We start from the raw sequence: 55,019 nt of genomic DNA on the forward strand, positions 1-55,019 counted from the left end.
CGGTGAGCGTGCCCCGGGTGGACGAAGGCACCGCCCCGGCTATGGCCGCCCCGGCCGGCAATGGCGCAGCGGCCGCCCCAGCCGCCCCCGCCCCCGCCGGCCAGGCCTTCGGCCGCGCCGGTGAGACGGTGGCCTTCAACACCCTGCAGCAGGCGGTCGTTCGCAACATGAACGCCAGCCTGGCGGTCCCCTGCTTCCACGTCGGCTACACGATCACCACCGACCGGCTCGACGCCTTCTACAAGCAGGTGAAGGCCAAGGGCGTCACGATGACGGCCCTGCTGGCCAAGGCCGTGGGTGTCACCCTGGCGCGCCATCCCCAGGTCAACGCCTCCGCCACGGATGCCGGCATGACCTACCCGGCCTCTGTCAACGTGGCCGTGGCCGTGGCCATGGATGACGGCGGCCTGATCACGCCGGTGCTGGCCGCCGCCGACCGCACCGACCTCTATTCTCTCTCACGCCACTGGGCCGACCTGGTCGCCCGCTCCCGCTCCAAGCAGCTCAAGCCGGAGGAGTACACCACCGGCACCTTCACCCTCTCCAACCTGGGCATGTTCGGCGTCGATCGCTTCGACGCGATCCTGCCCCCGGGCACCGGCGCCATCCTGGCGGTCGCCGCCTCCCGGCCCGTGGTCGCGGCCCTCAAGGACGGTTCGATCGCCGTGCGCCGCCAGATGCAGGTGAACCTCACCGCCGACCACCGCGTCATCTACGGCACCCATGCCGCCGCCTTCCTCAAGGATCTCGCCGACCTGATCGAAAACCGGCCCGAAAGCCTGGCCCTCTAGGGCGCTGCATCGCCGCCCAGCCCGCCAACCCGATGCGCGCCCCTGCCTCTGTGCCGGATCCCGCCGACCTGCGCCTGTCCAGCTACGACTTCGCCCTGCCGCAGGAACGGATCGCCCAGCGGCCGGTGGAGCCCCGGCACGCCGCGCGGCTGCTGGCGGTGGATCCGGCGGGGGTTGGGCCCGCCCCCCATGCCCGCCACCTCAGCGCCTGGGATCTGCAGCACGAACTCCGGCCCGGCGATCTGCTGGTGGTGAACGACACCCGGGTGCTGAGGGCCCGGCTGGAGGCCCGGCGGTCCGGCGGCGGTGCGGTGGAGTTGCTGGTGCTCGAGCCCTGGCCGGCCGGGGCGGGCCTGTGGCTTTGCCTGGCGCGGCCCGCCAAGAAGCTGCGGCCCGGTGACCGCCTGGAGGTGGTGGCCGAGGGCCAGCCGCCCCTGACGGTGGAGGTGGTGGGCAGCGATCCCTCCACCGGCGGCCGCATCGTGCAGTTCCCGCGGGAATGCGCCGATGCAGCGGCCCTTGAGCCCCTGCTGGTGCAGTACGGCGCCATCCCCCTGCCGCCCTACATCCACGAACACGACGCCAGCGACAACGAGCGCTACCAGACCCGCTACGCCGCCCGTCCCGGGGCCGTGGCCGCCCCCACCGCCGGCCTGCACCTCAGCGACGAGTTGCTGGCGGCGATCCGGGAACGGGGTGTCGGGGTGGCCACCACCACCCTGCACGTGGGCCTGGGCACGTTCCGGCCGATCGAAACGGAAGACCTGAGCGCCCTGGAGCTTCACAGCGAATGGGTGGAGGTGAGCCCACAGCTGGTGGAGGCGGTGGCGGCCTGCCGGGCGGCGGGCGGCCGGGTGATCGCCATCGGCACCACCTCGGTGCGCAGCCTGGAGGCCGTGGCCCAGCTGCACGGCGGCGAGCTCCGCCCCCACACCGGCCCGGTGAACCTGGTGATCCAGCCCGGCTACCGCTTCGCCGTGGTGCAGGGGCTACTCACCAACTTCCACCTGCCGAAGAGCTCACTGCTGCTGCTGGTGAGTGCCCTGATCGGCCGCGATCGCCTGCTGGCCCTCTACGGCGAGGCGATTGGGCGCCGGTACCGCTTTTTCTCCTACGGCGATGCCATGTGGATCGCGCCGGAGGCGGTGCTGCCAGGGGCCCGGCCAGCCTGAAAAAAAAGCCCCCGGGGATCCCCGGAGGCTGGTGGTTGGAGCCGAAGCCTGATCAGGAGGCGGCCAGGTTGGCGGCCACGAAGTCCCAGTTGACCAGCTTGTCGAGGTAGGTGGTCATGTAGTCGGGACGGCGGTTCTGGTAGTCGAGGTAGTAGGCGTGCTCCCAGACGTCCATGGTGAGCAGGGCCTTCTGACCATGGGCCAGGGGCAGGTCGGCGTTGGCGGTCTTGGTGATCTTGAGGCTGCCGCCATCGAGCACCAGCCAGGCCCAGCCGCTGCCGAACTGGGTGGCACCGGCGGTCTTGAACTGCTCGACGAAGGCCTCGTAGCTGCCGAAGTCGGCGGCGATCTTCTCGGCCAGCGCACCGGTGGGGGCGCCGCCGCCGCCGGGCTTCATGCACTGCCAGTAGAAGCTGTGGTTCCAGACCTGGGCGGCGTTGTTGAACACACCGGCCTTGGAGGCGTCACCGGCCACCGCCAGGATCACTTCTTCGAGGCTCTTGCCTTCGAGCTCGCCACCCTCGATCGCCTTGTTCAGGTTGGTGACGTAGGCGGCGTGGTGCTTGCCGTGGTGGAACTCCAGCGTTGAGCGTGAAATGTGGGGCTCGAGTGCGTCGAGGCCGTAGGGCAGTTCGGGCAGCTGGTGAGCCATGGGAGATGGTTTGGTTTCGCGGCATTGTAACGATCGTCACCCGAAACCTGGCTGCCCGGGGCCGGGCCTCAGCCCTTGACCTCCAGCAGCTCCACCTCGAACACCAGGGTGGCGTTGGGGGGGATCACACCGCCGGCGCCCCGCTCGCCGTAGGCCAGATCGGGGGGGATGACCAGCTTGCGCTTGCCACCCACCTTCATGCCGGCCACGCCCTCGTCCCAGCCCCGGATCACCCGGCCGGCGCCGAGGGGGAAGGAGAAGGGGCCGCGGCCGTAGCTGCTGTCGAATTCCTTGCCGTTGGTGAGGGTGCCGCGGTAGTTGACCACCACGGTCTGGCCGCTCCTGGCCTCGGCGCCTTCGCCCAGGGTCAGGTCGGTGATGCGCAGGCCGCTGGGGGTGGTGCGCTCGGTGGGGGAGACGAGCTCGCCGCCCAGGGCCGCGGCCCCGCCGGAGGCCAGGTCGGCGCTGGAGGAGTCGGGAGCCATGGTGAACAGGGTGGGGTTGGGGACGTCCGGGTCGAGTTCGAGGGGGGCCGCCACGGCCTCTCTGGCCTCCGCTGCGGCGGCAGCGTTCGCCTGGGGCGCGGTGGCGGGGCCGGAGCGGGCCAGGGCCTGCTGGACGCCGGCCTCGGCAGGGGCCGGTGCGGCGGCCTCCACCTGGGAGGGCGACACCAGCTGGCTGACGAAGGCCAGCATCAGACAGGCTACGCAGACCATCGAGCTGATCAGGATGTCGCGCATGCGGAAGGACCCGGATGGGGGGATTCTGCCAGTGCGATCAGTCGGTCCCTTCGCCGCTGTTCTGGCGTTGCCGCAGGGTCTGCTCCAGCCGGTCGATGCGGCCGCGCAGCTCGTCCAGCTCCCGCTGCCGGGCCAGTCCCAGGTCCTGCAGCAGCTGGTCGCGGTTGCGCTCCAGCTGGCGTTCCGCCTGCTGCTCCACCTCCGGCGTCTCGCCCCGCAGGGCGCGCATGACGTCCTCCACCAGGGCGGAGGCGTGGCTGGGGTCGAGGCGGCCGCTGCTCACCCATTCCTGGCTGACGTACTTGAGCCGGTCGGCCACCAGCGAGGTGGTGCCGAGGCCGCGCAGCAGCAGCATCTGCAGCAGATTGCCCTGGTCCATGAAGGAGGTTTCCTTGGGGAAACGGTGTGACGCTTCCCTGACCTTGGCGCCTCCCGGGCCCGGCGACCATGGGCAATGACCGGCGTATCGGCTGGGTCGCCGGCGCCGGCGGCGGGCTGCTGGCGGGGGTGGCCCTGCCGCCGGTGGGCTGGCCCTGGCTGCTCTGGCCCGCCGTGGTGCTGCTCTGGTCCTTGACGGAGAGCCGCGGGGGGCCGGCGGGGCAGCGGTTCCGGCGCGGCGGGCTGTGGGGGCTTGCGGCGGTGCTGGTGAGCCATCGCTGGCTGCTCTGGCTCCATCCCCTCGACTGGATCGGGGTGCCGGGTCCCCTGAGCCTGCCGATCTGCCTGGTGCTGTGGCTGGCCATCGGCCTGGCCGCCGCCCTGCTGGTGGGGGGCTGGACCGCCCTGGTGGGCCGGCTCGATCCCGCCCGGCCCAGCACGGCGCTGCTGGCGGCGGCCGTCTGGGGCCTGGCCGAGGTGCTCCTGGCCAAAGGTCCCCTGTTCTGGCTGGGGCTGGGGGCGGCAGCGCTGCCGGGGGACCGGGCCCTGGCCGGCCTGGCGGCCCTGGGGGGAGCCGGGTCCCTGGCGGCGCTGCAGCTGCTGATCGGCTGGGGCCTGTGGCGGGCGCTGCGGGCCCTGCCCGCCCAGCGGAGCCGCTGGCTGCTGGCCACCCTGGGGCTGGTGGTGGGCTGCCATCTGGCCGGCCTGGCCCTGCTGGCCCAGGCTGCGGCCCCTCCCGGCGGACGGGCCGAGCGCTGGCTGGTGGTGCAGCCGGCCATCCCCACCCGGGAGAAGTTCGAGGCCGACCAGCAGCGCCGGCTGCTGCTGCAGCTGGCCTCCGCCCAGCGGCAGGCGGCCACGGCTGAGCCGCCGGTGCAGGGGGTGCTGCTGCCGGAGGGTTCCCTGGCGCTTGGCCAGCCGTTGCCGCTGGCGGCGCCGGTGGAGGTGCTCAGCGGCGGCTTCCGCCGCGAGGGGGTGGAGCTGCGCAGCAGCCTGCTGCGCTTCGAGCCCGGCGAGCTGCGAGCCGGCGGAGGGATCGACAAGCACCGGGTGGTGCCCCTGGGCGAATGGGTGCCGCTGGCCGGCCTGTGGCGCTGGAGCGGCCTGTCGGCGGTGGGGGGGATCGAGCCGGGGCCGGCCTCCCGGCTGCTGGCGCGGCCCGGGGGGGATGTGGGGGTGGCTATCTGCTACGAGCTCTCCGATGGGGCGGCCCTGGCCGCCGCCACCCGCCAGGGGGCCCGCTGGCTGCTGGCCAGCGCCAACCTCGACCCCTACCCCCTGCAGCTGCAGGGGCAGTTCGCCGCCCTGGCCCAGCTGCGCGCCATCGAGACCGGCCGCTGGCTGGTGAGTTCCGCCAACACCGGCCCCAGCCTGCTGGTGGACTCCGGCGGCCGGGTGCTGGAGAAGCTGCCCCAGGGCCGCCCGGCCATCGGCCTGGTCACGGTGCAGCAGCGCACACCGCTCACCCCCTACGACCGCTGGGGCGAGGGGCCCCTGATCGCCCTCGCCCTGCTGGCGGGGGCCTGGCGCTGGGTCAGCCGGGCGCCGGGCTGATCCGGGGCGAAGCCGGATCCTGGGGTGAGGGAGCGAAGTCGATGCCCTGCGACTGGAACGCTTCGAGGATCCCGAGGTTGATGGCCTGCTGCAGATCCAGATAGACCGTGACATCGCTCTCGGGCACGAAGAACACGAACTGGAACTCCAGGGCGCCCTCGACGAAGCGGATGAAATGGCAGTGGTCGAAGGTGGCCGGTGGATGGGCCCGGACCACCCCCTCCACCAGCCCGGCGATGGATGCGGCTTTGTCCGCCGCCATCCGATCCGACAGGCGCAGGGTGTGGGCGACGCGACGACGGGGCAGATCGCCGAAGTTGCGGATCGTCTTCTGGAGCAGTTCCTCGTTGCCGATCACGATCCGTTCGCCGCTGAGGCTGCGGATCGAGGAGGAGCGGATGCCCACCCGCTCCACCGGGCCGAGCACGTCGGCAAAACCGATCAGATCGCCGATCTGGAACGGCTTGTCGATGACGATCGTGAGGTAGTTGATGAAGTGACTCATCGGCCCGCGCAGGGCCAGGCCGATCCCGATCCCGGCCCCCGCCAGCGAGGCGTAGACCGCGCCGAGGGGGACCCCCTGCTTCTGGAGAAACACCAGGGTTCCCAGCCCCCAGAACAGAGCACGGATCATCGGGGCCAGGGCCCGGAGGGTGCTGGTCTGCTCCTCCCGCCCGAGGCGCTGCAGCGACCGCTCCAGCAGCAGCAGCAGGCTGCGGTTGATCAGGCGCACCACGAGCACGGTCGCCACCAGCAGCGCCGCGCCCTCCACCAGACGATCCGGTCCGGGATCGACCCGGAGCACCTCCCAGCTGCGCACCAGGGACCGCCAGCCCCAGACCACCATGGCCAGGTAGCCCAGGGAGGCGAGGCTGCTCAGCAGCAGGGGCACGATCCGGGCGTCGCGCCCCAGGGCAGCGCCGGAGCGCCGGTCGAAGCGTCGCAGCCGGCTCCGCAGCAACCGCACCAGCAGCCACACGACCAGGGATCCCAGGAGCACCCTGGCGAGGGCCAGGAGCAGGGCAATCCCCGCCTCCTGCATCAATGGGGTCAAGGTCGGGCCTGCCAGTGCAGGGAAAGGGGGCGGGAGCGGGGGCTGGCTGGATTCATCGTGGCGAGTGAGAGCCCACGGTGATGGCGGTGGGGCTGTTCAGGGCATTGCTGTTCAGGGCATTGAACAGGCATCCAGAAGTCTAAAGTAGTGGGCTGTTGGCATGTTTTTCCCGGCCCATCTACTCACAGTCCCAGCGGCTGTCGCCTTGGGATGTAGCGGTGTGCCTTTGCATCTTCGAGGGCCAGTTTCAGGCTGGCCCATTCAGGGGCTAGCCTTGAGGCTGCTTGGTACTTTTTCAGGGCAGCCTTCCATTGCCCTTGCGAGGCAAGGCAATCACCCCATGCTTTCAGGGGATCTGCCCAGCCTGGGCCGCGTTTGGCCGCGGCAGCGAGTTTCTCCATGGCCGCCTTGGTTTGACCATGTCGCGCCAGCGCCGCCCCCCAGGAGTAGTAGCCGGCTGGCAGATCTGGAGCCATCCGGACAGACTCAGCATAGGCAAGTTGGGCATTTACCCAGTCACCTCTGCGATCGAGAATATCCCCTTTGAATCGCAGGCAGTTCACGTAGCGTCCAGCTTGCCGGAGGGTTTGATCAGCCTCCCGGGGACGCCCCGCCTCCTCCTGTGCCAGGGCCACCCAGCAGAGGTACCCAGGCATGTTGGCGGAAACCGTTCCCTTGCTTTCGTACTCGGATTTGAAGCTCTCCATTTCACGAAGGGCAAGGGTGGTGTTCCCCGTCAGTGCGGCAATGCGTCCCTGCACAAAATGGCTGCGCGCTTTGATGGTGGAATCGCTGGATGTTCCTGCCCCGAGGCTGAGATGAAAGCGGGCTCCATCCAGGTCATGCAGACGGGTGTCGATGAGGGCGATCACGGGATGACGTAGCTGGTTGCCGGAGCCGATCCCCTGGTACTGGAGAGCATCGTCAGCAAGAACGGCTCTCCAAGCCTGAAGGTTCCAGGTGAGTTGATTCCACTGCCCCGAGCCAAGTTCCTTCCTGGTGGTCGCACGTCCGCCTTGGCGTTGCAGATGCTTCTTGCCGTACTCCCAGGCCTCCTGCTCCCTTCCCATGACGACGGTCGTCAGCATGATGTTGTTGTGGACATTCCCGAAATCTTTCTTCAGGGCCAGTGCTTTCCCATAAAGGAAAAGGGAGTCTTTTGCCGGTTGTCCGATGTTCTGTAGCGCATTGGCCCATTGATTGAGAAGGTACGGTCGATCGGCCTCAGAGGTGCTGGGGAATGCTCGTTCGCTGAAGGCCACAGCCGCCTCGCTTTCGCCTTTGGCGATCAGCGACGAAACGTAGAGCGAGGGTTGCGTGTGCTCGAAAATGTACTCCGCTGCATCCCTGGTCAGTTTTTTTATGTCGTTGTTATCATTATTGAAGGATTGGGCGGGAATCGTCTCCCCTCGGACCGTGAGAATGAGTGCGCCATTCGAGCTTTGTACCAGATCTCCAGACACCGTGAGATCATGCCCCAGGCGTTGGCGGAGAAGATTTTCAAGATCTTGAATCGAGATACCAGTGGAAGGTAGTTCCAGTTCAATCTGGTTTGTCCAGGCATCTGACACCTTGCGCTTCTCCAGGCGACTGCGGGTACTTGACTGCAGCAGCGTGAGCTCGTCCAGGAGGCTGCTGGCAACCACCCTCCCGGACAGCCCCCTGTCAGCAAGCCGCGGCGGTGTGCTGAACTCCTTGATGACAATGGCCCGGGATCGCATGGCTTCGACGACAAGGACAAGAACACTGATTCCCAGCAGGCACGCCAACACGGCAATACAGGCCTGTGAGACGATCCGCAGCCGTTGACTGATCCTCTGGAGTTGCGTGATGTCGGCCTGTGCCTTGAGATAGGCAATCCGCAGAGGATGCTCGTCCCTCAGCTGCCGCTTCTGCAGAGCTTGCAGGGAGTCCTGATCGTCGGTCCGGCTGGCCTGCTGTGCGGAACGTCCGGCATCAGCGGTGCTTCCCAGTGCAAGGCCAGGCAAGGCAGCCTGCTCAATGGATTCCATCGCTGAACCTGCCGCTTCCTCTGCCTGGGGGTCGATGAAGTCGTTGAGATCCAGCTCTGGCATGGGGCCATTCCCTCCGCTTGCTTTCTGCTGGAGACCTCCTCATTCTTTAGCACTCCTTCCCGGCTGCCCCACCCTGGTCGTGGTCCCGGGCCCGGGTCAGGGACGGTGACTCTTCAGTCGTCCCCACTGGGCGCCATCGGCCCCAGCCGGTTCAGCAGGGCGTCGGTGATCTCGGCGGGGAACGCCACCTCGAGGCGCTCGTTGCGCAGATGCAGATCCCGCTGGGGGAACGGAATCGTCAATTCGTGACGGCGCAGGATCGCTTCGATGCGGAAGTTGAGCTCGCTGCGGATCTCATACTGACGCCGGGGTTGGTTGATCCAGACCAGCAACTGAAAATCCAGGCAGCTCTCGCCGAAACCCTTGAAGAACACCTGGGGTGATGGAGTGGCCAGGATGTCTCCGACGTCCACGCAGGCCTCCAGCAGGGCCCCACGCACGACCCGGCAATCGGAGCCGTAGGCCACGCCCACCGGAATCTTCAGCCGTGCCACCGAGCTGCCATGACTCCAGTTGACGACGCGGGACTCGAGGAACTCCACATTGGGCACAAGGATCGAAATGCGGTCGAGGGTCACCACCTCGGTGCTGCGCAGATTGATGTGGGTCACGGTGCCCTGCAGGTCTCCCACTTCGATGAAGTCGTTCACCTTGATGGGCCGCTCGAACATGATGATCAGGCCGCTGATCAGGTTCCTGGCGATCCCCTGCAGGCCCAGCCCCACCCCCACCCCCAGGACGCTGGCGAACAGGGCCAGGGAGGTGAGATCGAGGCCCCAGAGCTGCAGCAGCACCAGCGTTCCGAGGAACAGCAGGCCGTACTGCAGCAGGAAGGCGATGGCCTCCTGGGAGCCGGGTTCGATCCCCGTGCGCTGCAGGACCCGGATCCGCAGCAGGCCTTTGAGGAACGCCACCCCGCGCACCAGCACGAGGAAGAGCGCCACCAGGATGAGGGCGTCGAGGACGGAGTAGCGGTGTCCCCCCAGGGGCAGGAAGGGGGAGCCCAGGCTTTCGGTGAGGGCCTCCAGCAGGCGGCTGGTCAGCAGCCGGGTGAGGGGGAAGAAGCCAGCGATCATCAGGATCGCCGCCACCCAGAGGCCAAGCCGCAGCAGCACCAGGACCCCATGGAGCAGCCAGTCCCTGGGTCGCAGGGGTTGGCCGCTGCTGGAGTCACCGGCCAGCGGCTGGGTGAGGGCCGAGGGCAGGTAGCGCCGCCACAGCAGCCACAGCAGCCGGTGCAACAGGAGCATGGCCCCAAGGATCCCCAGGGAGACGGGGACCATGCGGGCCAAATAGGCGGGCTGACGCTGGCGTCTCCCCCGCTGGATGGCGGCGGTGAGGCTTTGGCGCCACACCCCAGCCTGGCCCTGCACCGACAGCCCCTCCTGCGTGTCGCGGCGGGTCACCGTGAGGATCACCGCGCCATCGAGGGTGATCACCGGCAGGTTATGGAGCTCCTGCACCCCGATCCTGGCCGGGCTCCCGGTCGCGACCGCCTCCTGCAGCAGACGGTTGGCCCGCTCCACCCGTTCCTCGCCCGAGTACTCCTTGGAGGTGCTGACCGGGAACAGCCTGACGCCGTCCAACTGGAGAAAGGCCGGGGCCCCAGGCCGCTCCTGGGCAACGGCTCCATCGAAGGGAGCCAGAACCAGCAGAAGGGCGAGGGCCACCAGGGCCAGCAGAAGGCTGCCGCGGCGCCGGGGCCAGGCGCGCCTCGGCCGGGCGTACCTCAGGTGAGCACCGGCAGGGAGCCCTGGCCGGCCGGCCGGGAGACCAGGATCTTGCGCAGGGCCAGGCGGGCGGTCGCGTCAGGGAGCTCGAGCTGGCCGTCGCTGTCGCAGTCGGTGGCGGTGCCGTTTCCGGTGGCGTCGGGCTCCGCCGTGGCCTGGGGCTCCTCCTGGGGGTCGAGCAGGTCGATCACGGCCTGGCGCACCCCCGCGAGGCGCCGTTCCAGCCTGAGGCGCGTCCGCTGTTCGTTCTCCAGGTCCTGCAGGAGGGTCCGGCGCTCGCGCTCCGCGGCCTCCTGTTGCTCGGCTTCCCTGGCTGCAGCGGCCTCGGCGGCCTCCTGGAGGCGAAGGTGCCACGCCTCCTCGCGCTGCCGGTCCCGCTCCCGCTCGGCCTCCTCCAGGGCCGCCTGCTCCTGTTCGGCGATGGCCAGCTGCTGACGGATGGCCTCGTGGAAGCGCTCCACCTCCGCCTCGGCCAGGCGCCGGCCCTCGAGGGCCTCGGCCAGTTCGGCCTCGAGCCGTTCCCGCTCCAGCCGGGCCTCCTCCCGCTCGGCCGCCACCTCGTGGGCCCGGGTGGCGGCGGCGGCCTCCAGGTGGCGCCGGAAGCGGCGCTCCTGTTCCAGTTCCTCACGCAGGGCGTCGACTTCGCTGGTGGTGGCGGCGATCAGGCTCTGGGCCTGGGCGGTGAGGGCCTCGACCGCCTGGGTGAAGGAGCTGGACATGGGGAGGCTCGGGGGACGGATGCTGGCTTTGCTCTAAGTCTGCAAAGGGAAGCCTGTCGGTAGCGAAGCGCTCCTCCACCGGTGGGCGGCCGGTCGCCTCAGCCGGCGTCGAGGCGCGAACGGCGCAGCAGCTGCGAGGGGGTGAGGCCGTAGCTCTCCCGAAACCGGGCGGCGAATGATGACATCTGCACGAAGCCATGCCGGCGGGCGATGGCGGCCACGGTCTCGCCCGGCTGGGCCCGCAGCAGATCGGCGTGCACCGCGCTCAGCCTTTGGCGCTTCACCCACTGCATGGGGCTGCAGCCGAACCGCCGTTGGAACAGATACTGCAGGTTGCGCTGCGAGTAAGCGCTGCGCCGGCTGAGTTCCGTGGCGGTGATCGGGGCGTGCAGGTTGGCCCGGATCCACTCCAGCAGGTCGTCGAAGGGGCGGTCCCGGCGGTGATCGGCGATCGCCTGATCGATCCCGTTCAGCACCTCAGGGCAGACGATGGCCGCCACCAGCCGGAACAGCAGATCTTCGAGCTGGCAGGTCCGCAGCCCCCCCACCGAGCGCAGCAGCGGAGCCTCCAGCATCCGCAACGCCAGGTGGAGATGGTGGAGCAGGTCGGCCTGCTGCGGTGAAGCGCTGCCATCCACCCGCAGGGTGCGCTCGAAGGCCGGCCCACAGCCACCGACGCCGGCGCCGAAGCCGCCGATGGCGGCGGCCGTCTCGGCCAGCCGCCGGCGATCGAGACAGATCATCACCTCCTCGAAGGTGCCGGTGCTGGCCGTGAAGGCGGCGCCGGGCAGGTAGGCCGCCATCGGGCCGGCCTCGAGCTTCAGCCGCTGGCCGTCGCTGGTCACCTCGCCAACGCCGGCCAGCGGCAGAGTGAGGGTGGCGACCGGCGAATCGTCGAAGCCGATCTCCAGCGGGGAGTGGCGGCTGCAGGACACCGCGATCTGCCCCACGTGGAGGATGCCGCTGCGATGGAAGAAGCCGCCGCTGCGTTGACTCTCGAGAAAGGCGTTGAGGGGGAAGTCCCGCGCCACCCGATCGAGCAGGGCGGCGGGGTCGTTGACCTCCACCGCCCGTGACTCCAGCAGCGTCAGCGGAACCGTGGCCGTCATTCGTTGACGATCGAGGCGGTGACCTCGACCGAGGCATCGCCGCACTGCACGATCCGGCCGCTCGGATTGGCCACCAGGGTGCCGAGCACGAGCTGGGGGTCCGCCGGACGGATCTGGCCCGGCTGGATGTTCATGCAGATGATCGTCGTGATCCGGGGATTCTGGGTGGGTGTCAGGAAGGCCGCCCCCACATAGGCGTTGAGCTGACCCGTCTTGGCGGTCTGGGCCGGAATCACATAGCTATAGGCCGCTTCGGTGGTGGTGCGAACGGCGTAATTGAAGGAGGCCGGCAGGGCGATGCCGAAATCCTGCTGGATGTTCGAGACCGTGGCCCGGAAGGCGCCGTTCTTCTGGTAGTAGGTGCGCTGCGCCTCCATCATCCGGGCCACGGCATTGAGCGCCGCCGCCTGATCGGGGCTCGCCTGTGGCTGGGCCCCGGCGCCGGGGCAGGCCATGGCGAGGCCGAGGAGCAGGCTGGCGAGCAGCGTCGGGCTGCCGTGACGGCGAAAGGGGGAGGTCATGGGCGGGGGGGCGATTCTCGGACGGGTCAGCGTGCCATGGTCCCCGCCAATGCTGACAGGATCCGCCTGACACTTTTGCGCCTCTGCGACAGTCTTGCCGTCCTGCGTTCGATGGCGGCCGCGGGCCCGTGGTAAGGCGGCTGCGTCATGCCAATCGGCAGTGCCAAGGAGTGTGTCGAAGGTGATCGATGTGACCCTGAACCGCTCACTGACGCCCCCACAATGCGGGCCGTGAGCCATCCGCAGGGCGCAGCGAATCCGTGTTTGTGCATCGTCCTGAGGACTGGGGCTTGGCGGTGCTGGCCGCCCTGCTCATCCTGGCTTTGGGGATGGGCGTGGTGCTGCTGTGGCCCGCCCCCGCCCCGGCAGCGGACCCCTGCCCGCCGTCGATGGCCCCGATCCCCGGCGGCCGCTACCGCATCGGCGCGGCGGGCCGTCTGCCGGAGGAGGCGGAGTCGGAGGCGCCGGTGCGTCTGCAACCCTTCTGCATCGGCCGCACCGAGGTGACCAACCGCGCGTTTGCCGCCTTCGTGGCCGCCACGGGCTACCGGACCCAGGCGGAGCAGCCCCTGCCCCCGGAGCAGTTCCCGGAGCTCTCCGACGCCGAGCGCCGCCCGGGCTCGGTGGTGTTCCGGCCGCCCTCCCCCGGCGAGCCCCTGGCGGAGCTCAGCTGGTGGCAGTGGGTGCCCGGGGCCGACTGGCGCCACCCCGAGGGCCCGGGCAGTTCCATCGACGACCGGCTCGACCACCCGGTGGTGCAGGTGTCGCTGGCGGATGCGGAGGCCTACGCGGCCTGGGCCGGCGCCGCCCTCCCCAGCGAGGCCCAGTGGGAGTTCGCCGCCCGGGGTGGGCTGCGGGATCGGGCCTTCAGCTGGGGCAACACCTGGCGGCCCGGCCTGGCCAACACCTGGCAGGGGGAGTTTCCCGTCAGCAACACCGCCGACGATGGCTTCAGCGGCACCGCTCCGGTGGGCCGCTTTCCCCCCAACGGCTACGGACTCCAGGACATGACCGGCAATGTCTGGGAGTGGACGGCGGACTGGTACCGGCCCGGCCACGACCGCCTCGCCGGCCAGGACGACCCGGTGCTGGCCGACCCGGCCGCCAGCAGCGATCCGCGGGAGCCCGGGGTGGCCAAGCACGTCATCAAGGGGGGCTCCTTCCTATGCGCCCCCAACTACTGCAGCCGCTACCGGCCGGCGGCGCGGGAGGCCGAAAGCCCCGACACCGGCACCTCCCACATCGGTTTCCGACTCGTTTTCCCCGCCCTGACGACCCATGGCTGAGCGTCCCCTGACCCGCTTGAGCGCCGTGCTCGGCCGCCTGCTGCGGCGCCTGGTGCCGGCGTGCCTGGCCCTGGCCCTGGTGGGCTGGTCGTTCAGGGCCGTGCCGGCCCTGGCCCAGCGGATCACCGGCACGCCCGGAGCCCCGAATGCCACCACCACAATCTCCGGCACCCAGCTGCCGGCCCCGGCGCCCCCCTTCGGCGGGGTGATCAAGGACGGGGCGCTGCAATCGAAGCCCTGGTGGGCGCCCCGGATCACGCCGCCCCAGAGCGCCCCGAACGTGCTGCTGATCCTCACCGACGACGCCGGTTTCGGTGTGCCCAGCACCTTCGGCGGCGTCATCCCCACCCCGGCGATGGAGCGCGTCGCCAAGGCGGGCCTGCGGTACAACCGCATGTTCTCCACGGCCCTGTGCTCTCCCACCCGCGCCGCCCTGATCACCGGCCGCAACCACCACTCCGCCGGCTTCGGCGTGATCTCGGAGCAGTCCACCGGCTTCCCCGGCTACAACAGCATCATTGAGCGGGACAAGGCCACGATCGGCCGCCTTCTCAAAGACAACGGCTATTCCACCGCCTGGTTCGGCAAGGACCACAACGTGCCGGCGTTCCAGGCCAGCCAGAGCGGCCCGTTTGACCAATGGCCCACGGGGATGGGCTTCGAATACTTCTACGGCTTCGTGGGTGGGGACGCCAATCAGTGGCAGCCCAACCTGTTCCGCAACACCACCCAGATCTATCCCTTCGAGGGCAAGGAGCCAGGCAGCTGGAACCTGGTCACGGAGATGGCCGATGACGCCATCGACTACATGGCGCGGATGCACCAGATCAACCCCAGCAAGCCGCTGTTCATCAAGTACGCCCCCGGGGCCACCCATGCTCCCCACCACCCCACCAAGGAGTGGGTGGATCGGATCCATGCCATGCATCTCTTTGATGACGGCTACGAGAAGCTGAGAGAGCGCATCTTCGCCAACCAGAAGAAACTCGGTGTGATCCCCAAGGACGCCAAGCTCGACCCCTGGCCCGCCGATGTGATCACGCCCTGGGACCAATTGAGCCCAGAGGCCCAGAAGCTGTTCATCCGCCAGGTGGAGGTGTTCGCCGCCTACGCCGCCTACAGCGACTATGAAATTGGCCGGGTGATCCAGCAGTTCGATGACCTCGGCAAGCTCGACAACACGCTGATCATCTACATCAACGGCGACAACGGCACCAGCGCCGAAGGCGGGCCCCTGGGCACCCCCAACGAGGTGGCTTTCTTCAACGGCCTCAACAAGCTGCCCGTCGAGGTGCAGATGAAGTTCTACGACGTGTGGGGCACCGATCTCACTTACAACCACATGTCGGCGGGTTGGAGCTGGGCCTTAGACACCCCGTTCAGCTGGTTTAAGCAGAATGCCTCGCGGCTCGGTGGCGTGAACCAGAACATGGTGGTGTCGTGGCCGGCGCGCATCAAGGACAGGGGTGGCCTGCGCGAGCAGTTCGTGCATGTGATCGACGTGGTGCCCACGATCCTGGAGGCGGCGGGCTTACGGGCACCCGAGGTGGTGGATGGGATCCCCCAGAAGCCAATTGAGGGCACCAGCTTTGTGTATACCTTCGACAGCAAGAACACCAAGGCGCCCTCGCGCCACAAGACCCAATACTTCGAGATGATGGGTCAGTGGGCGCTCTACAACGAGGGCTGGCTGCTGAGCACCAAGGTGAACCGGGCCCCCTGGGACGCCTTCGGCCCGGCCAACCCCGATCCGCTCAACAACCAGACCCTGGAGCTCTACAACCTCAACAACGACTTCAGCCAGACCACCGACCTGGCAACCCAGAACCCCGGCAAGCTGAAGGAGATGAAGGCGGCCTTCATCGCCGAGGCCAACAAATACCAGGTGTTCCCGCTCGATGCCTCGGTGGCGGCCCGGATCGTGGCCCCCCGGCCCAACATCACCGCCGGCCGCACCGAGTTCGTCTACACCCATCCGATGGTGGGCCTGCCCCAGGGGGATTCGCCCCTGCTGCTCAACACCTCCTACAGCGTCAGCGCCGACATCGAGGTGCCTGCTGGCGGTGCCGAGGGCATGCTGCTCACCTCTGGCGGCCGCTTCGGCGGCTACGGCTTCTACCTGAAGAACAGCAAGCCCGTGTGGGTCTGGAACATGGTGGATCTGGAGCGCCTCAAGTGGGAGGGCACCGAGGCCCTTGCCCCCGGCAAACACAAGGTGGTGTTCGATTTCGTCTACGACGGCAAGGGGGCCGGCACCCTGGCCTTCAACGACTTCAGCGGCGTTGGCCGCCCTGGCACCGGCACCCTCAAGGTGGACGGCAAGGCGGTGGCCACCAAAACCATGGCCAAGACCCTGCCGATGATCCTGCAGTGGGACGAGAGCTTCGACGTGGGCTCCGACACCCTCACCGGCGTCAACGACGCCGACTACCAGCCGCCGTTCCGCTTCACCGGCAACCTCGACAAGCTCACGATCAAGCTGGATCGGCCCAAGCTGTCGCCGGAGGAGATCAGGAGCCTGGAGGCGGCCATGCGCACGAAGGCGGCCAGTGAGTGAGGCGGGGGGCCACAGCCCTGATCCGGTTCATGGCGTGGCGGTCGTGGGGGCACACAGCCGCCGCCATTCCCCCAGGGCCTCGCCGGCGGCGTAGAACTTCCGCAGGCCCATCGCCGCGTCGTAGCGCTGCTTCTGCGGCGAGCCGGCCCAGGTGGCGGCGGGGCAGCTCTGGGGAGCGGCTCCAGCCTTGGGAGGCTGTTCGGCCGCATCGACCCCCAGTCGCAGCCGGAACAGGCCTTCCTGGCCGTACTGCTGCCGGAAGGCCTCGCGATCGATCGGCGCCAGGGAGCTGGTGTTGGGTTCCACGATGCCGTCGGCTTTACCGACAGCCGGGGAGAGCAACGCCAGGACCACCCCCATCCCTGTGGCAATCCGCAGGGCGTGCCCGGTGAGTCGCGCAGCGATGGCCACCCGGAAGGGATCGTGGGGGAATGGACCGGACGTTGCCTCCATGGGGCCAAGGGCCAAGGGTCCGGTCATCCTGTTCGCCGCACCATCGGAAAACGTTCCCGACCAGCCAGATGGCTCACAGCACCTGGGTGGATCCTCTTCTCCCCGCCCAGGCGTCGAGGTTGAAGCGCCCTTGCCAAGCGTCCCGACGGTCAGTCGTTGCCGACCCCTGCCCACGGGGACACTGCGACCAACCGGGAGTGCACCGCCAGGGGGAACACCAGCAGCGCCCAGGCCGCCAGCAGGCCCAGCTCGGCGGCCAGCCCCAGCGGCCAGGCAGTGATGGCCACCAGGCCCCCGAGATAAAGGAACCACCACAGCCCCTGGCGGAAATGCAGCGGGCCGTGGGGCGGCTCCTCGCCCTGGCGTGCGCCAGCGGCCCGGCCCCTGAGGGCGAGCAGCACGAAGCCGACGGCCGGCAGCAGCACGATCAGCACAGCGCCGCGCAGGGCGGTGGTGCCGCACCAGCTGATCGCCCAGGTGGCCAGCACGAAGGCCAGGGGGCACCACAGGCCGGCCCAGGGCAGGCGGTAGGGCCGGGTCCTGTCCGGCAACTGCCGGCGCAGGGCGGCCAGGCTCACCGGACCCATGGCCAGGGCAATCACCAGGGTGGCGGTGAGCAGACTCACCACGTTCTGCCAGCCGGGCCCGATCAGCAGCAGGCCGATGCCCAGGACCAGGCTGATCACCAGGGCCACCGACGGGACCGCCTGGCGATTGATCCGGCCGAGCACGTTGGGCAGCAGCCCGCAGCGCCCCATCATCCAGCCCACCCGGGAGGCGGCCCCCATGTAGGCCATGGCGGTGGCCGTGGGTGACACCACCGCATCCAGGAGCAGCAGCCGGCCGACCCAGCCCAGGCCCAGCCCCAGGGCCAGGGCCACCAGCGGCCCGCCGTGGGCGCTGAGGCGGAGCGCGGCCCAGCCGCCGCCGAGCTGCCCGGGGGGGACGGCCACGAGAAAGGCCAGCTGCAGCAGCAGGTAGATCAGCAGCGAGAGACCCAGGCCCAGGGCCATGGCGACGGGCACGGTGCGCTGCGGCTGGCGGGCCTCCCCGGCCAGGTCCATGGCGGTGCGAAAGCCCAGCAGCGAAAACAGAATGCCGCCGCTGCTGATGGCCCGCACCATGCCCTCCAAGGTGGTCCCCACCGGTTGAGCCAGGGGCACAAGGTTGCCCCAGTGGCCAGCCGTCAACATCAGGGTGATCGAGACGACCAGGGGCACCACCAGCTTCCAGCTGGTGAGACCGTCGATCCAGCGGGCCAGCCAGCCCACGCCGGCCAGGTTGACCCAGGCCAGCAGCACCAGCAGCAGGCTGGCGAGGGCCAGGCCGGCGCCGCTGAGCACCTGGCCGGCGCCCTGGTCGGCGGTGAGCCAGGGAGCACTGCTGGCCAGGTACTGCATCACCGCCATCACCTCAATGCTGGGCAGGGCCAGGTAGGAGACCCAGGCGCACCAGCCGCCGATGAAACCGGCGGTGCGGCCGTGGCTGAGCAGGGGGATCTGGGCCAGGGCGCCGGAGCTGCTCAGCAGGGAACCCAGCTCGGCAAACACCAGGGCCAGGGCGAAGGCCAGCAGCCCGCCCAGCAGCCAGGCGCCGAGGGCGGCCGGACCGGCGAAACGCGCGGCATAGAAGGGGGCGAACAGCCAGCCCGAACCGATGGTGCTGGTGACCACCGCCAGGGTCAGCGAGCGGAGGCCGAGCTGGCGGGAGAGGCCGGTGTCGCTCATCAGGGCGCTGGCGCCACAGGATCAGGCCCATCCTGCAGGTGCTTGGCCCCACACGCTTGCTCGTAGCCATCGTGGGAACGACGCCAATGACCGTCTATGGGCACGATCATCACGAAATGGAGCCAAGCGGACTCGAACCGCTGACCCCCTGCATGCCATGCAGGTGCTCTACCAGCTGAGCTATGGCCCCATTGGTGCTCCGGTTGCCCGGTGCATGAGGAGCTTACAACGTGGGGGGTGCGGGCCCGGTCCCTTCAGACCTGACGCCAGACCGCCACCAGACGGCCCTGCACGCTCACCTGGTCAGCGGGCAGGAGGATCGGTGCGTAGGCGGGGTTGGCGGCCTCCAGCCGCACCTGGGCCCCCTGGCGGTGGAAGTGCTTGAGGGTGGTGCCGCTGCCGGGCACCAGGGCGCTCACGATCGTGCCCTCCCGCAGCCGGGAGGGGTCGGCCACCGGCTCCATCAGCACCACGTCGCCATCGGCGATGTGGGCGTCCACCATCGAGTCGCCGTTGACGGTGAGGGCGAACAGGCCGCGGGTGTCGAGCACCGGGGCCAGGTCGAGGTGATCCTGGACGTCGTCGAAGGTCTCCACCAGGCCGCCGGCGGCCACGGCCCCGAGCACCGGGATGCCCGGGTGGCTTTCGCCGAGCAGCTGCAGGGTCCGCGCCTGGCCCTCCTGCCAGGTGATCCAGCCCTTCTGCTGCAGGTGGCGCAGGCGGCTCTGGATCGGCGCCGGCGACCGCAGGCCCATGGCCTCCATCATCTGACGGATCGAAGGGCTGTGGCGGTGGCTGCCGATGTAGTCGGCGAGCCAGTCGTAGAGCTGCCGCTGGGCCTCGGTGAGTTCCTGGTGGGTGGCGACCACGGGCAGTACGGATGAACCAGTCCCTTTCTGCCATCCCGCGCGCGGTTTGTCCAGGCCCGGGCTTGCGCCTGCCGGTGGCGCCCTCAGTCGCCGACGCCCCCCAGCAGGGTGGCGAGCAGGGCCTGCTGCACGTGCAGGCGGTTCTCCGCCTGGTCGAACACCCGGCTGGCGGCCCCCTCGATCACCCCGGCGCTGATCTCCTCGCCGCGGTGGGCGGGGAGACAGTGCAGCACGATCGCCCGTGGGTCGGCCTCGGCCAGCAGGTCCTCGTCGAGGCACCAGCCGGCGAAGGCCCGCTCCCGCTGGGCCTGCTCCTCCTCCTGCCCCATCGACGCCCACACATCGGTGTAGAGCACATGGGCCCCCCGGGCCGTTGCCACGGGGTCCTGCAGCACGCTGATCGAGCTCCGCCCGCCGGCCAGGGACCGGGCCTGCGACACCACCGCCGGGCTGGGGGCGAAGCCGTCGGGGCTGCCGATGCGCACGTCCATCCCCATCAGGGCCCCGACGAGCATCAACGAGTGGGCCATGTTGTTGCCGTCCCCCACGTAGGCCAGGGTGAGGCCGTGCAGGTCGGTGGGGCCATGGCCGAAGCGCTCCTGGATCGTCAGGGCATCGGCCAGGGCCTGGCAGGGGTGCTCCAGGTCGGTGAGGGCGTTGATCACCGGGATCGAGGCCCAGTGGGCGTAGTCGACCAGGTCCTCCTGGGCGAAGGTGCGGATCGCCAGGGCATCGCAGTAGCGGCTCAGCACCCGGGCGGTGTCGGCGATCGGCTCGCCCCGGCCCACCTGGGTGACGGCCGGGTTGAGGTCGATCGTCTGGCCACCCAGCCGGGCCATGGCGACGATGAAGCTCACCCGCGTGCGGGTGGAGGCCTTGGAGAAGATCAGCCCCAGCACCCGGCCGGAAAGATCGATGCGTCGCTCGCCGCTCTTCAGCTGGCGGGCCAGCTCCAGCAGCGCCAGGGTCTGGGGACCGTCGAGGTCGGCCGAGGAGAGCAGATCCCCGCCCCTGAGGGCGGCGAGCGGGGCTGAGGGGGACACCATGGCCCACGTCCCAAAGAACCCTTATGCGAGATCGACCCCCCCCACGTCAAGGGGGACAGGGGCGCAGCCCGTGGCGTGTCGGCTGCGCCGGGCTGCTGCGGGGCAGCAGGATGAACGACCTGGCCTGCCAGGCTCCCGGTGCCTCCCAGCAGGCCATGGCCGGGTTGGCACCGCTCAGTTCCTTCATCCCCTGCCGGCTGCCGTGGAACGCCAGCAGCGGCTGCTCCAGCGGGGCGGGGGCCGCTGGGTCCCGCTGCTCCAGATCCCGCAGCTGGCCGGGCCGGAAGTAGGTGCCCATCAGGGCATCGGGGCGCCAGCCCGTGCTCCAACAGCCGCCCTCACAGACGCCGGTGCTGTTCACGAAGGCCGCCATGGCCCGATAGTTCTCCAGTGGTGCCCGTTTGTCCGCCAGCATCCGCTGCCCGATCTGCAGCTGCAGCAGCAGCACGGCCACCAGCAGAACGGCCAGCGAGCTGCGGCGGAAGCGGCCCAGACTGGCGGTCAGCTCCCAGCCCGTGCCCACCAGGTAGGCCACGGCCGGCAGCACCACGATGGTGTACCTGGCCTGGCTCATGGGCCTGATCGGATCGATCATCAGCATCAGAGCCAGGAACAGGCCGATTACCAGCAGCAGGTAGCGGGCCTCCCCCAGGGACTGGGGCAGCTGGTGGGTCGGCGCCATCAGGAAGCGGCGCAGGTTCCGCCAGGAGCCGAAGGCGCAGCCGATCCCCACCACCAGTCCGAGCAGGCCCAGCTGGGCCAGGGTTCCCTGGTGGAGGTCCAGCAGGGGAAGCAGGCCGCGGCTGAACTGCCTCAGGGTGCCGGTGACCGGCTCCACCTCGATCCAGTCGATCCGTTGGAACTTGGCGCCCACCGGGCTGACCAGGCCATGGGCGAGGGGCGGCAGCAGCAGCAGCAGCCCCAGGACGGCCGCTTCCCGCCGCCGCCGCAGCACCTGCCCATCGACGCTGCTCACCGCCAGCACCACCAGCACGAACAGCAGCGAGAAATAGTGCGTCAGGGACAGCAGCACGCAGGCGAGCCGGAATCCCCAGCGCAGGGCGGCCTCGTGGTGTCCCCTTTGCTGACGCAGCAGCAGGGCCGTGCCCAGCATCAGCGTCGACAGCGCCAAGGAGAGGGCGTAACTGCGCGCCTCCTGGGCATAGAAGAGAAAGGAGGGGCTGGTGCCGAGGAAGGCCACGGTCGCCAGACGGCGGCCGCTGCCGCGCCCGGAACTGCACAGAGCGGCAATCCCCAGGCCGAGGGCCGCGATCAGAAAGCTGAGGCTGCGGGTGGCGGTTTCCCCTTGGCCGAAGACCCCGATCCAGAGCTTCAGCAGGACCTGATAGAGGGGCGGATGGGTGTCGGGGAGCAGCCAGTCCCGGATCAGCACACCCCAGTCGGCGCTGCTGGCGGCCACCGACCAGATCTCATCGGACCAGTAGGAATAGGCCGTTGTCAGGCCCTGTCCGGCGGCCCAGAGGCAGCCGAGGATCAGAACGGCGGTCAGGAGCCGATGGGGCGGGCGCTGGAGCGGTCGGGTGGCGGCTGGGGGACCCGGAGGCTCTGTCCCGACCACCATCACACCGCTGCAGGAGACCAGTGCCGGGACATTAGGCCTGATTCAGGCCCACCACATCAAGGGCAGGGACGAAGGCCGTGGCGCGCCGGTTGCGCCGGGCTGGTGCGGGGCAGCAGGATGAAGGATGTGGCCTTCCAGGACCCAGGTGCCTCCCAGCAGGCCAGGGCGGGGTTGTTGGCGATGAGGCCCTTCAGCCTCGGATAGGCCCTGCGGAAGCCGAGCAGCGGACGATCCAGCCGCGTCTGGGCCAGTGGCGTGCCGGGATCGAACGCCATCAGCTCGCGGGAGCTGAAATAGGTGGCCGTGAGCGCCTCCAGGAACCATCCGCTGGACCAGCATCCTTCGCCCTTCCGGCAGAGATCGCTATCGACCACGAAGCTGCCCAGAAGCTTGTGGTTCTCCAGGGGTCCTTGCTTGACGGCCAGGTGCTGGGTGCCGATTCGCAGCTGCAGCAGCATCACAGCGCAGAGCAGGCTGGCCAGGGCGACGCGACGAACGCGGCCGAGGCCGACGCTGAGGTCCCAGCCGATTCCCACCAGGTAGGCCAGGGCTGGCAGCACCACGATGTAGTAGCGGCTCTGCGACAGCGGCCGGAACGGATCGATCGCCAGAATGAGTGCCAGGAAGGCGAGGATTAGCGTCAGCAGGAAGCGGGCCTCCCCCGTCTCGGGTGCCTTGCGGTTGGAGGCTCCGCGGTGGAGCAGGGGAAGGGTGGCGGCTCCGATGCCGCCGACGAGGCCGATCAGGATCAGCAGGCCTCGCGGGCCCTGTCGCGGATCGAGCAGCGGCAGCGTTCCCGCAAGGAACTGGGTGATCGTGCCGCTGATGGGCGTGACCTCGATCCAGTCGATGCGGGTGAAATTCTCGGCGGGGGGGCTCAGCACGGCGTGGCTGAGCGGCCACAGCATCAGGAGCAGCAGCAGGGGGATCGCATGGCTCCGCGATCGGAAGACCGTTCCCTCGGCGGTGACGACCGCCAGAACCACCACCACGAAGATCAGGGAGAAGTAGTGGGTCAGGGACAGGAGCAGAGCGGAGATCGCGAACCCACAGCGCAAGGCGCCCTCGTGACGTCCTGTTCGCTGGCGCAATAGCAGGGCCGTGCCCAGCATCAGCGTCGAGAGCAGCATCGAGAGCGCGTAACTGCGCGTCTCCTGGGCATAGAAGAGAAAGGCGGGGCTGGTGCCCAGGAAGGCCACCGTGAACAGGCGCCGGCCTGCCCCTCGCCCTGAACTGCCCAGGGCCGCTGCCACCAGGCCCAGGGCGGCGATCAGAAAGCTGAGGCTGCGGGTGGCGGGCTCGCCGGTGCCGAAGACCCCGATCCAGAGCTTCAGCAGGAGCTGATACAGGGGGGGATGGACGTCGGGGATCAGCCAGTCATGGAGCAACACCCCCCAGTCGGACTGACTGGCGGCCATGGACCAGAGCTCATCCGACCAGTAGGAGTAGGCGGTTGTCAGACCCTGGCCCGCCATCGTGAGGCAGAACAGGATCAGGAGAGCGGTCAGCGCTGGCGGCAACCAACGTGAGGACTGGTGCTTCAGGTGTGTCGGGTCCGACGGATCTGTCGGGTCGGCCATCACCTGGAAACGTTGAAACGTTGGGAGGGAATCTAGGTCGCGTTCCCTCCCCGATTCCCCCTCAAACGGCGGCTCCCTCGAGCACCGTCGCATCCGGCAGCTGGCTGGAGGCCAGCAGCTGCTTGAGCTCGTCACCTTCGATCACTTCCTTCTCGAGGATCTTGTGGGAGATGGTCTCCAGCAGCTCGCGGTTGTGGTGCAGGATCGCCAGGGCCCGTTCGTGGGCCCGATCCACCAGACCGCGCACCTCCTTGTCGATCTCCAGGGCGGTGGCGTCGCTGACGGCCCGACGGGGGTTGGAGTTGCCCCCCAGGAAGCGGCTGCCGCCCTGCTTGTCGTAGGCGAGGGGGCCGAGGGTCTCGCTCATGCCGTAGGTGCCGATCATCTGCTCGGCGATGTCGGTGGCCCGCTGCAGGTCGTTGGCGGCGCCGGTGGTGACCTCACCGAAGACCACCTCCTCGGCGGAGCGACCGCCCAGGAGGGTGGCGATCTGGCCTTCGAGATCTTCCTTGGAGTTGAGGAACCGCTCCTCGGTGGGCAGCTGCAGGGTGTAGCCGAGGGCCGCCATGCCCCGGGGCACGATCGAGATCTTGGCCACCTTGCTGCCGCCGGGCATCAGGTGCCCCACGATCGCGTGGCCCACCTCGTGGTAGGCCACCACCTTCTTCTCGTCGGGCTGCAGCACCCGGCTCTTCTTCTCCAGGCCCGCCACCACCCGTTCGATGGCTTCGTTGAGGTCGGCCTGCTCCACGGTGGTGCGATAGGCCCGGGCCGCCAGCAGGGCGGCCTCGTTGACCAGGTTGGCCAGATCGGCGCCGGCGAAGCCGCTGGTGGCCTGGGCGATCTTGTCCAGATCCACCCCCTCGGCCAGCTTCACCTTCTTGCCGTAGATGTCGAGGATCATCTTGCGGCCGGACAGGTCGGGACGGTCCACTAGCACCTGGCGGTCGAAGCGGCCCGGCCGCAGCAGGGCGGCATCCAGGGTTTCCGGCTGGTTGGTGGCCGCCAGCACGATCACCGGCTTGTCCTGGGCGGTGAAGCCGTCCATCTCGGTGAGCAGCTGGTTGAGGGTCTGCTCCCGCTCGTCGTTGCCGCCCACCACGCCCATGGAGCCCGAGCGGCTCTTGCCGATGGCGTCCAGCTCGTCGATGAAGATGATGCAGGGCGCCTTCTTCTTGGCCTCCTCGAACAGGTCGCGCACGCGGGCGGCACCGGCCCCCACGAACAGCTCGACGAATTCGGAGCCGGAGATGATGAAGAACGGCACGCTGGCTTCCCCGGCCACGGCCTTGGAGAGCAGGGTCTTGCCGGTGCCGGGTGGGCCCACCAGCAGCACGCCCTTGGGGATGCGGGCGCCGATGTCCATGTAGCGCTGCGGCGTCTTGAGGAAGTCGACGATCTCGGTGAGCTCGGTCTTGGCCTCATCGACCCCGGCCACATCGGCGAAGGTGACCCGGGACTCTTCGTCGGGCACGTAGACCTTGGCCTTCGACTTGGTGAAGCTCAGGGCCCCCTGGGCGCCGCCGCCCATGCCGCTGCGGCGGGCGAAGAACTGCAGCACCAGGATGAAGATCAGCGGCGGCACCACCCAGCTGAGGGCCGTGGTGATGAAGCTGGGCCGCTTCGGCGGCGCCGCGGCGAACTCGACGCCGTGCTGCTCCAGCCGCTGGGGCAGCTCCATGTCAAAGATCGGCGTGGTGGAGAGCACCGTGGGGGCGCCCTCCTCCGGCGGCTTGGTCAGCTCGTAGCGGATCTGGTCCTGGGTGATGTACGCCCGCTTGACGTTGCCGTCGTTCACCTGGTCGATGAACAGGGAGTAGGGGACCCGGGGCACCTGGGTGGCGGGGTTGGGCAGGAAGTTGCTGAACAGCAGCAGCACACCGAAGCCGATCAGGAGCAGGTTGACGATGCCGAATCTCCGGGTGGGGCGGTTGTCGTCCTGACGGATGGCCATGCTGCGCGCAACGTCGAATGGGCCCAAGCTAGGTCTGGTCGTCACCCGCCGTTCCCACCCCCGGTCGGGAGAACCGAACGCCCCGCCCTCGGCTTCCCACCCCCCATGTGCGGCCGCTACTCCCTGGCCACCCGCCTCGACCAGCTGCTGCCCCGGCTGAAGGGCCCGCTGCCCCCGGGGCTGGAGGACCATTACGCCCCCCGGACCCAGGTGCGGCCGGGGGAGCCCGTGCTGCTGCAGCGCCAGGAGCACGGCCGCCTGGAGGTGGCCCTGGCCCTGTGGGGGCTGGTGCCGGACTGGTGCCCTGACCCGGCGGGTCGCCGCCGACCCATCAACGCCCGCAGCGAGACGGTGGCGGAGAAACCCTTCTTCCGCGGCGCCTGGCGCCACCGCCGGGCCCTGATCCCCGCCGACGGCTTCTACGAATGGCAGACGAAGACGGTGGACGGCCGTGCCGTGAAGCAGCCCTGGCTGTTCCGGCGGCGGGATCGGCGCCCCTTCTGGCTCGGCGGGCTCTGGGACCGCTGGCTGGGGGCCGATGGGGGAGAGCTCGAGACCTGCGTCGTGCTCACCACCGCCCCCAACGATCTGCTGGCCCGGGTGCACGACCGGATGCCGGTGGTGATCCCCGACGGGCTGGAGGAGGCGTGGCTGGAGTCCGTCGACGGTCCGTCCCTGCGGGCCCTGGAACCCCTGATGGCGCCCTGGGACCCGGCCCCGTGGGAGGCGGTGAAGCTGGAGGCGCCGCCCCAGGCCGCCGTTCAGCTCGATCTGCTGGCTGCCGCCGCGGACGATCCGGCGGGCCGCTAAAGAGGTACGGCCCCGATGCCGGTCCCATGAGCCTCGACCAGCTGGATGCCTTCCTGGCCCACGCCCGCGCCGATGCCGCCCTTGATCGCCGTCTCCATGACCCGGCCGATCCCCCCGATCTGGCAGCCTTTCTGGCCCTGGCCCGCGGCGCCGGTTTCGCCGTCGACGAGGCGGATGTGATCGCCGCCCAGCAACGGGCCGAGGCGAGCCTCAGCGACGAGGAGCTGCAGGCGCGGGCCGGGGCCGAGGCGCGACGGCTGCGCCACTTCATCCCCGGCTGATGGCCATGGCCGAGTCCGTCGCCAGCTATCCCCGGCCCCCGGCCTTGGTGGAGTGCCGCCAGCACGTGCGGGTGGAGGCCCTGGGGCGGCTGCTGTGTGACACCCGGCGCAGCCTGCGGGTGCTCGAAACCTTTCACCCCCCGGTCTTCTATCTCTGCCCGGAGGACGTGGACCGGACCCTGCTGGAGCCCGCGCCTGGCTCCAGCTACTGCGAGTGGAAGGGCGTGGCCCGCTACTTCGACCTGGTGGCCCCGGACGGCGAAGGCGGTGAGCGTCGCCTGCGGCGGGCGCTGTGGAGTTACCCCTCACCCACCCCGGCATTCACGCCGTTGGCCGGCTGGCTGGCCTGCTACCCGGCGCTGATGGATGGCTGCTGGGTGGACGGGGAGAGAGTGGTCCCCCAGCCCGGCGGGTTCTACGGCGGCTGGATCACCAGCGCCGTGGAGGGACCGTTCAAGGGGGATCCCCGGCACCCGGAACTGCGCTGATCCCTGGCGCGGCCCCTGCCGCCGTCGGGGGTCGCCAGTGGTGCAGCAGCTTGAGGCGGTCGCTGGAGCGCCGCCAGGCCTTGACGTAGCCGGGGAGCCGCAGCATCTCCACGGTCACCCGATCGGCGTCGAGCATGTGGGGGTTCAGATGTTCGTTCAGGAAGACATCCGTGCAGTGGAAGCGGCGGAGGCGCTCGGAAAGCAGGGCGGCTGCCACCGCGAAGGTGCCCACTCCGGAGGTGGCCAGATGGGTGGCGTGCCGCAGCAGCTGGAAATCGTCTTCGACGGATCCGGTGACAACGTCATGGTCGGCGAACAACGACAGCACGGCTTCCAGCAAGGGATGGCTGGAGCCTGGTTCCGTCACGATGATGGCCCTGCGGTGCCGCTGGCGGAGCTCTCGATAGAAGTGGAGAGGGTTGGTGATGTAGTACGGATTCGTCAGATTCGCCACATCACCGCCACGCAGATGAATCACCAGCGTGCTCTCGAGTTGAGCCTCTGAAAACGTGCCCGGTGGCGGCCTGAGGATGTGTGGGGCCAGATGGGCACGGGCGATGCGGTGCGCCTGTCGGCGGATGTACTGACGCCCGAGAACGGAATCACGCCGTGGTTTGTCGCCGTTGGCAAAGGCCATGCGTCGGTGGTCGGAGCGAGAAAACCCGTACTCCATGTAGTGAAAGAAGAGGCCAGACAGATGGGTCCTGGCTGCGGCAGCGCTGTCGACCTGAAAGTCAAGGCTGAAGGCGTTCACGATGTTGCGCAGCGGCCCGGACTGGATGAAGTCCTCGTCCACCTGCACCGATCCCCGGAAGGCTTCGGCATGGGCGATCACCACGATCAGCTGCTGGATGTTGTTCCCCGTCCGTCCGTACCACCGCGACAGGCGGAAGGACGGTGCCGCCGCGGGGAGGCTCAGTCGCCATTTCCGCCGTTGCAGCCCCAGCCAGCGGTGCAGGCCCCAGGCCCGCTGCGCCACCCTCCAGCCGAGCAGATGTCGTGCCGCCCATATCTTCAGGGCTGACAAGGGGAGAGGGCGGAAGGCGGCCATGGCCGTGCCCCTCAGGTGGGACCGACCACAGCACCCTGCCAGAGGAGGTCCCGGCCCAGCCAGCCGGTGGCCGCCTCCGACAGGGCCCAGCCGTCCTCCAGGTTCTCCAGGCCGAGGTCCGCCAGGGGTGTGCGGGCGGGGAGGCCACCGAGCAGTGTCGGTGCGATCACCGCGGCCAGCTGCTGCACGCAGCCCTGGTGCAGGGCCGCCGCCGCCAGCACCGGCCCGCATTCCCACAGCACCCGGTTGCAGCCCCGCCGGGCCAGGGCGATCGCCAGCGCCGCCGGTTCGCAGGCCTCCAGGGCCAGGCGCTCCACCCCCAGCCGATCGAACCGGTCGCGGCGATCCTGCGGCGCCTCCGGCCCATGGACCAGCAGCGTCGCTGCCGGAGCCGGATCCCACAGCTGGGCCGCCGCCGGCAGATCCAGGCCGCGGCTGAGCACCACCCGCAGCGGCTCCGGGGTGCGCCGCCCCCGGCTGGTGAGCAGGGGGTCGTCGGCCCGCACCGTGCCGCCCCCCACGATCACCGCATCGCAGCGGGCCCGCAGGTGGTGCACCCAGTCCCGGGCCCCCGGGCCGCTGATCCACTGGCTGACGCCGTTGGGGAGCGCCGTGCGCCCATCCAGGCTCATGGCCCATTTGAGGATCCCCAGGGGCCGGCCGGTGGCGATCCGATGCAGAAAGGGCCGGTTGAGGCGGCGCGCCTCGGCTTCCATCACCCCTTCGATCACCTCCAGGCCTCCGTCCCGCAGCCGGGTGATGCCGCCGCCGGCCACCCGCGGGTTGGGGTCGGCCATGGCCAGCACCACACGGGCGATGCCGGCGGCGAGCACCGCCTCGCTGCAGGGGGGGGTGCGGCCGTGGTGGCAGCAGGGTTCCAGGGTCACGACCAGGGTGCCGCCCCGGGCCCGTTCGCCCGCCTGGGCCAGGGCCCCCACCTCCGCATGGGCCTCGCCGGCACGGGCATGGAATCCCTCTCCCACCAGCGTCCCGTCGGCGTCGAGCACCAGGGCTCCCACCAGGGGATTGGGGCTGGTGCGCCCCTCGGCGAGGGCGGCCAGCTGCAGCGCCCGGGCCATCCACCGGCGCCAGGGGCAGCCGGGGCTCATGGGGCAGGGGCGTCCGGGAGGGTGCGCCATTCGGCCACCACGTAGGGGGGCACCGCCAGTTCACTGAACACCCGTGGCAGCCGCAGCCGCAGGGGGCGGTCGCGGTCCAGATCGGCCAGCAGCGGCGCCAGATCAAATTCGGCTGCGGCGGAACGGGTGTCGCCGGCGAGGGCGGCGCTGGCCAGGGTGACGTCCTCCAGGTCCCAGCGCAGCCGGCCGCTGCGCACCTCGAGGGCGGTGGGATGGTCCAGGCGCACCTTGCCGGGGTAGCCGACGATCCGCAGCCGCAGCGGTCCCCCCGGCGGCCCTTCCCGGTAGGCCACCACCTGCCAGCTCTGATCGTCGAGGTCGCGCAGGCTCTCGAGGCTGCGCACCACCGGCGTGCCCTGGGCATCGGGGTGGGCATGGACCTGGGCCAGGGCCGGCGCCGGGGTCACAGCCAGGATCAGGGCCAGCAGGGGCGCCAGCAGCAGAACGTCGATCAGCCCGCCGGTCCGGTGGTTCATGGCTGGCGATCGGCGCCGGGGATCGGCTGCCAGCCGGTGTGGGTGGCCCAGAGGGCCCAGATCGCCATGGCCCGCAGATAGTGGCAGGCGCGGAACGTGCCGGCGGCGGTGATGGCCTCCGGGGTGCGGAACTGCAGGCCCCCCTCGTACACCTGGTGCACGACGGCCCCGGTGATGGCGAGGGCGGTGGCGGTCTGGTCCATCAGCCGGTAATAGGCGGCCAGACCGAAGTTGATCCCGGTCCAGACCTCCAGGGGATGGGTGCCCTTCGGATCGAGGGGGGTGCCGTCGCGGCGCAGCCCGTTGGCCACCCCGAGGCGGCCCCCCTCGAAGGACTCGAAGCAGGCCTGGCGGATCGCGTTCAGGGCCGAGCGGGCCCGCTCGTCGGCCACCACCGGCGGCAGCCCCAGCAGGCGGGCGTAGAAGTCGCCGCAGAGCTGGTCGGCCATGACCACCGGGGTGCCGCTGCCGGCATCGATGGCGTAGTACTCGCCGTTCCAGAGCAGGGCATCGAAATGGGTTCGGGACTGCTCCAGCCAGCCGCCGAAGCGCCGCTGCTCCTCGGCGGTGTCGAGCCCCAGCTCCAGCTGCAGTTGCTGGCCGATGGCCAGGGCGGCCTCCAGGGCGGCGATCCAGAGGGCGCCGCAGTAGGCGCTCACCCCCTGCAGGGGCCAGTCGTCGAAGGTCTGGTCCGGGGCACCGCCGTTGTCGGGCAGTCCGTCGTCGTTGACGTCGAAGCGCTTGAGGTAGTCCAGGGCGGTCACCGCCGCCGGCCAGCAGTCCGCCAGGAAGGCGATGTCCGGGCCGCTGGGGGCCAGGCGGTAAGTGCGCCAGACCTGCAGCACGAAATCGCTGGCCAGGTCCTTCCAGAGGTTGCAGTCCTGGTAGGCGGTGTAGTTGGTGGCGTCGAAGGGGCGCTCGTTGGGGGCCCCGAGGTCGTGGGGGGTGGCGCCGGCCACCTTGCGGGGGGCCTCCACCCGGCCCCGCCCCTGGGTGAAGTACCAGCCGATCGGCCGCGGAGTCGGATCGGCGGCCGGGATGGCGCGGGCGAAGCTGCGCAGCACCGCCTTGTCGAGCTCGGGCCAGAGCTGCAGCAGGGCGAAGGAGCCGTACAGCCGCACGTCGAGGCTTTCGTACCAGGCGTAGTCGAGGCACTCGAGCACCCCGAAGCGGCCCACGGGATCGCCGGGGCTGGCGGCTGTCCAGAGGCTGCCGCCGCTGGCCAGGTCGTAGAGCTCGTTGAGCAGCGCCATGCGCAGGGGTTCCGGCAGGTCGTGGCGCCCCGCCACCGGCGCCTGCCAGGCTTCGATCGCGGCGTGCCAGTCGCGCCAGTCGGCCAGGGCTTCGCCGGCGATGGCCGCAGCGCTCTCGCCATCGGTGCCGAAGAAGTCGGTGTAGCGGCGCAGGGCCCGGGTGCCGGTAGCGAAGGCCGTCACCGGCAGGTCCCAGCTGATCACCACCGGCAGCTCGAGCGCGGCCCCGGGCTCCAGGCGGAAGCGCACCGCCAGGGCGGCGCTGAGGGGATCGTCGCCGGTGCTGCGGCGGTCGTTGTCGCTGTCGGGGATCGCGCCGTCGCGGCTGAAGGGTTCCCAGAGTTCGGCCCCGTCGCCGCTGGGATCCCAGCGGCTGCACCGGAACACCTCCAGCCCCGGGTGGTTCAGCGCCGCCCCGTCGGGCACCGCCAGACACCACTGCCCTTCACCCTCGGCCAGGGGCTGGGAGCGCTCCCCCTCCAGCAGCAGACCCTTGAGGCCGGCCCCGTCGACCCAGCGGTTGCGCTGCCCCTTGCCGCGGCCGATCGCCGGCACGTAGTTGTGCTCCGGGCTGCCGTCATCCCGGAAGTGGACCTCCGCCGCCGGGTCGGTGTTGGTGAACCAGCCGACGGTGTTGCGCCAGCTCAGCAGCAGGGACAGATCCAGCGGCTGGTTCGTTGGGTTGCTGAACGTCCAGGCGAAGACGGCGACGGGGTAACTGGTGCGCCGGTAGTCCCCTGGAAGGATCGGGCTGAAGGCCTCACAGCGCACGTCAGCGCTGAACACGGAGGCGTAGTGGTGCGAGCTGATCGGGTAGCGCACCGCCACGGTGCCGCTCGGCTGCTCCGGCGTGGCGGCGGGATACCAGCTCCAGGCTGAAAGGGGTGGGCCACTCCCCGGACGGGAAGCGTCGCCCTCGGGCTGCGTGGCCAGGGCATGGGCCCGGCGCCCGTCGCTGTCCCTCTCGAACAGGGCGAACTGGCAGTCGGGCAGCACGCCGAACCAGTGCTCGCCGCCGTCGAGGTGCCAGAGGTTGAAGGCGCCGTCGATGCCCCGCCCCAGGCAGCCGGCTCCGAAGCCCCCCAGGGGCATGCCGTGGTTGGGGCCGTCGTCGAGGTTGCTGGCGTAGCGCACCGTGTAGGGCTGGCTCCAGCCCTGGCCGAAGGGCCGCGACCAGCTGGCCTCGGGAGGCTGCCAGGGATTCCTGCCGCGCCGCAGGTTCTGGAGAGCGGAGAGGCCGAAGGGCGCCATGGGGCCAGACGAGGTGGGCCCAGCTTGTCAGAGCTGGCCCCTCAGCGAGGGCCCGTCCAGATCGCCATTACCCTGCCTGCAATCGTCGGGGCGGCGTGAATTCTCTGGTGCGGCTTTTCGGCGCGGGCCTCCAGCCGCCGCAGCGCTCGAGGGCCTACCGGCCCGAGATCGACGGCCTGCGGGCCGTGGCCGTCCTCGCCGTGCTGATCAACCACCTTGATCCCCGCTGGCTGCCGGGGGGCTTCCTCGGGGTGGACATCTTCTTCGTGATCTCGGGCTACGTGGTGACGTCGTCGCTGCTGGCGCGGCGGGACGGCAGCCGCTGGCAGTTCCTGCGCCGTTTCTATGGACGCCGCATCCGGCGGCTGATGCCGGCGCTGGTGGTGAACATCGCCGTCGTCTCGGCCCTGTTCTCGATGGTGGTTTCGCCGCTCGATGATTTCTTCGCACCGGTGATGCGCACCGGCCTGGCCGCCCTGTTCGGCGTCTCCAATCTCTATCTGCTCCGGCAGGGCTCGAACTACTTCGCCACCGACAACCACTTCAACGCCTTCATGCACACCTGGTCGCTGGGGGTGGAGGAGCAGTTCTATCTGGTCTGGCCGGCGGTGCTGCTGCTCTGCGGCCTGGGGGTGGCCGGCTCCGGCGCCGGCACGCTGCGGCGGCTCAAGCTGGGCAGCCTGCTGCTGCTGGCCCTGTCCCTGGCGCTCTATCTGGGCCTGAGCCTGGGCGGCAACGGCGAGCGGGCCTTCTTCCTCACCACCGCCCGGTTCTGGGAACTGACGGCGGGTTGCGGCGCCTACCTGCTCCATCGCGGCAGCGGCAGCGCCCGCGACCTGGGCCAGCGGCTGGCGCTGCCCCGCTGGCGCCAGCCCCTGGCCACCGTGGCCCTGGTGGCGTTGCTGGCCCTGCTGCTGTTGCCGGAGGCCTGGCGGCTGGGCACCACCCTGGGGATCACGGTGCTGACGGCGGCGCTGCTGCTGCTGCTCCGGCCCGCCGGGGGCCTCGGCCGCTGGCTGTGCCACCCCGTCTGCCTGGCCATCGGCATGGTGTCCTACTCGCTCTATCTGTGGCACTGGCCGGTGATTGTGCTGGCCCGCTGGACGGTGGGGTTCAACGCCGTCACCCTGCTGCCGGTGCTGGTGCTGATCACCCTCTGCACCGCCCTCTCCTACCGGCTCGAGTGCCTGTTCCGCTACGGCCACCCCGCCATCCCCGGCCTGGGTCGCTCGGGCCTCGCCTACCCGGCCATGACCGTGCTGGTCGCCGCCTTCAGTGCGGGCCTGCAGGAGCCCCTGCAGGGCCGGCTCTTCGTCGGTGAGCGCCGCCACACCGTCGGCACCACGGCCAACATGAAGCGCATCGGCGGCACGACCGTCGACACGGTCCACTGCTTCCAGGAGCCCACCGATCCGGTCGCCGGGGGCGATGGTCCCGACCCCTGCCTGGCCCTGGCAGCGAAGGGGAAGGACCTTCCCACCCTGTTCTTCCTGGGGGACAGCCACACCCACGTGCTGATCCCCCTGGGGGAGAAGCTGCTCGCCAGCGGCCGTTTCAACGTGGCCTTCATGGCCCGGGGCGGCTGTCCGGTGCCCTTCTTCTCCCGCTGGGGGGAGGGCGCCCCGGTGCCGGCCCGCTACCGCCGCTGCCGGCCCTACGCCGACAACGAGGAGCGCCGGGTGCTGGCCCGCCTGCGGCCCGGGGACCGGGTCGTGCTGGTGTCGAATCTGGCCGGCTACCTGGAGGGTGCCCGGGGGGCGGCCCTCCGCAGCGCCGAGGCCTCCTACACCGCTGCCCTGCGCCGCTTCGATGCCGCGGTGAGCCGCGCCGGCGGGGCACTGGTGGTGTTCGGCCCCCTGCCCACCTTCCCCCAGGAGAAGATCGGCGGCCCGCTCACCCTCTGCCAGGCGGAATGGTTCCGTCCCGCCTGGTCCCTGGGTCCCCAGTGCCAGCCTGTGCTGCGGCCCCGCCGGCAGGAGCTGGCCGCCATCGCCCCGGCCCAGCGCCTGCAGGAGCGGTCCATCCGGGATCTGGCCGGCACCCGCCTGTTCAGCCCCTTCGACAGCATCTGCCCTCCGTCGCAGGCGGTCTGCTCCAGTGTCCGCGCCGGGACGCTGCTCTACAGCGACGAGACCCACCTCACCAACGCGGGCGCCCTGCTGCTCTATCCGCGCCTGATGGCCTTCCTCGAGGCTCAGCCGGGGCCGGCGCCGCCGCCCAGCTGATCGCTGCCCAGTTCCTGCTCGATCAGGGCATCGAGGGTCACGGCGCTGCGCACCAGCGACTGGTAGCGCTGCACCACGCGACGGTTGCGCTCCAGCCAGTTGCCGGCGTCCCCGCCGCTCCCGAGCGGATGGCCGCCGGGACCGGAGCGGTCGTCATCGAGCAGCTCGAGGTCACTCTGGTGGGCCAGAAGGGCCAGCACCAGGGTGTGGATCCTCTGGCGTCGATCGCTCATGGTCAGGGGTTGGGACCGGCACATGCGGGAGCATCATGGCCAGAAGTGGGTCAGGGGCACGGCTGGAAGGTTCGCTGCTGGAGGTGCTGGGCACCGATGCCGCCGGCCTGGCGGGTCTCTCCCGCCCCTGGCAGGACAGGATCCGCCGGGCCGACCTGGTGGCGGCCCCACGGCGGCTCCTGGCCGACCTCGAGGCCTGGCGCGACGGCGCCCCCGCCCCGGAGCTGCTGGCCAGCGACAAGCCCGCCGAACTGCTGCCGCGGCTGGAGCGGGCCCTCGTCGCCGGCCAGCGGGTGGTGCTGCTCGCCAGCGGTGACCCCCTCTGGTTCGGCATCGGCCGCCTGCTGCTCCAGCACCTGCCCGCCGAACGGCTCCGCTTCCATCCGGCCCCCACCTCCCTGCAGCTGGCCTTCGCCCGCCTGGGCCGGCCCTGGCAGGACGCCTCCTGGATCAGCCTCCACGGGCGCGATCCCGAGCCGCTGGCGGCCCGGTTGCAGCAGCGGCCCGCCGCCCTGGCGGTGCTCACCGACCCGGCCCGCGGCGGTGCCGACGCCGTGCGCCGGATCCTGCGGGCGTCGGGGCTGGAGGCGGCCTATGAGCTCTGGCTGGGGGAACGCCTGGGCCATCCGGCGGAGCGGCTGCAGCGGCTGGCGCCCGCCGATCCGCTGCCGCCCGATCTCGATCCCCTGCACCTGGTGCTGCTGATCGCACTCCAGCCTGCTGTGCCGGCGCCGGAGGCCCTGCCCCTGTTCGGCATCCCCGACGGGCTCTGGCTGCAACATGCAGACCAGCCGGGGCTGATGACCAAGCGGGAGGTGCGCATCCAGCTGCTGGCCGACCTGGAGCTTCCCGGACTCGGGGTGCTCTGGGACATCGGCGCCGGCGTGGGGTCGGTGGGGCTGGAGGCGTTGCGCCTGCGCCCTGCCCTGGAGCTGTGGGCGGTGGAACGCCGGCCCGGGGCCGCCGCCCTGATCGGCGCCAATGCGGAGCGGCTGGGGGTGCGGCCCATGGCGGTGCTGGAGGGGGAGGCTCCGGCGGCCCTGGGGTCCCTGCCCGATCCCGACCGGGTGCTGATCGGCGGCGGCGGCCGGGGCCGCCGCGAGGTGCTTGAGGAGGTGCTGGGCCGGCTGCGGCCCGGCGGGGTGGTGGTCCTGCCCCTGGCCACCGTCGAAGCCCTGGCCCAGCTCAGGCCCGTGCTGGAGCAGGCCGGCCTGGGGGTGACCGTCAGCCAGATCCAGGCCTGGCGCGGCGCCCCCCTGGCGGAGGGCACCCGCCTGGCGCCCCTCAATCCGGTGCTGGTGCTGAAGGGGTCGCTCCCGGCAGCGGTGTGATCCGCACCGGGGTGCCCACGGTGATGCCGAGGGCAGCGGCCTGGCCCGCCGCCAGCTCCAGCACCCCGTCCACCGGCGTGTCGGGGCCGTAGCTGGGGCAGGGCAGGTGCATGCAGGGGCGGGCGGGGCTCTCCAGGGCGATGACCCGGCCGTTGTGGATGAACAGCATGTCCAGGGGTTCGGGGGTGCGGTGCATCCAGAAGCGCGCCACCGCCGGGGGGTCGTAGGGGAACCACATGCCGCGCAGAGGCGGCAGGGGCGGCCGCAGCTGCAGCCCCATGGCGTACTGGCGCTCCCCCCGGGGCACCTCCAGCTGGATGCAGCGGGGCGGCGCCGGACCCTCCAGGCACCACTGGGCGCTGATGGGCAGGAACTGGGGCGGGCTCTGGGTGTGCCCCGCACCGCAGCCGATCAGCCCGACCGCGCCGGCGACCGCCAGGCTCCGGAGGAAGGGACCCCTCATGGCCCCGGGGCCACGGGCGGTCGCCCGTCCCGGAGGCAGTAGCCCCGGCCCCGCACGGTGTGAATCAGCCGCGGTTCCCCCTCCTGCTCCAGCTTCTGGCGCAGGTAGCGCACATAGACCTCGATCACGTTGCTGGCGCCGCCCCCCTGGTCGGCCCAGATCTCCTCGAGGATCTGCTCCCGGCTCACCACCGTGCCTTTGTGGCGCAGCAGCAGGAGCAGCAGCTGGTATTCCCTGGCGGTCAGGCTGAGCTGGCGCTGGCCGCGCCAGCCCTGGCAGGCCACCGGGTCGACGCGCAGATCCGCCACCTTCAGCAGGGTGGACACCGGCGTGGGGGCCTGGCGCCGGGCGAAGCCCAGGTGCAGCCGCAGCCGGGTGAGCAGGTCGCTCGTGCCCTGGCTGGGCAGCCAGAAGTCATCCGCGCCCCACTCCAGGCAGCGGCTGCGGCTCTCGACGCTGTCGCTGGTGATGCCGAGCAGCAGCGGGCGGGCCCCCAGCCGGCGGCGCAGCTCCGGTATCCGCTCTTCGCTGCCGGGCGAGAGGACCACCGCCGCCGGCAGGTCCTCCCTGGTCTCCTCCAGCGCGGTCCGGTAGCCGGAGACCTCCAGCCGCGGCGCCAGGCCGGCGGCCTCCGGGCCCACCAGCAGCACCACGGTCGGTGGCGGGGACGCGGTCACAGGGGGGCGTCGGCGTGGCTGCTGGAGGGCTTCGCCACGTGGGGCAGGCCCCAGCCCAGCTTGTTGCGCAGCACCTGGAAGAACTCGTGGTCGGCCAGCCTCACGAAGCGGACGGGATGCTCGCTGCGCCGAACCAGCACCCGGTCCTCGGGCCAGACGTAACAGCCGGCGCTGCCGTCGACCACCATCATCAGCCGCTCGGGGGTGGCGGGGAACACGGTCACCGGCTCCTGGTCGCTGAACACCAGGGCACGGGAGGCGAGGGAATGGGCGGCGATCGGCGTCAGCTGCAGCACCGGACAGTCGGGGGTGATCACCGGTCCGCCGGCGCTGAGGGCGTAGGCGGTGGAGCCGGTGGGGGAGGAGAGGATCACCCCGTCGGCGGCGATGTCGACGGGGGCGTGGCGGCCGATGGCGATCTCGAAGTGGCACATGCTGGTGAGCGGCTCCCGGTGCAGGGCCATCTCGTTGAGACAGAGCACCTCCCAGCGCCGCTGCTCCCCCCGCATCACGCTCACCACGAGCATGGAGCGCTCCTCCACGGTCCATTCCCCGGCCACCACCTGGGCCAGGGCCTGGTCCAGATCCTTGAGGTAGGCCTCGGCCAGGAAGCCCAGGTGGCCGGTGTTGATCGTCAGGATCGGCACCCCGATCGGGGCGGTCTGGCGGGCGGCGGAGAGGACGGTTCCGTCCCCCCCCAGCACCAGCGCCAGGGCCATCTCCTCGTCGAAGCTGGCCGGCACGCAGGCGGCGTAGCCCCGGGAGCGCAGGTGCTGGTCGGGGTTGGCGAAGCCCACCACGCCACCGGAGCTGCTGACCCGCGCCACCTCCAGCCCGGCGGCGGTCAACCGGTTCTCGATCAGGTCGGCGGTGCTGATCGCCAGATCCTTGCCGTCGTTGACGATCAGTCCGACCCGGGGCACCGATCGCGCTCGTGGGGGCCCATCGAGTTTATGGGGGGAGATCAGAACTGCTCCAGGAAGCGCAGATCGCTGTTGAACAGCCTGCGGATGTCGTCGATGCCGTGGCGCACCATGCAGAACCGCTCCACCCCCAGACCGGCGGCGAAACCGCTCCAGCGCTCCGGATCGATGCCCAGCCCCTCTAGCACCGCCGGATCCACCATGCCGCAGCCCATCACCTCCAGCCAGCGCCCCCGCCACTGCACGTCCACCTCGGCGGAGGGCTCGGTGAAGGGGAAGTAGCTGGCCCGGAACCGCACCGGCAGGTCGCCGAAGAACTGCTGCAGGAAGGTGGTGACCGTGCCGCGCAGGTGGCTGAAATCCAGGCCCTCGTCGAGGGCGAGCACCTCCACCTGGTGGAACACCGGCGAGTGGGTGGCATCCACCGCATCGCGGCGATAGACACGGCCGGGGGCGATCACCCGCACCGGCGGCGGGTTGGCCTCGAGATGGCGGATCTGCACCGGCGAGGTGTGGGTGCGCAGCAGCCGGTCACCCCCCAGATAGAAGGTGTCCTGCATGTCCCGGGCCGGGTGATGTTCCGGGATGTTGAGGGCGGTGAAGTTGTAGTGGTCGGTCTCGATCTCGGGCCCTTCGGATACCCGGTAGCCGAGGCCGGCAAAGATGTCGACGATCTCCTCGATCGTGCTCTGCAGCGGATGGCGGTGGCCCGGCGGCACGTAACTGCAGGCCGCCGTCACGTCGATCCGCTCCCGCTCCAGCCGCTCCGCCATGGCGGCGCTGCGCACGGCCTCGAGCCGGGCTCCCAGCAGCTGCTGCACCTGGTCCTTGAGGCGGTTGGCCCGCTGGCCCACCAGGGGGCGCTCGTCGCCGGGGAGCCGGCCCATGGCGCCGAGCACCCCGGAGAGGCGCCCTTTCTTGCCCAGCAGGCCCACCCGCAGCTCCTCGAGGGCCGCGGCGTCCCCGGCGGCGGCGATGGCATCGGCGGCCTCCGCCTCCAGGCGCTCCAGCTGGTCGGTGAGCTGCTGCAGGCTGACGGTGGCGCTCACGGCACGGATCGGGGGGAGGAAGCGACTGTAGGCAGCAGCGTCTAGCTTGCCGGCAGTCCCCAGTTCAGGGTCGATGGCAGCGCTCCGGATCCTGATCAGCAACGACGACGGGGTCTTCGCCGACGGCATCCAGGCCCTGGCGGCCGAGGCGGCCGGCCGCGGCCACACGGTCACCGTGGTCTGCCCGGACCGGGAACGGTCCGCCACGGGCCATGGACTCACCCTCCAGACGCCGCTGCGGGCGGAGCGGGCCGATGAGCTGTTCGCGGCGGGCGTCACGGCCTGGGCCTGCAGCGGCACCCCCTCCGACTGCGTCAAGCTGGCCCTGTTCCGGCTGCTGGAGCAGCCGCCGGATCTGGTGCTCTCGGGCATCAACCACGGCCCCAACCTCGGCACCGACGTGCTCTATTCGGGCACCGTCTCAGCGGCGATGGAGGGCACGATCGAGGGCCTGCCGGCCCTGGCGGTGAGCAGCGCCGATTTCCACTGGCGCCGCTTCGAGGCGGCGGCGGCGCTGGCCCTTGATGTGGCCGAGCGGATGCTGGCCGGCGGCTGGCCCGAGGGGCTGCTGCTCAATCTCAACGTGCCGCCGCGGCCCGCCGATGCCCTCGCCCCGCTGCGCTGGTGCCGCACGGCGGTGCGGCGCTACATCGATCAGTTCGAAAAGCGCACCGATCCCCGCGGCCGTACCTACTACTGGCTGGCCGGCGAGGTGGTCGACGATCTGGAGGGCACCGGCGCCGGTCCCGCTGAGTGGCCCACCGATGTGGCCTGGGTGCAGCAGGGGGGACCGTCCCTGACGCCCCTGCAGCCGGAGCTGTTCTGGCGCGGTCCGGTGGCGTCGCTGCCGCCCGTGGAGGCGCTCGGGAGCCGGGATCAGCTCCTGCGGTAGATCCGTTGCAGCAGCCAGAGGCTGATGATCAGGGCGAGCACGTGGGCGAACAGCACCTGGGTGTTGCTGAGCACCGAGAGCATCTCGATCGAGGTGATCGGCAGGCCCACCACCCGGCCGCCGCTGCCCGGCGTCGCCGGCAGCTGGGCCCCGAGGAAGCCCGGCACCTGCTGAGAGGCCTGCACGAACAGGCTGCCGGCCAGGGCCTGGTAGCCCACGGAGGCCAGGGTGAGTCCGGCCATGTCGGCCACCAGGCCCCGCTTCACCAGGCGGGCGGTCTCCCCCCGGCTGGGGCGCACCGGGCTGGCCAGGGCACGGCCGCAGCGCACCACCAGCCAGGATTGCCACAGACTCCAGAGCAGAACCAGGAACGAGAGGGTGGTGAGGGAAAGGCCGGGGCCCAGCCCCAGGGCGCGGGAGGAGTTGGCCGCCAGCCGGCCGCCGATGTTGTTGAACATCAGGACCACCACCACCACCACCCCGAGGGCCAGCTGGACCCAGAAGCGCACCCAGCCCGTGCGGCGTAGGGCGTCGGCCATGCGCTGCAGATCCAGCTGGTCGGCCATGGAGACGGGATCGGTGCTCCCAAACTTGGCATGGGAGGATCCAGCCGGCGAGGGCCGAGGCCGTTGATCCCGCTTCACGACCCCTCCAGCGCCCTGCGCCCCACCGCCGTCGCCCTGGGCAGCTTCGATGGCCTGCATCGGGGACACCGTCGCGTGATCGCCGCCGTCACCGCCCCCATGCCCGCCGCCCGGGAGCGGGCCGTGCCCACGGTGGTCAGTTTCTGGCCCCACCCCCGGGAGGTGCTCCACGGCGAGACGCGGCTGCGTCTGGATCTGCCGGAGGAGAAGCTGGAGCTGCTCGAACCCCTCGGCATCGCCCAGCTGGTGCTGGTGCCCTTCACCCGCGAGCTGGCGGCACTGACCCCGGAGCCGTTCGTGCGCCAGGTGCTGGCCGAACGGCTCCAGGCCCGCCGCATCGCGGTGGGCACCAACTTCCGCTTCGGGGTCGATCGCCGCGGGGACGTGGACGACCTGGCCCGCATCGGCGCCAGCCTCGGCATCGATGTCCAGGTGGTGCCGATGCTCTGGGACGGGGCCGAGCGGGTGAGCAGCAGCCGCATCCGGCGGGCCCTGGCGGCCGGCGACATCGACGAGGCGGCCCGCCTTCTGGAGCGTCCCTACCGCTTCAGCGGCCAGGTGGTGAGTGGCCGGGGCCTGGGGCGCCAGCTGGGCTGGCCCACCGCCAACCTGGCGGTGGACGGGCGCAAGTTCCTGCCGCTGGAAGGGGTCTATGCGGCCCTGGCCTGGCGCGACGGCGGCGAGGGGCCGATGGCGGCGGTGATGAACCTGGGGCCCCAGCCCACGGTGGACCCCCTGGCCCCGTCGGCGGTGGAGGTGCACCTGCTGCAGCGGCGGCTGGAGCTGGCGGGGGCCCGGCTGACCGTGCAGCCCCTGGGGCTGCTGCGGCGGCAGCAGGCGTTCGCCGACCTCGAGGCCCTCAGCCGCCAGATCCAGCTGGATGCCGATCGCGCCCTGGAGATGTGTCGCAGCGCCGGGGGGGAGGCCCTGTTGCCCGCCGACGGCTGAAGTGGTGCCGTGGCGGTTCCGGTTCACTGCTGATACTGTCTGGGGCGGACCGGCGACGGGTGATGGGCGGAATTCTTTCCAGCTTCGTCACCAAGGGCTCGGATCGATTCGATGCCTGGATCGACAGCCAGTCGCGACGGTTTGGATGTCGTGCCGGCTGCATCAGGGTGCTGATCGTCGGGCTGACCATCCTGGCGATGCTGGCCCTCGGCGCCACGCAGATCACCGAGGCCGGCAGTCAGAAGGACGCCCTGGTGAATCTGCGCCTGGCCCATAATCTGGCCAGCCATGGTGTGTTTTCGACCGCCGAACGGGCACCCTTTTCAGCCTCCAATGCGAGGGAGCCGGTCCCGAATCTGGTCACCGCCGGCCACCTGAAACTGTTGACCCTGGCTGGCCAGGCGCCTTCCTATCAGGAGCTGGTGGCGGGGCCCGGCGCCCGCGCCGTGAAGGGGGCCAATCTTTACTGGGCGGCGCTGGGTCTGGTGGCGACGGCCCTGCTCTGCCAGGTGCTCACGGGTCGGGTGTTGCTGGTGGTGATCGCCACGGTGCTGGTGGGGTATTTCTTCTTTGCCGTGCCGATGTTCGTCGACACGCTCTACACGGAGCTGCAGGCGAGTGTGATGCTGCTCTGGTCCAGTCTGTTCCTGGTGCTGGCCGTCCGCACCTCCCGCCGCCGCTGGTTTCTGGCCGCCGGACTCTGCTTCGGCCTGTTGAGCCTGACCAAGGCGATCTTCTTCTACGTCTGCCTGCTGATCATCGGAGCTCTGCTGCTGCACGCGCTCTGGGACGCCGGCCGGCGCCGCCGCCGGCAGCCCCTGGCGGCCGCCGCACTGCTGCTGCTGGGGTTCACCGGGGCCGTGCTGCCGTGGATGATCCGCAACCAGCTGCAGCTGGGCACCGTCCAGCTCACCCAGAGGGGTGGCCGTGTGCTGTATGCCCGGGCCATCAAAAACGGCATGACGACCGCCGAAGTGCCGGGGGCCCTCCATTTCTGGGGTCCGTCCTTCTATCAGCACGGCTCCCGCCTGCTGGGCCTCGGGGCCACCCCCGCCGACTTCCAGGCCGGCGGCCGCTACCAGCGGATCAACCGCTACGGCTCCGACTTCCAGCAGGCCGATCTCCAGGCTGCGATGGCGGGTCGCCCGCAGGATGTGATCAGCTACCACCGCAAAGTGGGGGCGGAGGTGAACCGGCTGATCTTCGTGGCGGCGGCCCAGGGGGTGCCCGATGCGAATCGAAAGGCCGAGAAACAGGTGGGGGAGAAGGCGAAACGGATGATTCTTTCCGATCCTGGCCGCCATTTGATGATGACCCCCCTGTTCCTCTGGCGGGGCCTCTGGTCCTGGCCCAATGAAGGCGTCAACTTCAAGGCCAGTTCGATCTACGTTCTCGCCAAGGATCTGCTGGCGCTGCTGTCCTATGGAGCCCTCGTGGTGTTGTTTCTGCTGGGCGTGATCCGCAGGAATGGTTCCTTTCTGGCCCTTACCCTGCTGCCGGTCGGCATGCTGCTGGCCTACGGGCTGCTCAGCCACAACATTCCGCGCTATTCGGCACCGGCGATCCCCCTGATGATCCTTTCCCTGGTGCTACTCCTCAGCCCTCCATCACACGAGCCGGGTTCCGCCCACGGGCGGTCGGCCCCCGATAACGGAGCCCGCATGTGATCATGGCGTCTCCCCCATCGAGGGCCATGGCCGGGCGCCGCCATCGGCCACGGCTGAGGGTCAGGCCGTGAAGCTCATCATCCAGATCCCCTGCTTCAACGAGGCCGCCACCCTGCCGGTGGCGCTGGCGGCGTTGCCGCGCCAGGTGGAGGGTTTCGATCAGGTGGAATGGCTGGTGATCGATGACGGCAGCCAGGACGACACGGCGGCGGTGGCCCTCGCCCATGGCGTCGACCACGTGGTGCGCCATTTCCACAACCGCGGCCTGGCCCGGGGCTTCATGACCGGGCTGGATGCCTGTCTGGCCCGGGGGGCGGATGTGATCGTCAACACCGACGCCGACAACCAGTACGACGCCCGTGACATCCCCCGGCTGGTGGCTCCGATTCTCGAACAGCAGGCCGAGATCGTCGTGGGCGAGCGCCCCATCAGCCAGATCCAGCACTTCTCACCCACCAAGAAACTGCTCCAGAAACTCGGCAGCGGGGTGGTGCGCAGCCTCAGTGGCGCGGACATTCCCGATGCACCGAGCGGATTCCGAGCCATGAGCCGCCGGGCGGCCCAGCAGCTGATGGTGTTCAGCGATTACACCTACACCCTGGAAACGATCATCCAGGCGGGACAGAAGAACATCGGCATCACCTCGGTGCCGGTGCGGGTGAATGGCTTCCAGCGGCCGTCCCGGCTGGTCAAGAGCATCCCCTCCTACATCCAGCGCAGCATCGTCACGATCGTGCGGATCTTCGTGGTCTACCGGCCGTTCCGGTTCTTCGCGCTGCTGGGAACGCTGCTCTTCGGCATCGGCACGGTGATCGGCTTCCGCTATCTCTACATGGTGTCGATCGGCCGGGGCGGCGGCCACATCCAGTCGCTGATCCTGGCCTCCGTGCTGCTGGTCGGCGGTTTCCAGTCCCTGCTGATCGCCTTCGTCACCGATGTGATTGCGGCCAATCGCAAGCTGCTCGAGGATCTCCGCTTCGAGTCCCGCCGCAGCCGTTCCTGAGATGGCGGAGCGTCGCACCTTCGGCAGCGTTCTGGACCGCTTTCTCAAGAAGCGCTGGAGCCCGGCGGACATCGATCGCTATGTGGGCACCTACCGGGAGGCCTGGCTCACCCATGCCACTGACGGTGCGATCCGGGAGCGGGCCGCGTCGGGGGGAACCACGAGCGCCGTGCTGATCGAGGGGCTGCGCCAGGGCCTGTTCGACGGCGCCGTGGTCTGCGTGGCGGTGGTGGAGGACGGCAAGGTGCGACCCCGGTTCCGGATCGCCACCGACCCCGACCAGATCCTGGCCGCCCGCGGCAGCAAGTACGTGGAATCCCGCTTCCTGCCCTCGGTGCTGCCCCTGCTGCGCAGCTTCGAGGGGCGGGTGGCAGTGGTGGGCCTGCCCTGCGACATCGCCGCCCTGCGGCAGCGCTGCGGGACGGACCCCGTCCTGGCGGCCAAGCTGGCCCTGACCATCGCCCTGGTCTGCGGCCACAACTCCCGCACCGCCCTCATCGATGCCGTCACAAGCCGTCTGGAGAAGCAGGCCGGCCAGCCGTTGCGGGCCTACCGCTTCCGCATCGGCCACTGGCGCGGCCATCTGGAGGCGGAATTCGCCGATGGATCCCTGCTGCGCCGGCCCACGAAGACATTCAACGACTACCAGAACATGTTCTTCTTCTGCGAGCGCAAATGTCTCTCCTGCCATGACCATTACGGCTATGCCGCCGATCTCACGATGGGGGACATCTGGCTGTTCCGTCTCAAGAACGACCCGATCAAACACACCGCCGTGATCACCCGCACCGAGGCGGGTCAGGCCCTGTTCGACGCCGCCACCCGATCCGGTGCCGTGGCGGCCTCCGCCCTCGACATCCGCGACATCATGGATGGCCAGGCCCGCATCGGTCCGGCCCATTACAACGTCACGGCCCGGGCCCGGGCCGGCCGCTGGCTGGGGCTGAAGATTCCCGATCGCGTCCAGGCGCCGGTCACCTGGCACGACCAGCTCAATGCCTTCTGGACCCTGGCCAACATGCGCCTGAGCGAGTCCGCCTGGGGCCGCCGGCTGATCTTCGCCCTGCCCCGACCCGTGATCAGGGGGCTGCTGTATCTCAAGAAGGGTCTGGAGTCGGTGAAATGAAGCGGGGGATCCGATGAGCTCCGTGGCGATCATCGCGGCCACCTTCCACGGCAACCGTGGTGCGGAGGCGATGCTGAGCACGGCCGTCGGAGTGCTTTCGGAGCGCTGCGGGCCCCAGCTGCGCTTCGAGGTGTTCAGCTATTACCCCACGGTCGACCGCCAGCTGGTGAACGACCCCCGGGTGCGGATCTTCTCGGCCACCCCCGCCCATCTGGTGCTGGTGCTGCTGCCGGGGGCCGTGCTGCACCGGCTCCTCGGCGGCCTGCGGCTCCATCGCCTGCAGAGGCTGCTGCCGGCTTCGGTGCGGGCGCTGGCCCGCTCGCGGGCCCTGCTCTGCCTGGCCGGGGTGTCCTTCATCGATGGCCGGGCCAAGTTCCTGCCCTTCAACATCGCCACCATCTGGCCGGCCATGATTCTCGGGGTCCCCGTCGTGAAGCTGTCCCAGGCGATGGGGCCGTTCCGCACCTGGCCCAACCGCCCGCTGGCCCACTGGTTCCTGTCCCGCTGCCACCGCCTCCACACCCGCGGTGAGGTGACCCAGCGCCATGTGGCCGGCCTGCTGGGATCGGGCGGTTGCTATGGCCGCAGCGACGATGTGGCCTTTCTGTTCGAGGGCCGCTTCGGCCTCAGCACCCCCGCCCCCGGCCTCGACGGGCGGCTGGCGGCCCTGCAGGCGCTGCGGGAGCGGGGCCGGCCGATCGTCGGCGTCTGCCCCAGCGCCGTGATCGCCCGGCGCGCGGCGGCGGCGGGCCACGACTACCCCCGCTGGCTGGCGGGCCTGATCACCGACCTGGTGGGGCTCGGCCATGGGGTGGCCCTCTACCCGAACGCCACCCGGGGCCCGGAGGAAACCCGCCTCCACAACAACGACCTGCCCCTGCTGCGGGCCACGCTGTCCCACCTCGATCCGGCCGTCGCCGGCTCCGTGGTGGGGTTCGAGGACGGCTGGAACGCCGCCCAGATCCATCGCATCCTCGGGGCCTGTGACGTCCATGCGGTGTCCCGCTTCCACGCCATGGTCGGCGCCCTGGTGGTGGGCGTTCCGGTGCTGGTGATGGGCTGGAGCCACAAGTACCTGGAGGTGATGGAGCGCTTCGGCCAGGCCGACATGGTCTTCGACGGCGCCGACCTCGACCGGCCCCGCACCGTGGCCCTGATCCAACGGCTGATCGCCGAGCGGGCGGAGCGCCGCGACCGCATCGTCGCCGCGCTGCCGGAGGTGCAGGCCCTCGCCTCCCGTCAGTTCGATGCGGTGCAGCCGCTGCTCACCCCTTGAAGTGGCCCTCCAGCCCCCTGGGCGTCCTGGTGAAGTGGATCTGGATCGGCCTGGTCGTGGTCGCCGTGGCCGCCTTCGCCATCACCCGGCGGCAGGTGATCGTCCAGGACCTGGCCCGGTTCTCCCCACCGGAGCTGGCGGCCGTGGTGGTCCTGCTGGTGCTCGGCAAGCTGGGGATGAACGTCGCCATGCTGCTGGCGACGCGCCACTGCGCCATCCCGGTGAGCCGCCGCGATGGCTTCTACATGTACAACCTGGCCCAGCTGGCCAAGTACGTGCCGGGGTCCATCTGGCAGTTCGTCAGTCGCATCGCCATGCTGCGGGCCCGCCAGGCCCCGGCCACCGCCATCCGCGATTCGATCCTCGCCGAGAACGGCTGGGTGGTCGGATCGGCCCTGCTGATCGGCGTCGTCCTGCTGGGGCTGGCCCAGCCCGCCTTCTACCTGAGGCTCCTGGAGGCCGTGGGCCGGGTCCCGCCCACCCTGGCGGTGCCCCTGGGGTCGGTTCTGCTGGCCCTGGCCGGGGCCCTGGCGGTGGCCCTGCCGAGGCTGCGCCGCCGCTCCTCGCGGCTGCTGCCCTGGCTGATCCGGCTGCGCCCCCCCTGGGCGGCCAGCCTGAGCCTGATGCTGGGCTGGGCCGCGCTCGGGGCGTCCTTCTGGCTGTGTCTGCGGCCGTTCCTGGGTGCCGGGCCAGCCTGGCCGGCGGTGATCGGCGTCTACTGCCTCGCCTGGGTGGCCGGCTACCTGGTGCCCTTCGCCCCGGCGGGGCTGGGGGTGCGGGAGGTGGTGCTGGCCCTGGCCCTGGATCCCTTCCTCGCGGCCGACACCTCCCTGGTGGTGGTCGCCGTCCACCGCGTCCTCTACCTGCTGGTCGAGGTGCTGCTGGCCCTGGTGGCCCTGGCCCTGGGCCCGGACCCCGCCGCCGCCGCCCCGCCAGCCGCCTGACGATGCCCTCCCATACCCTGGGGAGCCCACCCGCCCCGGTCCGGTGACGCCGCCGTCTCCAGTCCCGTCGCAGCGTCCCGTCGAGCGGGCCGCCATCGAGCGGCTGCTCGATGCCAACCTCGATCGGGCCCGGGAGGGGCTGCGGGTGCTGGAGGACTGGGCCCGCTTCGCCCTGGACCGGCCCGATCTGGTGGCCCGCACCAAGGATCTGCGCCAGCGCCTGGGGCGGCTGCACCGGAGTGCCTACAAGCTGGCCCGGCACACCGCCAGCGACCCGGCGGCGGGCCTGGCCCATCCGGCCCAGGCCGAACGGCAGGACGCCGACGCGGTCCTGGCCGCCAACGCCGGCCGGGTGCAGGAGGCCCTGCGGGTGCTGGAGGAGTTCGGCCGGCTCGAGGATCCGGACCTGGCGGCCGAGGCGTCGACGATCCGCTACGCCCTCTACGACCTGGAGGTGGACCTGATCCAGGCCGGCCGCGACGGCGACGGGCGCCGCGCCCTGCTGCGCCGCTGCCATCTGTATCTGGTCACCAGTCCGGTGGACGGCCTGGAGGCGGTGGTGGCCGCGGCCCTGGCGGCGGGGGTGCGGCTGGTCCAGTACCGCGCCAAGCCCGACCCCGACCTGGAGGACCGCCACCGCCTCGAGCAGGCCACTGCCCTGCGCCAGCTCTGCCACCGCCATGGCGCCCTGTTCCTGGTCAACGACCGCATCGACCTGGCCCTGGCGGTGGGGGCCGATGGCGTCCACCTCGGCCAGGGCGACCTGCCGCCGTCGGTGGCCCGCCGCCTGCTGGGGCCCGACCGCCTGATCGGCCGCAGCACCCACCGGATCGAGGACCTGCGCCAGGCGGTCGCCGACGGCTGCGACTACGTGGGGGTGGGGCCCGTCAACGCCACCCCCACCAAACCTGGCCGCGAGCCGGTGGGGCTGGCCTACGTCACCCAGGCGGCGGCGGAGTCCCCCCTGCCCTTCTTCGCCATCGGCGGCATCGATCCGGGCAACCTGGCCGCCGTGCGCCGTGCCGGCGCCGATCGGGTGGCGGTGGTGCGGGCCATCACGGCCGCCGCCGACCCCGGCGCGGCGGTCGCCGCCCTGCTGGCGGGGCTGGAGGCTGCGGCATGACGGGGGGGATGGCGGCAGACCTGCTGCTGCGGGTCAACGGGGAAGCGCGCCGCTGCCCGGCGGGCCTGTGTCTGGATGCCGTGCTTGTGGCCCTCGGCTACCAGCCGCGCCTGGTGGTGGTGGAGTTCAACGGCGAGATCCTCCCCAGGCATCGCTGGCCCTCCCAGCCTGTGGTGGAATCCGATGTGCTGGAAGTGGTCACCATCGTGGGGGGCGGTTCCTAGATTCCTGCCATCGCAACGTCGCACGTCATGGGTTCCCGCTTGCTCCGGCGCCTGGCCGGTCTGATGGTCGTGCCCGTGCTGGTGGCCGGCCTCGTGATCGCCTCGCCGCCGCCGGCCCAGGCCGCCAGCGGTGGCCGCATCGGCGGCGGCAGCTTCCGCTCGGCCCCCTCCATGCCCCGCAGCTATGGCGGCGGTGGTGGTTACGGCGGCGGCTTCAGTGGCGGCGGCTACCGGGGCGGCGGCATCGGCTTCCCCTTCATCGTGCCGATCTTCGGATTCGGCGGCGGCGGCCTGTTCGGTTTCCTGATTCTCATGGCCGTGGCCGGCGTGGTGGTCAACGCCCTGCGCGGCGGCGGCGGTCCGTCCCTCGGGGGCTCGGGCTCCGAGCTGGCCTACAACCCCCGTCCGGACGGTCCGGTTTCGATCGCCCAGATCCAGGTGGGTCTGCTGGCGTCCGCCCGCGATCTCCAGGACGACCTGCGGCGCCTGGCTGGTTCGTCGGACACCTCCAGCAGCTCCGGCCTGCAGCGGGTGCTCCAGGAAACCAGCCTCTCCCTGCTGCGCCATCCCGACCTCTGGGTGTACGCCAGCGGCGAGGTGGGCCAGGTGCCCTTCGCCAGCGCCGAATCCACCTTCAACCGGCTCTCCATGCAGGAGCGCAGCAAGCTGGAGCGGGAACTCACCGCCAACGTGGCCGGCCGCCGCTTCAGTGAGCCCGCGCCCGTGGCCCCCGGTGCCAGCGACGCCGCCAGTGATTTCATCGTCGTCACCCTGCTGGTGGCCAGCCGGCGCAGCCTGGCGATCAAGGGGGCCGGCAGCGCCGATGAGCTGCGTGATTCGCTCCAGAAGCTCGGTGCGGTCGGCGCGGACGATCTGCTGGCCATCGAGGTGATCTGGCAGCCGGAAGGGGCCGGCGAAGTGCTGACCACCGAACAGGTGATCACGGCCTACCCGGACCTGCAGCATCTCTGAACCTGCGGCCTTGCCGGCCGGCCGGTCGTCGCCCACACTGCGCCTCAGAAGCCGCAGGCGCCGGTGCCTCCCCATCGGATCAGCTGGATCAACACCCCGGTCCTGCTCGAGGCCATCGAGCGCTACGAGCAGGGGCGCCTGCCCCGTTCCCTCACCCTCTGGCTCCAGACCGTGCTGGAGATCGAGGCGCCGCCATCGGATCCATTGATCCCCGGCGGCTGATCAGCCGGCCACGCCCAGCTGCAGGATCCGCAGGGCCGCCATGGCGGCTCCATAGCCGTTGTCGATGTTCACCACGGTGAGCCCGGGGGCGCAGCTGGCCAGCATGCCCATCAGAGCCGCCTGGCCGCCGACGCTCACCCCGTAGCCCACCGCCACCGGCACGCCGATCACCGGCTGGGGCAGCAGACCGGCCAGCACGGTGGGCAGGGCCCCCTCCATTCCGGCACAGGCGATCAGCACCCGGGCCTGGCGCAGTCCCTCCAGCTGCCCCAGGAGCCGGTGCAGTCCGGCCACGCCGACGTCGAGGACCAGGTCGCTGGCCACTCCGTGGCAGGCCAGGGCCAGGCGCGCCTCGGCCGCCACCGGGAGGTCGCTGCTGCCGCCGCCGAGCACCGCCACCCGTCCGAGGGCCGGATCGGCCGGCGGCGGCGCGGGCCAGGTGAGGCAGCGGGCCACCGGATCGTGCCGGGGCACCGCTTCGGCCCCCAGGGCGCCGATGGACGGCTCCAGCCGGCGCTGCACCGCCGCCGCCTTCTCCGCCGACACCCGGGTCACCAGCGCCAGTTCCCCGGCCCGGCGCATCTCCAGCATCACGGCGGCAATCTGCTCGACGCTCTTGTGCTCCCCCCAGACCGCCTCCACCATGCCGAGCCGGTCCCGGCGGCCCAGGTCGAGCCGGGCGTCCTCGCTCAAGGCCCCTCCTCCTCCAGCGGCGGCGTCAGAGCCACCCACTCCAGTTCGCCGGCGTGGACCAGGGGAAAGGGGTTGGCGGCCCGGGCCAGACTCCGTTCTCCCGGGTTGTGGGACAGGGCCCGCCGGGCCGCAGCTTCGAAGCGGGCCTGCGTGGCCTCGATCTCGCTGGCCGGGATGGCCAGCCACTGGCGGCGGCTGCGCCAGCGGATCAGCAGCAGGCCCTCTTCCCGTTCCGCATCCCACAGCAGGTCCCGGCCCAGGAAGCCGTCCTGGCGCTGCAGCCAGGGCCCCCAGCTCTGCTCCTCCGCCTGCAGCCAGGCCCCGCGGGCGCCGGCGGGCACCTTCACCCGCAGCTGCTCCACGACCGGCCCCTGGGTGAGGGCACCGACGGCCTGGGCCGTGGCGGGAAAGCTGACCAGCACGCAACAGAGCAGGCAGAGGGCGGCCAGCAAGGTAGCCAGCCGCTGGGGTGGCCGATGGGTCACGGCTGCTGCAGCAGGGCCACCGCATGGCAGGCGATGCCCTCCTGGCGGCCCGTGGGCCCCAGACCCTCGTTGGTGGTCGCCTTCACCCCCACCTGCTCGGGAGCCAGGCCCATGCGGCCGGCGATCGTCTCCCGCATGGCGGCGATGTGGGGCTTCAGGCGCGGCCGCTCCGCCACCACCACCGTGTCGACGTTGAGCACCTGCCAGCCCCGCTCCGCCACCAGCGCCATCACCTGCTCGAGCAGCACCAGGCTGTCGGCGCCGCGCCAGCGCTCGTCCTCCGGCGGGAAGTGGGTGCCGATGTCCCCCAGGCTGAGGGCCCCCAGCAGGGCATCCATCAGGGCATGCACGAGCACGTCGGCGTCGCTGTGGCCGTCCAGCCCCAGGCCTTCGGGGTGCTCCAGGCGCACGCCGCCCAGGATCAGGGGACGGCCGGGGACGAGCCGGTGGATGTCGTAGCCGTTGCCGATGCGCAGCTGCATGGGGGGCGGTGGGGGCGGATCCAGTGTCGCCGGTGCGGGGCGATGGCGCGCTTCCGGCGGCGTGCTTCGGTGAGCGCGCTTCAGGTCTCCTGCTGCGCCTGCCACAGGGCCAGCAGGTCGGCGCGGCGCTCGCGGGTGCGGGCCACCTGCTGCTCCAGCCGCCAGCGGGCGATGGCGCCGTGGTCGCCGCTGCGCAGCACCTCCGGTACCGCCATGCCGCGGAACTCCGCCGGCCGGGTGTAGTGGGGGTGCTCCAGCAGCAGGCCACTGTGGCTCTCGGCCTCGAGGCAGTCCGGTGAGCCCACGGTGCCGGGCAGCAGCCGCACCACGCCGCTGATCACCACCAGGGCCGGCAGCTCGCCGCCGGTGAGCACGAAATCCCCCAGGGACACCTCCTCGTCGGCCAGGGGGCGGATGCGCTCGTCGAAGCCCTCGTAGTGGCCGCAGAGCAGCACCAGCTGGTCGTGCTCCGTGGCCCAGCGGCGCAGGTCGCGCTGGTGCAGCGGCTGGCCCTGGGGGCTCATCAGCAGCACGCGGCGGCGCGGCAGCACCGGGATCGTCTCGAAGGCGGCGTAGACCGGCTCGGGCTTGAGCACCATGCCGGCGCCGCCGCCGTAGGGCACGTCGTCCACCTTGCGGTAGCGGTCCGTGGCGTGGTCGCGGGGGTTGTGGGTGTGGACCTCGGCGATGCCGGCGGCGAAGGCACGGCCGATCACCCCCAGCCCCAGCAGGGGCGTGAAGGCGTCCGGCACCAGGCTCACCACGTCGAAGCGCATGGGGGAGGCCTCAGCCGGCGGGTCGGCTGACCCGCCGGATCTCGGAGCTGAAGCTGGCCCGGCCCGGGCGGCCGTCGGGGTGGTGCTCGACGCTGCTGCGCAGGCGCAGGTTGGCCTTGGTGAACCAGATCCTTTCGCGCACCGACGCCCCGGCCCGCTCGCTGGTCAGCTCCAGGCTCCCGTCCGGCCAGAGCTGCCAGCGCCCCGTGCTGGCGGCCCCGTCCGGGGCACTGCCCTGGAAGCCGCCGTCGGGGCGGAACAGCAGCCGGTGGCGGCCGCCGCCGGGTGCGGTGATCTCCAGCCCCCCGGGCTCGCCGGTCTGCTCTGGGGCCAGGTAGGTGACGGTCAGTTCCCCGCGCTCGGAGCTGTGCCAGCTGACCCCATCCGCCTCGGCCTCCCGGGCCGCGTCGGCCGCCTCCTCCAGGCTGAAGCAGCTGCGCAGGGAGAGCCAGTCGCCGGCGCAGAAGGCCAGGAACGCCGCGATCGTCTCGGGCGGGAAGGGGGCGGCGCTGGCGGGCTCGGTCGCGCTGGTCACGGCGGGGGCGGCGGGAGATCGGGGCCGGCGGGCCCCGGCGGGGATCCTCGCAAACCCCCAGCCGGCGTGCTCAGTCGCCCCGGTAGCCCAGCTCCGCCAGCCGGCCCGGGTGGCTGCGCCAGTTGGGCACCACCTTGACGAACAACTCCAGGTACACCGGACCGTCGAACACCTTCTGCATCTGCAGCCGCGCCCCCTGGCCGATGGCCTTGAGCATCTGGCCCCCCTTGCCGATCAGGATCCCCTTCTGACTGCTGCGCTCCACCAGCACGGTGGCGAGCACGGCCGTGCGCACCTTGCCCTTCGCCTCCTCCTCCACGATCCGCTCGATCCGCACCGCCACCGAGTGGGGCACCTCCTCGCGGGTGAGGGTCAGCACCTGCTCCCGGATCAGCTCCGCCAGCAGCAGCTGCTCCGGCTGATCGCTGACGGTGTCCGCCGGGTAGAGCAGGGGACCCGGCGGCAGGTCGGCCGCCAGGGCCTCCACCAGCGCCTGGCAGCCATCGCCGTTGAGGGCGCTGCAGGGATGCAGGAGCCAGGCCACGGGGGGATCGCCGGCGTCCGCCAGCAGCTCCCGGTAGGTGGCGGCCAGATCCTCGGCGTCGGCGCCGACCCGGTCGCTCTTGTTGAGGGCCACATGCACCGGCACGCGGCTGTGGCGCAGCAGGTCGACGATGAAGCCGTCCCCCCGGCCGGCCGGCTGGCTGGCATCCACCAGCAGCAGCACCACGTCCACCTCGCCGATGGCCCCCCGGGCGCTCTGGACGAGGCGTTCCCCCAGCAGGTGGTGGGGTTTGTGGATCCCCGGGGTGTCCAGCAGGATCAGCTGGGCGGCGGGCGTGGTGAGGATGGCGCGCAGCCGGTTGCGGGTGGTCTGGGCCACGGGGGAGGTGATCGCCACCTTCTGGCCCACCAGCTGGTTGAGCAGGGTGGATTTGCCCACGTTCGGCCGGCCGATCAGGGCCACGAAGCCGGAGCGGAAGACAGGCTCTCCGGTGCTGCCCTGTTCAGCCCCGCCCTGGTCGGGACGGTTGTCTTGGGGCTGGGCATCGCCGGGGCTGGCGGTCGGGGCGCTCGGGTCCATAGCCTCAACACTGCCAGCCCATGGGCCCCGCCGCCCGTCCGCCGCCATGACCGATGACGCCCCGCTGACCGAGACCCCCCTGGCGGGGACCCCGCCGGCACCGAGCTTCCCCCAGGCGATGGAGATCGCGGCCCAGTGGATCGGCCTGTGGGAAGCGGGGGAACTCAGCGATGAGGTGCTGGCCGATCGGGTGGGGGAGCTGGTGGCAAGCCGGGACGGGGCGCGCGGTTTCTTCGTCGTCGGCCTCACCGGTGAGGCGCCCCTGCTCGACCGGCTGCCGGAGCCGCTGGTGGCCGCCCTGCGGCAGGCGGGTCCGGGGGTGGTGGATCTCACCGCGCGCAACCTGGCCATGAGCACGGCGATGGTGCTGCACCACCAGCGATCGGGGGACCGGGACCATCAGGCCGGTTCGGAGCGGGTGCAGCTGCGCAGCACCGAACTGCTGCGCCAGCTGGAGCCGGTGGCCGTGAAGCAGCGGCTGGAAACCCTGCTCGCCGCGGCTGCGCAGGACGGTGATTCCGAGGGAGCAGTCGCGGAGGACAGGGCCTTCCTCGACAGCTGGGGTTACGACGCGGAACAGCGTCTGGCGATCGCCGCCGCCATCGAGGCGGTGGCCGACTGAACCGTCAACCACCCCATGCCCCTGGGCCTCAGAACTTGAGGTAGAGCAGCGTCATGGCCTGGAGGGCGTCAAAGGTGACCCCATCGGGCAGGAAGACGTAGT

Annotated in this window: 55 protein-coding genes and 1 tRNA gene (1 of these 56 running past the window's edge); 22 read left to right on the forward strand and 34 right to left on the reverse strand. The window is 70.8% G+C overall.

Annotation, left to right across the window (positions count from 1 at the left end; translation table 11 throughout):
* Nucleotides 1-791: 2-oxo acid dehydrogenase subunit E2 (locus tag KBY81_RS02865; RefSeq protein ID WP_254975536.1), on the forward strand; the 791-nt coding region annotated here is incomplete at its 5' end.
* Between the two features lie 32 nt (nt 792-823).
* The gene (gene queA / locus KBY81_RS02870) at nt 824-1,963 is read left to right on the forward strand and encodes a tRNA preQ1(34) S-adenosylmethionine ribosyltransferase-isomerase QueA (RefSeq protein WP_254975537.1); all 1,140 of its coding nucleotides are present in this window, start codon (nt 824-826) and stop codon (nt 1,961-1,963) included.
* Nucleotides 1,964-2,015: 52 nt separating this feature from the next.
* Here the strand turns inward: queA and KBY81_RS02875 are convergent, their stop codons facing one another.
* The 3 genes from KBY81_RS02875 to KBY81_RS02885 form a co-directional block, all read right to left on the reverse strand.
* Nucleotides 2,016-2,615, reverse strand: coding sequence for a superoxide dismutase (locus tag KBY81_RS02875; RefSeq protein ID WP_254975538.1), 600 nt, complete (start codon nt 2,613-2,615; stop codon nt 2,016-2,018).
* A 68-nt stretch (nt 2,616-2,683) separates the two neighbouring features.
* On the reverse strand, nt 2,684-3,355 hold the full coding sequence (locus KBY81_RS02880) for an FKBP-type peptidyl-prolyl cis-trans isomerase (protein ID WP_254975539.1): 672 nt from the start codon (nt 3,353-3,355) through the stop codon (nt 2,684-2,686).
* Nucleotides 3,356-3,392: 37 nt separating this feature from the next.
* Nucleotides 3,393-3,734, reverse strand: coding sequence for a phasin family protein (locus tag KBY81_RS02885; RefSeq protein WP_106220635.1), 342 nt, complete (start codon nt 3,732-3,734; stop codon nt 3,393-3,395).
* Between the two features lie 68 nt (nt 3,735-3,802).
* On the opposite strand from KBY81_RS02885, the gene KBY81_RS02890 reads away from it, so the two are divergent.
* Nucleotides 3,803-5,287: an apolipoprotein N-acyltransferase gene (locus tag KBY81_RS02890; protein WP_254975540.1), complete on the forward strand. Its 1,485-nt coding sequence runs from the start codon at nt 3,803-3,805 to the stop codon at nt 5,285-5,287.
* On the opposite strand, the gene KBY81_RS02895 is transcribed toward KBY81_RS02890, so the two are convergent.
* From KBY81_RS02895 to KBY81_RS02920, 6 genes are all read right to left on the reverse strand, one after another.
* Nucleotides 5,268-6,329 (reverse strand): mechanosensitive ion channel family protein, encoded by a 1,062-nt coding sequence (locus KBY81_RS02895; protein WP_106220637.1) that lies wholly within the window; start codon nt 6,327-6,329, stop codon nt 5,268-5,270. The genes KBY81_RS02890 and KBY81_RS02895 overlap by 20 nt on opposite strands.
* A gap of 194 nt (nt 6,330-6,523) precedes the next feature.
* Nucleotides 6,524-8,416, reverse strand: coding sequence for a M48 family metallopeptidase (locus KBY81_RS02900; RefSeq protein WP_254975541.1), 1,893 nt, complete (start codon nt 8,414-8,416; stop codon nt 6,524-6,526).
* A 113-nt stretch (nt 8,417-8,529) separates the two neighbouring features.
* Nucleotides 8,530-10,086: a mechanosensitive ion channel family protein gene (locus KBY81_RS02905; RefSeq protein ID WP_254975542.1), complete on the reverse strand. Its 1,557-nt coding sequence runs from the start codon at nt 10,084-10,086 to the stop codon at nt 8,530-8,532.
* A 59-nt stretch (nt 10,087-10,145) separates the two neighbouring features.
* The gene (locus KBY81_RS02910; RefSeq protein ID WP_254975543.1) at nt 10,146-10,865 is read right to left on the reverse strand and encodes a hypothetical protein; all 720 of its coding nucleotides are present in this window, start codon (nt 10,863-10,865) and stop codon (nt 10,146-10,148) included.
* A 98-nt stretch (nt 10,866-10,963) separates the two neighbouring features.
* Nucleotides 10,964-11,974 carry a helix-turn-helix domain-containing protein gene (locus KBY81_RS02915; protein WP_106220640.1) on the reverse strand — a complete coding sequence of 337 codons (1,011 nt, stop codon included), beginning with the start codon at nt 11,972-11,974 and terminating at the stop codon, nt 10,964-10,966.
* Nucleotides 11,971-12,495, reverse strand: coding sequence for a type IV pilin-like G/H family protein (locus KBY81_RS02920; RefSeq protein WP_254975544.1), 525 nt, complete (start codon nt 12,493-12,495; stop codon nt 11,971-11,973). The genes KBY81_RS02915 and KBY81_RS02920 overlap by 4 nt, the downstream gene beginning before the upstream one ends.
* Before the next feature lie 266 nt (nt 12,496-12,761).
* Between KBY81_RS02920 and KBY81_RS02925 the strand changes: the two genes are divergently transcribed.
* Both KBY81_RS02925 and KBY81_RS02930 read left to right on the forward strand, forming a co-directional pair.
* On the forward strand, nt 12,762-13,781 hold the full coding sequence (locus KBY81_RS02925; protein WP_396103649.1) for a formylglycine-generating enzyme family protein: 1,020 nt from the start codon (nt 12,762-12,764) through the stop codon (nt 13,779-13,781).
* On the forward strand, nt 13,774-16,338 hold the full coding sequence (locus KBY81_RS02930) for an arylsulfatase (RefSeq protein ID WP_254975545.1): 2,565 nt from the start codon (nt 13,774-13,776) through the stop codon (nt 16,336-16,338). The genes KBY81_RS02925 and KBY81_RS02930 overlap by 8 nt, the downstream gene beginning before the upstream one ends.
* A gap of 27 nt (nt 16,339-16,365) precedes the next feature.
* Here KBY81_RS02930 and KBY81_RS02935 read toward each other — a convergent pair whose 3' ends face one another.
* The 8 genes from KBY81_RS02935 to ftsH all read right to left on the reverse strand — a co-directional run bounded on the left by KBY81_RS02935 (nt 16,366) and on the right by ftsH (nt 25,549).
* Nucleotides 16,366-16,791: a hypothetical protein gene (locus tag KBY81_RS02935; protein ID WP_254975546.1), complete on the reverse strand. Its 426-nt coding sequence runs from the start codon at nt 16,789-16,791 to the stop codon at nt 16,366-16,368.
* A 149-nt stretch (nt 16,792-16,940) separates the two neighbouring features.
* The gene (locus KBY81_RS02940; protein ID WP_254975547.1) at nt 16,941-18,518 is read right to left on the reverse strand and encodes an APC family permease; all 1,578 of its coding nucleotides are present in this window, start codon (nt 18,516-18,518) and stop codon (nt 16,941-16,943) included.
* A 117-nt stretch (nt 18,519-18,635) separates the two neighbouring features.
* A tRNA-Ala gene (locus KBY81_RS02945) sits at nt 18,636-18,708 on the reverse strand.
* Nucleotides 18,709-18,772: 64 nt separating this feature from the next.
* Complete coding sequence (gene lexA, locus KBY81_RS02950) at nt 18,773-19,387, reverse strand: transcriptional repressor LexA (protein WP_106220655.1); 615 nt, start codon at nt 19,385-19,387, stop codon at nt 18,773-18,775.
* An 83-nt stretch (nt 19,388-19,470) separates the two neighbouring features.
* A complete protein-coding gene (gene argF, locus KBY81_RS02955; protein ID WP_254975548.1) occupies nt 19,471-20,433 on the reverse strand; it encodes an ornithine carbamoyltransferase in 963 nt (320 codons plus the stop codon).
* 46 nt (nt 20,434-20,479) lie between these two features.
* The gene (locus tag KBY81_RS02960) at nt 20,480-22,015 is read right to left on the reverse strand and encodes a glycosyltransferase family 39 protein (RefSeq protein ID WP_106220657.1); all 1,536 of its coding nucleotides are present in this window, start codon (nt 22,013-22,015) and stop codon (nt 20,480-20,482) included.
* A 56-nt stretch (nt 22,016-22,071) separates the two neighbouring features.
* Entirely contained in the window at nt 22,072-23,535 is a 1,464-nt protein-coding gene (locus KBY81_RS02965; RefSeq protein WP_254975549.1) for a hypothetical protein, read from the reverse strand.
* Between the two features lie 121 nt (nt 23,536-23,656).
* Nucleotides 23,657-25,549 (reverse strand): ATP-dependent zinc metalloprotease FtsH, encoded by a 1,893-nt coding sequence (gene ftsH / locus KBY81_RS02970; RefSeq protein WP_106220659.1) that lies wholly within the window; start codon nt 25,547-25,549, stop codon nt 23,657-23,659.
* A 105-nt stretch (nt 25,550-25,654) separates the two neighbouring features.
* Between ftsH and KBY81_RS02975 the strand changes: the two genes are divergently transcribed.
* The 3 genes from KBY81_RS02975 to KBY81_RS02985 are packed head-to-tail and all read left to right on the forward strand — an operon-like array spanning nt 25,655 to nt 27,128.
* The gene (locus KBY81_RS02975; RefSeq protein WP_254975550.1) at nt 25,655-26,359 is read left to right on the forward strand and encodes an SOS response-associated peptidase; all 705 of its coding nucleotides are present in this window, start codon (nt 25,655-25,657) and stop codon (nt 26,357-26,359) included.
* Between the two features lie 26 nt (nt 26,360-26,385).
* Entirely contained in the window at nt 26,386-26,640 is a 255-nt protein-coding gene (locus KBY81_RS02980) for a Nif11-like leader peptide family RiPP precursor (protein ID WP_254956314.1), read from the forward strand.
* Nucleotides 26,641-26,645: 5 nt separating this feature from the next.
* The gene (locus KBY81_RS02985) at nt 26,646-27,128 is read left to right on the forward strand and encodes a DUF427 domain-containing protein (protein ID WP_254975551.1); all 483 of its coding nucleotides are present in this window, start codon (nt 26,646-26,648) and stop codon (nt 27,126-27,128) included.
* Here KBY81_RS02985 and KBY81_RS02990 read toward each other — a convergent pair.
* The 4 genes from KBY81_RS02990 to KBY81_RS03005 are packed head-to-tail and all read right to left on the reverse strand — an operon-like array spanning nt 27,094 to nt 32,298.
* Complete coding sequence (locus KBY81_RS02990; RefSeq protein WP_254975552.1) at nt 27,094-28,179, reverse strand: hypothetical protein; 1,086 nt, start codon at nt 28,177-28,179, stop codon at nt 27,094-27,096. The genes KBY81_RS02985 and KBY81_RS02990 overlap by 35 nt on opposite strands.
* 11 nt (nt 28,180-28,190) lie before the next feature.
* Entirely contained in the window at nt 28,191-29,288 is a 1,098-nt protein-coding gene (gene ribD / locus KBY81_RS02995) for a bifunctional diaminohydroxyphosphoribosylaminopyrimidine deaminase/5-amino-6-(5-phosphoribosylamino)uracil reductase RibD (RefSeq protein ID WP_254975553.1), read from the reverse strand.
* Entirely contained in the window at nt 29,285-29,794 is a 510-nt protein-coding gene (locus KBY81_RS03000; RefSeq protein WP_254973364.1) for a DUF3122 domain-containing protein, read from the reverse strand. The genes ribD and KBY81_RS03000 overlap by 4 nt, the downstream gene beginning before the upstream one ends.
* Entirely contained in the window at nt 29,791-32,298 is a 2,508-nt protein-coding gene (locus KBY81_RS03005; RefSeq protein WP_254975554.1) for a GH116 family glycosyl hydrolase, read from the reverse strand. Before KBY81_RS03005 ends, KBY81_RS03000 begins: the two co-directional genes overlap by 4 nt.
* A gap of 107 nt (nt 32,299-32,405) precedes the next feature.
* Here KBY81_RS03005 and KBY81_RS03010 point away from each other — a divergent pair, with 107 nt between their 5' ends.
* Nucleotides 32,406-34,523 carry an acyltransferase family protein gene (locus KBY81_RS03010; protein WP_254975555.1) on the forward strand — a complete coding sequence of 706 codons (2,118 nt, stop codon included), beginning with the start codon at nt 32,406-32,408 and terminating at the stop codon, nt 34,521-34,523.
* On the opposite strand, the gene KBY81_RS03015 is transcribed toward KBY81_RS03010, so the two are convergent.
* The gene (locus KBY81_RS03015) at nt 34,493-34,756 is read right to left on the reverse strand and encodes a hypothetical protein (RefSeq protein ID WP_106220667.1); all 264 of its coding nucleotides are present in this window, start codon (nt 34,754-34,756) and stop codon (nt 34,493-34,495) included. The genes KBY81_RS03010 and KBY81_RS03015 overlap by 31 nt on opposite strands.
* 35 nt (nt 34,757-34,791) lie before the next feature.
* Here KBY81_RS03015 and cbiE point away from each other — a divergent pair, with 35 nt between their 5' ends.
* Complete coding sequence (gene cbiE, locus KBY81_RS03020; protein ID WP_254975556.1) at nt 34,792-36,087, forward strand: precorrin-6y C5,15-methyltransferase (decarboxylating) subunit CbiE; 1,296 nt, start codon at nt 34,792-34,794, stop codon at nt 36,085-36,087.
* Here cbiE and KBY81_RS03025 read toward each other — a convergent pair.
* The 4 genes from KBY81_RS03025 to pheS are packed head-to-tail and all read right to left on the reverse strand — an operon-like array spanning nt 36,041 to nt 39,199.
* Entirely contained in the window at nt 36,041-36,550 is a 510-nt protein-coding gene (locus KBY81_RS03025) for a DUF192 domain-containing protein (protein WP_254975557.1), read from the reverse strand. The two genes, cbiE and KBY81_RS03025, sit on opposite strands and share 47 nt — an antisense overlap.
* Entirely contained in the window at nt 36,547-37,227 is a 681-nt protein-coding gene (locus KBY81_RS03030) for a response regulator transcription factor (protein ID WP_254975558.1), read from the reverse strand. Before KBY81_RS03030 ends, KBY81_RS03025 begins: the two co-directional genes overlap by 4 nt.
* Nucleotides 37,224-38,150: an NAD(+) kinase gene (locus KBY81_RS03035; protein WP_106220670.1), complete on the reverse strand. Its 927-nt coding sequence runs from the start codon at nt 38,148-38,150 to the stop codon at nt 37,224-37,226. Before KBY81_RS03035 ends, KBY81_RS03030 begins: the two co-directional genes overlap by 4 nt.
* Before the next feature lie 41 nt (nt 38,151-38,191).
* Nucleotides 38,192-39,199 carry a phenylalanine--tRNA ligase subunit alpha gene (pheS, locus tag KBY81_RS03040; protein WP_106220671.1) on the reverse strand — a complete coding sequence of 336 codons (1,008 nt, stop codon included), beginning with the start codon at nt 39,197-39,199 and terminating at the stop codon, nt 38,192-38,194.
* Between the two features lie 73 nt (nt 39,200-39,272).
* Between pheS and surE the strand changes: the two genes are divergently transcribed.
* Nucleotides 39,273-40,091 carry a 5'/3'-nucleotidase SurE gene (surE, locus tag KBY81_RS03045; protein WP_254975559.1) on the forward strand — a complete coding sequence of 273 codons (819 nt, stop codon included), beginning with the start codon at nt 39,273-39,275 and terminating at the stop codon, nt 40,089-40,091.
* Here the strand turns inward: surE and KBY81_RS03050 are convergent.
* Nucleotides 40,076-40,657 (reverse strand): DUF3611 family protein, encoded by a 582-nt coding sequence (locus KBY81_RS03050; protein WP_254973354.1) that lies wholly within the window; start codon nt 40,655-40,657, stop codon nt 40,076-40,078. The two genes, surE and KBY81_RS03050, sit on opposite strands and share 16 nt — an antisense overlap.
* 63 nt (nt 40,658-40,720) lie before the next feature.
* Between KBY81_RS03050 and KBY81_RS03055 the strand changes: the two genes are divergently transcribed.
* The 10 genes from KBY81_RS03055 to KBY81_RS03100 all read left to right on the forward strand — a co-directional run bounded on the left by KBY81_RS03055 (nt 40,721) and on the right by KBY81_RS03100 (nt 50,240).
* The gene (locus KBY81_RS03055) at nt 40,721-41,683 is read left to right on the forward strand and encodes a bifunctional riboflavin kinase/FAD synthetase (protein ID WP_254975560.1); all 963 of its coding nucleotides are present in this window, start codon (nt 40,721-40,723) and stop codon (nt 41,681-41,683) included.
* A 62-nt stretch (nt 41,684-41,745) separates the two neighbouring features.
* Nucleotides 41,746-43,350, forward strand: a complete 1,605-nt coding sequence (locus tag KBY81_RS03060; RefSeq protein ID WP_254975561.1) for a hypothetical protein — start codon at nt 41,746-41,748, stop codon at nt 43,348-43,350.
* Between the two features lie 67 nt (nt 43,351-43,417).
* Complete coding sequence (locus tag KBY81_RS03065) at nt 43,418-44,353, forward strand: glycosyltransferase family 2 protein (RefSeq protein ID WP_106220676.1); 936 nt, start codon at nt 43,418-43,420, stop codon at nt 44,351-44,353.
* Nucleotide 44,354: 1 nt separating this feature from the next.
* The gene (locus KBY81_RS03070) at nt 44,355-45,479 is read left to right on the forward strand and encodes a Coenzyme F420 hydrogenase/dehydrogenase, beta subunit C-terminal domain (protein ID WP_254975562.1); all 1,125 of its coding nucleotides are present in this window, start codon (nt 44,355-44,357) and stop codon (nt 45,477-45,479) included.
* Between the two features lie 13 nt (nt 45,480-45,492).
* Entirely contained in the window at nt 45,493-46,755 is a 1,263-nt protein-coding gene (locus KBY81_RS03075) for a polysaccharide pyruvyl transferase family protein (RefSeq protein WP_254975563.1), read from the forward strand.
* Entirely contained in the window at nt 46,752-47,699 is a 948-nt protein-coding gene (locus KBY81_RS03080; RefSeq protein WP_254973347.1) for a lysylphosphatidylglycerol synthase domain-containing protein, read from the forward strand. The genes KBY81_RS03075 and KBY81_RS03080 overlap by 4 nt, the downstream gene beginning before the upstream one ends.
* Nucleotides 47,700-47,742: 43 nt before the next feature.
* Nucleotides 47,743-48,822, forward strand: a complete 1,080-nt coding sequence (locus KBY81_RS03085; RefSeq protein WP_106220680.1) for a thiamine phosphate synthase — start codon at nt 47,743-47,745, stop codon at nt 48,820-48,822.
* A gap of 8 nt (nt 48,823-48,830) precedes the next feature.
* Entirely contained in the window at nt 48,831-49,046 is a 216-nt protein-coding gene (thiS, locus tag KBY81_RS03090; protein WP_219904132.1) for a sulfur carrier protein ThiS, read from the forward strand.
* A 27-nt stretch (nt 49,047-49,073) separates the two neighbouring features.
* Nucleotides 49,074-50,018 carry a DUF1517 domain-containing protein gene (locus tag KBY81_RS03095; RefSeq protein ID WP_254975564.1) on the forward strand — a complete coding sequence of 315 codons (945 nt, stop codon included), beginning with the start codon at nt 49,074-49,076 and terminating at the stop codon, nt 50,016-50,018.
* A gap of 63 nt (nt 50,019-50,081) precedes the next feature.
* Entirely contained in the window at nt 50,082-50,240 is a 159-nt protein-coding gene (locus KBY81_RS03100; protein ID WP_015108865.1) for a hypothetical protein, read from the forward strand.
* On the opposite strand, the gene larB is transcribed toward KBY81_RS03100, so the two are convergent.
* The 6 genes from larB to era all read right to left on the reverse strand — a co-directional run bounded on the left by larB (nt 50,241) and on the right by era (nt 54,295).
* A complete protein-coding gene (larB, locus tag KBY81_RS03105) occupies nt 50,241-50,885 on the reverse strand; it encodes a nickel pincer cofactor biosynthesis protein LarB (protein WP_396103651.1) in 645 nt (214 codons plus the stop codon).
* A gap of 44 nt (nt 50,886-50,929) precedes the next feature.
* Nucleotides 50,930-51,418 carry a TIGR03792 family protein gene (locus KBY81_RS03110; protein WP_396103650.1) on the reverse strand — a complete coding sequence of 163 codons (489 nt, stop codon included), beginning with the start codon at nt 51,416-51,418 and terminating at the stop codon, nt 50,930-50,932.
* Nucleotides 51,415-51,900, reverse strand: coding sequence for a 2-C-methyl-D-erythritol 2,4-cyclodiphosphate synthase (gene ispF, locus KBY81_RS03115; RefSeq protein WP_254975566.1), 486 nt, complete (start codon nt 51,898-51,900; stop codon nt 51,415-51,417). Before ispF ends, KBY81_RS03110 begins: the two co-directional genes overlap by 4 nt.
* An 80-nt stretch (nt 51,901-51,980) precedes the next feature.
* The gene (gene trmD / locus KBY81_RS03120; RefSeq protein WP_254975567.1) at nt 51,981-52,676 is read right to left on the reverse strand and encodes a tRNA (guanosine(37)-N1)-methyltransferase TrmD; all 696 of its coding nucleotides are present in this window, start codon (nt 52,674-52,676) and stop codon (nt 51,981-51,983) included.
* 10 nt (nt 52,677-52,686) lie between these two features.
* On the reverse strand, nt 52,687-53,211 hold the full coding sequence (locus tag KBY81_RS03125) for a phycobiliprotein lyase (protein WP_254975568.1): 525 nt from the start codon (nt 53,209-53,211) through the stop codon (nt 52,687-52,689).
* Between the two features lie 70 nt (nt 53,212-53,281).
* Nucleotides 53,282-54,295 (reverse strand): GTPase Era, encoded by a 1,014-nt coding sequence (era, locus tag KBY81_RS03130; RefSeq protein ID WP_254975569.1) that lies wholly within the window; start codon nt 54,293-54,295, stop codon nt 53,282-53,284.
* A gap of 46 nt (nt 54,296-54,341) precedes the next feature.
* On the opposite strand from era, the gene KBY81_RS03135 reads away from it, so the two are divergent.
* Entirely contained in the window at nt 54,342-54,917 is a 576-nt protein-coding gene (locus KBY81_RS03135) for a hypothetical protein (RefSeq protein ID WP_254975570.1), read from the forward strand.
* A 28-nt stretch (nt 54,918-54,945) separates the two neighbouring features.
* On the opposite strand, the gene KBY81_RS03140 is transcribed toward KBY81_RS03135, so the two are convergent.
* Nucleotides 54,946-55,019: the 3' portion of a hypothetical protein gene (locus KBY81_RS03140; RefSeq protein WP_106220689.1), read on the reverse strand. It continues 547 nt past the right edge of the window; only the last 74 of its 621 coding nucleotides appear in the window; the start codon falls outside the window, past its right edge; its stop codon occupies nt 54,946-54,948.

Source organism: Cyanobium sp. Lug-B, from assembly GCF_024345635.1.
Lineage (GTDB): Bacteria > Cyanobacteriota > Cyanobacteriia > PCC-6307 > Cyanobiaceae > Cyanobium > Cyanobium minutissimum.

What these genes read in the sequence shown, in the direction of transcription:
- queA (WP_254975537.1), top strand. Translation starts at nt 824, where the DNA reads ATGCGCGCCCCTGCCTCTGTGCCGGATCCCGCCGACCTGCGCCTGTCC.
- KBY81_RS02875 (WP_254975538.1), bottom strand. Translation starts at nt 2,615, where the DNA reads ATGGCTCACCAGCTGCCCGAACTGCCCTACGGCCTCGACGCACTCGAG.
- KBY81_RS02880 (WP_254975539.1), bottom strand. Translation starts at nt 3,355, where the DNA reads ATGCGCGACATCCTGATCAGCTCGATGGTCTGCGTAGCCTGTCTGATG.
- KBY81_RS02885 (WP_106220635.1), bottom strand. Translation starts at nt 3,734, where the DNA reads ATGGACCAGGGCAATCTGCTGCAGATGCTGCTGCTGCGCGGCCTCGGC.
- KBY81_RS02890 (WP_254975540.1), top strand. Translation starts at nt 3,803, where the DNA reads ATGGGCAATGACCGGCGTATCGGCTGGGTCGCCGGCGCCGGCGGCGGG.
- KBY81_RS02895 (WP_106220637.1), bottom strand. Translation starts at nt 6,329, where the DNA reads ATGCAGGAGGCGGGGATTGCCCTGCTCCTGGCCCTCGCCAGGGTGCTC.
- KBY81_RS02900 (WP_254975541.1), bottom strand. Translation starts at nt 8,416, where the DNA reads ATGCCAGAGCTGGATCTCAACGACTTCATCGACCCCCAGGCAGAGGAA.
- KBY81_RS02910 (WP_254975543.1), bottom strand. Translation starts at nt 10,865, where the DNA reads ATGTCCAGCTCCTTCACCCAGGCGGTCGAGGCCCTCACCGCCCAGGCC.
- KBY81_RS02915 (WP_106220640.1), bottom strand. Translation starts at nt 11,974, where the DNA reads ATGACGGCCACGGTTCCGCTGACGCTGCTGGAGTCACGGGCGGTGGAG.
- KBY81_RS02920 (WP_254975544.1), bottom strand. Translation starts at nt 12,495, where the DNA reads ATGACCTCCCCCTTTCGCCGTCACGGCAGCCCGACGCTGCTCGCCAGC.
- KBY81_RS02930 (WP_254975545.1), top strand. Translation starts at nt 13,774, where the DNA reads ATGGCTGAGCGTCCCCTGACCCGCTTGAGCGCCGTGCTCGGCCGCCTG.
- KBY81_RS02935 (WP_254975546.1), bottom strand. Translation starts at nt 16,791, where the DNA reads ATGGAGGCAACGTCCGGTCCATTCCCCCACGATCCCTTCCGGGTGGCC.
- KBY81_RS02940 (WP_254975547.1), bottom strand. Translation starts at nt 18,518, where the DNA reads ATGAGCGACACCGGCCTCTCCCGCCAGCTCGGCCTCCGCTCGCTGACC.
- argF (WP_254975548.1), bottom strand. Translation starts at nt 20,433, where the DNA reads ATGGTGTCCCCCTCAGCCCCGCTCGCCGCCCTCAGGGGCGGGGATCTG.
- KBY81_RS02960 (WP_106220657.1), bottom strand. Translation starts at nt 22,015, where the DNA reads ATGGTGGTCGGGACAGAGCCTCCGGGTCCCCCAGCCGCCACCCGACCG.
- ftsH (WP_106220659.1), bottom strand. Translation starts at nt 25,549, where the DNA reads ATGGCCATCCGTCAGGACGACAACCGCCCCACCCGGAGATTCGGCATC.
- KBY81_RS02975 (WP_254975550.1), top strand. Translation starts at nt 25,655, where the DNA reads ATGTGCGGCCGCTACTCCCTGGCCACCCGCCTCGACCAGCTGCTGCCC.
- KBY81_RS02980 (WP_254956314.1), top strand. Translation starts at nt 26,386, where the DNA reads ATGAGCCTCGACCAGCTGGATGCCTTCCTGGCCCACGCCCGCGCCGAT.
- KBY81_RS02985 (WP_254975551.1), top strand. Translation starts at nt 26,646, where the DNA reads ATGGCCGAGTCCGTCGCCAGCTATCCCCGGCCCCCGGCCTTGGTGGAG.
- KBY81_RS02990 (WP_254975552.1), bottom strand. Translation starts at nt 28,179, where the DNA reads ATGGCCGCCTTCCGCCCTCTCCCCTTGTCAGCCCTGAAGATATGGGCG.
- ribD (WP_254975553.1), bottom strand. Translation starts at nt 29,288, where the DNA reads ATGAGCCCCGGCTGCCCCTGGCGCCGGTGGATGGCCCGGGCGCTGCAG.
- KBY81_RS03000 (WP_254973364.1), bottom strand. Translation starts at nt 29,794, where the DNA reads ATGAACCACCGGACCGGCGGGCTGATCGACGTTCTGCTGCTGGCGCCC.
- KBY81_RS03005 (WP_254975554.1), bottom strand. Translation starts at nt 32,298, where the DNA reads ATGGCGCCCTTCGGCCTCTCCGCTCTCCAGAACCTGCGGCGCGGCAGG.
- KBY81_RS03015 (WP_106220667.1), bottom strand. Translation starts at nt 34,756, where the DNA reads ATGAGCGATCGACGCCAGAGGATCCACACCCTGGTGCTGGCCCTTCTG.
- cbiE (WP_254975556.1), top strand. Translation starts at nt 34,792, where the DNA reads ATGGCCAGAAGTGGGTCAGGGGCACGGCTGGAAGGTTCGCTGCTGGAG.
- KBY81_RS03025 (WP_254975557.1), bottom strand. Translation starts at nt 36,550, where the DNA reads ATGAGGGGTCCCTTCCTCCGGAGCCTGGCGGTCGCCGGCGCGGTCGGG.
- surE (WP_254975559.1), top strand. Translation starts at nt 39,273, where the DNA reads ATGGCAGCGCTCCGGATCCTGATCAGCAACGACGACGGGGTCTTCGCC.
- KBY81_RS03050 (WP_254973354.1), bottom strand. Translation starts at nt 40,657, where the DNA reads ATGGCCGACCAGCTGGATCTGCAGCGCATGGCCGACGCCCTACGCCGC.
- KBY81_RS03060 (WP_254975561.1), top strand. Translation starts at nt 41,746, where the DNA reads ATGGGCGGAATTCTTTCCAGCTTCGTCACCAAGGGCTCGGATCGATTC.
- KBY81_RS03070 (WP_254975562.1), top strand. Translation starts at nt 44,355, where the DNA reads ATGGCGGAGCGTCGCACCTTCGGCAGCGTTCTGGACCGCTTTCTCAAG.
- KBY81_RS03075 (WP_254975563.1), top strand. Translation starts at nt 45,493, where the DNA reads ATGAGCTCCGTGGCGATCATCGCGGCCACCTTCCACGGCAACCGTGGT.
- thiS (WP_219904132.1), top strand. Translation starts at nt 48,831, where the DNA reads ATGGCGGCAGACCTGCTGCTGCGGGTCAACGGGGAAGCGCGCCGCTGC.
- KBY81_RS03095 (WP_254975564.1), top strand. Translation starts at nt 49,074, where the DNA reads ATGGGTTCCCGCTTGCTCCGGCGCCTGGCCGGTCTGATGGTCGTGCCC.
- larB (WP_396103651.1), bottom strand. Translation starts at nt 50,885, where the DNA reads ATGGTGGAGGCGGTCTGGGGGGAGCACAAGAGCGTCGAGCAGATTGCC.
- ispF (WP_254975566.1), bottom strand. Translation starts at nt 51,900, where the DNA reads ATGCAGCTGCGCATCGGCAACGGCTACGACATCCACCGGCTCGTCCCC.
- trmD (WP_254975567.1), bottom strand. Translation starts at nt 52,676, where the DNA reads ATGCGCTTCGACGTGGTGAGCCTGGTGCCGGACGCCTTCACGCCCCTG.
- era (WP_254975569.1), bottom strand. Translation starts at nt 54,295, where the DNA reads ATGGACCCGAGCGCCCCGACCGCCAGCCCCGGCGATGCCCAGCCCCAA.
- KBY81_RS03135 (WP_254975570.1), top strand. Translation starts at nt 54,342, where the DNA reads ATGACCGATGACGCCCCGCTGACCGAGACCCCCCTGGCGGGGACCCCG.